At 44.0% G+C, this 57,671-nt stretch carries 56 protein-coding genes (2 of these 56 running past the window's edge); 27 read left to right on the forward strand and 29 right to left on the reverse strand.

Features of this window, described 5'->3' with window-relative positions:
- From mutM to KKOR_RS11195, 4 genes are all read left to right on the forward strand, one after another.
- Positions 1-735, forward strand: the 3' portion of a protein-coding gene (gene mutM / locus KKOR_RS11180; RefSeq protein ID WP_015781239.1) for a bifunctional DNA-formamidopyrimidine glycosylase/DNA-(apurinic or apyrimidinic site) lyase. It extends 75 nt beyond the left edge of the window; the window shows 735 of its 810 coding nt (coding positions 76-810); its start codon lies off the left edge, out of view; the stop codon is at positions 733-735.
- A gap of 128 nt (positions 736-863) precedes the next feature.
- Positions 864-1,280, forward strand: a complete 417-nt coding sequence (locus KKOR_RS11185) for an ExbD/TolR family protein (RefSeq protein WP_015781240.1) — start codon at positions 864-866, stop codon at positions 1,278-1,280.
- Between the two features lie 184 nt (positions 1,281-1,464).
- Complete coding sequence (locus KKOR_RS11190) at positions 1,465-1,881, forward strand: ExbD/TolR family protein (protein ID WP_015781241.1); 417 nt, start codon at positions 1,465-1,467, stop codon at positions 1,879-1,881.
- A 91-nt stretch (positions 1,882-1,972) separates the two neighbouring features.
- Positions 1,973-2,284, forward strand: a complete 312-nt coding sequence (locus tag KKOR_RS11195) for a DUF3301 domain-containing protein (RefSeq protein ID WP_015781242.1) — start codon at positions 1,973-1,975, stop codon at positions 2,282-2,284.
- A gap of 31 nt (positions 2,285-2,315) precedes the next feature.
- On the opposite strand, the gene KKOR_RS11200 is transcribed toward KKOR_RS11195, so the two are convergent.
- The 17 genes from KKOR_RS11200 to KKOR_RS11280 all read right to left on the reverse strand — a co-directional run bounded on the left by KKOR_RS11200 (position 2,316) and on the right by KKOR_RS11280 (position 18,206).
- Complete coding sequence (locus KKOR_RS11200; RefSeq protein WP_015781243.1) at positions 2,316-2,687, reverse strand: YkgJ family cysteine cluster protein; 372 nt, start codon at positions 2,685-2,687, stop codon at positions 2,316-2,318.
- A gap of 101 nt (positions 2,688-2,788) precedes the next feature.
- Positions 2,789-3,550 (reverse strand): patatin-like phospholipase family protein, encoded by a 762-nt coding sequence (locus KKOR_RS11205; RefSeq protein ID WP_015781244.1) that lies wholly within the window; start codon positions 3,548-3,550, stop codon positions 2,789-2,791.
- An 86-nt stretch (positions 3,551-3,636) separates the two neighbouring features.
- The gene (locus tag KKOR_RS11210) at positions 3,637-3,897 is read right to left on the reverse strand and encodes a YfhL family 4Fe-4S dicluster ferredoxin (protein WP_015781245.1); all 261 of its coding nucleotides are present in this window, start codon (positions 3,895-3,897) and stop codon (positions 3,637-3,639) included.
- A 106-nt stretch (positions 3,898-4,003) separates the two neighbouring features.
- Positions 4,004-4,486: a pantetheine-phosphate adenylyltransferase gene (coaD, locus tag KKOR_RS11215; RefSeq protein WP_015781246.1), complete on the reverse strand. Its 483-nt coding sequence runs from the start codon at positions 4,484-4,486 to the stop codon at positions 4,004-4,006.
- Positions 4,487-4,527: 41 nt separating this feature from the next.
- A complete protein-coding gene (locus KKOR_RS11220; protein ID WP_015781247.1) occupies positions 4,528-6,081 on the reverse strand; it encodes a GMC family oxidoreductase in 1,554 nt (517 codons plus the stop codon).
- A complete protein-coding gene (locus tag KKOR_RS11225; protein ID WP_015781248.1) occupies positions 6,068-6,655 on the reverse strand; it encodes a hypothetical protein in 588 nt (195 codons plus the stop codon). The genes KKOR_RS11220 and KKOR_RS11225 overlap by 14 nt, the downstream gene beginning before the upstream one ends.
- Positions 6,656-6,664: 9 nt before the next feature.
- Positions 6,665-8,047: a coniferyl aldehyde dehydrogenase gene (locus KKOR_RS11230; RefSeq protein WP_015781249.1), complete on the reverse strand. Its 1,383-nt coding sequence runs from the start codon at positions 8,045-8,047 to the stop codon at positions 6,665-6,667.
- Between the two features lie 96 nt (positions 8,048-8,143).
- A complete protein-coding gene (locus tag KKOR_RS11235; RefSeq protein ID WP_015781250.1) occupies positions 8,144-9,142 on the reverse strand; it encodes a hydrolase in 999 nt (332 codons plus the stop codon).
- 17 nt (positions 9,143-9,159) lie between these two features.
- Entirely contained in the window at positions 9,160-10,227 is a 1,068-nt protein-coding gene (hemE, locus tag KKOR_RS11240; RefSeq protein WP_015781251.1) for a uroporphyrinogen decarboxylase, read from the reverse strand.
- 74 nt (positions 10,228-10,301) lie between these two features.
- Positions 10,302-11,531, reverse strand: coding sequence for an SPOR domain-containing protein (locus KKOR_RS11245; RefSeq protein ID WP_015781252.1), 1,230 nt, complete (start codon positions 11,529-11,531; stop codon positions 10,302-10,304).
- Positions 11,532-11,543: 12 nt separating this feature from the next.
- Complete coding sequence (aroB, locus tag KKOR_RS11250) at positions 11,544-12,626, reverse strand: 3-dehydroquinate synthase (protein WP_015781253.1); 1,083 nt, start codon at positions 12,624-12,626, stop codon at positions 11,544-11,546.
- Positions 12,627-12,639: 13 nt separating this feature from the next.
- Entirely contained in the window at positions 12,640-13,164 is a 525-nt protein-coding gene (gene aroK, locus KKOR_RS11255; RefSeq protein WP_015781254.1) for a shikimate kinase AroK, read from the reverse strand.
- A gap of 96 nt (positions 13,165-13,260) precedes the next feature.
- Positions 13,261-15,366 carry a type IV pilus secretin PilQ gene (locus tag KKOR_RS11260; protein ID WP_015781255.1) on the reverse strand — a complete coding sequence of 702 codons (2,106 nt, stop codon included), beginning with the start codon at positions 15,364-15,366 and terminating at the stop codon, positions 13,261-13,263.
- An 11-nt stretch (positions 15,367-15,377) separates the two neighbouring features.
- Entirely contained in the window at positions 15,378-15,938 is a 561-nt protein-coding gene (locus KKOR_RS11265) for a pilus assembly protein PilP (protein WP_015781256.1), read from the reverse strand.
- Positions 15,935-16,564, reverse strand: coding sequence for a type IV pilus inner membrane component PilO (locus KKOR_RS11270; protein WP_015781257.1), 630 nt, complete (start codon positions 16,562-16,564; stop codon positions 15,935-15,937). Before KKOR_RS11270 ends, KKOR_RS11265 begins: the two co-directional genes overlap by 4 nt.
- Positions 16,564-17,139, reverse strand: coding sequence for a PilN domain-containing protein (locus KKOR_RS11275; protein ID WP_015781258.1), 576 nt, complete (start codon positions 17,137-17,139; stop codon positions 16,564-16,566). The genes KKOR_RS11270 and KKOR_RS11275 overlap by 1 nt, the downstream gene beginning before the upstream one ends.
- Positions 17,139-18,206 (reverse strand): pilus assembly protein PilM, encoded by a 1,068-nt coding sequence (locus tag KKOR_RS11280; protein WP_015781259.1) that lies wholly within the window; start codon positions 18,204-18,206, stop codon positions 17,139-17,141. Before KKOR_RS11280 ends, KKOR_RS11275 begins: the two co-directional genes overlap by 1 nt.
- Positions 18,207-18,483: 277 nt before the next feature.
- Between KKOR_RS11280 and KKOR_RS11285 the strand changes: the two genes are divergently transcribed.
- Positions 18,484-21,087 (forward strand): penicillin-binding protein 1A, encoded by a 2,604-nt coding sequence (locus KKOR_RS11285; protein WP_187287320.1) that lies wholly within the window; start codon positions 18,484-18,486, stop codon positions 21,085-21,087.
- Between the two features lie 73 nt (positions 21,088-21,160).
- On the opposite strand, the gene rpmE is transcribed toward KKOR_RS11285, so the two are convergent.
- The 6 genes from rpmE to KKOR_RS11315 all read right to left on the reverse strand — a co-directional run bounded on the left by rpmE (position 21,161) and on the right by KKOR_RS11315 (position 26,878).
- Complete coding sequence (gene rpmE / locus KKOR_RS11290; protein ID WP_015781261.1) at positions 21,161-21,370, reverse strand: 50S ribosomal protein L31; 210 nt, start codon at positions 21,368-21,370, stop codon at positions 21,161-21,163.
- Positions 21,371-21,513: 143 nt separating this feature from the next.
- A complete protein-coding gene (locus KKOR_RS11295; protein ID WP_228638628.1) occupies positions 21,514-24,168 on the reverse strand; it encodes a carboxypeptidase regulatory-like domain-containing protein in 2,655 nt (884 codons plus the stop codon).
- Between the two features lie 8 nt (positions 24,169-24,176).
- Entirely contained in the window at positions 24,177-25,031 is an 855-nt protein-coding gene (locus tag KKOR_RS11300; protein ID WP_015781263.1) for a fimbrial biogenesis chaperone, read from the reverse strand.
- A 24-nt stretch (positions 25,032-25,055) separates the two neighbouring features.
- Complete coding sequence (locus KKOR_RS11305) at positions 25,056-25,667, reverse strand: hypothetical protein (RefSeq protein ID WP_228638631.1); 612 nt, start codon at positions 25,665-25,667, stop codon at positions 25,056-25,058.
- Between the two features lie 52 nt (positions 25,668-25,719).
- A complete protein-coding gene (locus tag KKOR_RS11310; RefSeq protein WP_015781265.1) occupies positions 25,720-26,250 on the reverse strand; it encodes a hypothetical protein in 531 nt (176 codons plus the stop codon).
- A gap of 316 nt (positions 26,251-26,566) precedes the next feature.
- Entirely contained in the window at positions 26,567-26,878 is a 312-nt protein-coding gene (locus KKOR_RS11315) for a hypothetical protein (protein ID WP_015781266.1), read from the reverse strand.
- Positions 26,879-27,115: 237 nt separating this feature from the next.
- On the opposite strand from KKOR_RS11315, the gene priA reads away from it, so the two are divergent.
- From priA to KKOR_RS11385, 14 genes are all read left to right on the forward strand, one after another.
- The gene (gene priA / locus KKOR_RS11320; protein ID WP_015781267.1) at positions 27,116-29,308 is read left to right on the forward strand and encodes a primosomal protein N'; all 2,193 of its coding nucleotides are present in this window, start codon (positions 27,116-27,118) and stop codon (positions 29,306-29,308) included.
- A 225-nt stretch (positions 29,309-29,533) separates the two neighbouring features.
- Positions 29,534-30,094 (forward strand): SPOR domain-containing protein, encoded by a 561-nt coding sequence (locus KKOR_RS11325; RefSeq protein ID WP_015781268.1) that lies wholly within the window; start codon positions 29,534-29,536, stop codon positions 30,092-30,094.
- 171 nt (positions 30,095-30,265) lie between these two features.
- Complete coding sequence (hslV, locus tag KKOR_RS11330; protein ID WP_015781269.1) at positions 30,266-30,805, forward strand: ATP-dependent protease subunit HslV; 540 nt, start codon at positions 30,266-30,268, stop codon at positions 30,803-30,805.
- Positions 30,806-30,862: 57 nt separating this feature from the next.
- A complete protein-coding gene (gene hslU / locus KKOR_RS11335) occupies positions 30,863-32,197 on the forward strand; it encodes an ATP-dependent protease ATPase subunit HslU (protein WP_015781270.1) in 1,335 nt (444 codons plus the stop codon).
- Positions 32,198-32,626: 429 nt separating this feature from the next.
- Entirely contained in the window at positions 32,627-34,483 is a 1,857-nt protein-coding gene (locus KKOR_RS11340) for a S8 family serine peptidase (RefSeq protein WP_015781271.1), read from the forward strand.
- Positions 34,484-34,658: 175 nt separating this feature from the next.
- Complete coding sequence (locus tag KKOR_RS11345) at positions 34,659-35,063, forward strand: gamma-butyrobetaine hydroxylase-like domain-containing protein (protein ID WP_015781272.1); 405 nt, start codon at positions 34,659-34,661, stop codon at positions 35,061-35,063.
- 18 nt (positions 35,064-35,081) lie between these two features.
- The gene (ubiE, locus tag KKOR_RS11350) at positions 35,082-35,849 is read left to right on the forward strand and encodes a bifunctional demethylmenaquinone methyltransferase/2-methoxy-6-polyprenyl-1,4-benzoquinol methylase UbiE (protein ID WP_015781273.1); all 768 of its coding nucleotides are present in this window, start codon (positions 35,082-35,084) and stop codon (positions 35,847-35,849) included.
- A gap of 31 nt (positions 35,850-35,880) precedes the next feature.
- The gene (locus KKOR_RS11355; RefSeq protein WP_015781274.1) at positions 35,881-36,510 is read left to right on the forward strand and encodes a ubiquinone biosynthesis accessory factor UbiJ; all 630 of its coding nucleotides are present in this window, start codon (positions 35,881-35,883) and stop codon (positions 36,508-36,510) included.
- A gap of 27 nt (positions 36,511-36,537) precedes the next feature.
- The gene (ubiB, locus tag KKOR_RS11360) at positions 36,538-38,184 is read left to right on the forward strand and encodes a ubiquinone biosynthesis regulatory protein kinase UbiB (RefSeq protein WP_015781275.1); all 1,647 of its coding nucleotides are present in this window, start codon (positions 36,538-36,540) and stop codon (positions 38,182-38,184) included.
- Between the two features lie 27 nt (positions 38,185-38,211).
- Complete coding sequence (locus tag KKOR_RS11365; RefSeq protein ID WP_015781276.1) at positions 38,212-38,550, forward strand: histidine triad nucleotide-binding protein; 339 nt, start codon at positions 38,212-38,214, stop codon at positions 38,548-38,550.
- A gap of 22 nt (positions 38,551-38,572) precedes the next feature.
- Positions 38,573-38,833 (forward strand): twin-arginine translocase TatA/TatE family subunit, encoded by a 261-nt coding sequence (tatA, locus tag KKOR_RS11370; protein WP_015781277.1) that lies wholly within the window; start codon positions 38,573-38,575, stop codon positions 38,831-38,833.
- Positions 38,834-38,865: 32 nt separating this feature from the next.
- Complete coding sequence (gene tatB / locus KKOR_RS11375) at positions 38,866-39,240, forward strand: Sec-independent protein translocase protein TatB (RefSeq protein WP_015781278.1); 375 nt, start codon at positions 38,866-38,868, stop codon at positions 39,238-39,240.
- Positions 39,240-39,992 (forward strand): twin-arginine translocase subunit TatC, encoded by a 753-nt coding sequence (tatC, locus tag KKOR_RS11380; RefSeq protein ID WP_015781279.1) that lies wholly within the window; start codon positions 39,240-39,242, stop codon positions 39,990-39,992. The genes tatB and tatC overlap by 1 nt, the downstream gene beginning before the upstream one ends.
- An 8-nt stretch (positions 39,993-40,000) precedes the next feature.
- The gene (locus KKOR_RS11385; RefSeq protein WP_015781280.1) at positions 40,001-40,462 is read left to right on the forward strand and encodes a DUF4442 domain-containing protein; all 462 of its coding nucleotides are present in this window, start codon (positions 40,001-40,003) and stop codon (positions 40,460-40,462) included.
- Between the two features lie 38 nt (positions 40,463-40,500).
- Here the strand turns inward: KKOR_RS11385 and KKOR_RS11390 are convergent, their stop codons facing one another.
- Positions 40,501-41,856, reverse strand: a complete 1,356-nt coding sequence (locus KKOR_RS11390; protein ID WP_015781281.1) for a M24 family metallopeptidase — start codon at positions 41,854-41,856, stop codon at positions 40,501-40,503.
- 224 nt (positions 41,857-42,080) lie between these two features.
- Here KKOR_RS11390 and KKOR_RS11395 point away from each other — a divergent pair, with 224 nt between their 5' ends.
- The 5 genes from KKOR_RS11395 to KKOR_RS11415 all read left to right on the forward strand — a co-directional run bounded on the left by KKOR_RS11395 (position 42,081) and on the right by KKOR_RS11415 (position 49,730).
- Entirely contained in the window at positions 42,081-43,364 is a 1,284-nt protein-coding gene (locus KKOR_RS11395; RefSeq protein WP_015781282.1) for a sensor domain-containing diguanylate cyclase, read from the forward strand.
- An 87-nt stretch (positions 43,365-43,451) separates the two neighbouring features.
- Positions 43,452-44,036: a TetR/AcrR family transcriptional regulator gene (locus KKOR_RS11400; protein ID WP_015781283.1), complete on the forward strand. Its 585-nt coding sequence runs from the start codon at positions 43,452-43,454 to the stop codon at positions 44,034-44,036.
- A 23-nt stretch (positions 44,037-44,059) separates the two neighbouring features.
- A complete protein-coding gene (locus tag KKOR_RS11405; RefSeq protein ID WP_015781284.1) occupies positions 44,060-45,184 on the forward strand; it encodes an efflux RND transporter periplasmic adaptor subunit in 1,125 nt (374 codons plus the stop codon).
- A gap of 12 nt (positions 45,185-45,196) precedes the next feature.
- A complete protein-coding gene (locus tag KKOR_RS11410) occupies positions 45,197-48,337 on the forward strand; it encodes a multidrug efflux RND transporter permease subunit (protein WP_015781285.1) in 3,141 nt (1,046 codons plus the stop codon).
- Entirely contained in the window at positions 48,327-49,730 is a 1,404-nt protein-coding gene (locus KKOR_RS11415; RefSeq protein WP_228638634.1) for an efflux transporter outer membrane subunit, read from the forward strand. Before KKOR_RS11410 ends, KKOR_RS11415 begins: the two co-directional genes overlap by 11 nt.
- A 66-nt stretch (positions 49,731-49,796) precedes the next feature.
- Here KKOR_RS11415 and KKOR_RS11420 read toward each other — a convergent pair whose 3' ends face one another.
- A complete protein-coding gene (locus KKOR_RS11420) occupies positions 49,797-50,843 on the reverse strand; it encodes an AI-2E family transporter (protein WP_015781287.1) in 1,047 nt (348 codons plus the stop codon).
- An 87-nt stretch (positions 50,844-50,930) separates the two neighbouring features.
- Here KKOR_RS11420 and KKOR_RS11425 point away from each other — a divergent pair, with 87 nt between their 5' ends.
- The 3 genes from KKOR_RS11425 to KKOR_RS11435 are packed head-to-tail and all read left to right on the forward strand — an operon-like array spanning position 50,931 to position 54,211.
- Positions 50,931-51,737, forward strand: a complete 807-nt coding sequence (locus KKOR_RS11425; RefSeq protein WP_015781288.1) for a TatD family hydrolase — start codon at positions 50,931-50,933, stop codon at positions 51,735-51,737.
- Between the two features lie 26 nt (positions 51,738-51,763).
- On the forward strand, positions 51,764-53,641 hold the full coding sequence (locus KKOR_RS11430; protein ID WP_015781289.1) for an MFS transporter: 1,878 nt from the start codon (positions 51,764-51,766) through the stop codon (positions 53,639-53,641).
- A 15-nt stretch (positions 53,642-53,656) separates the two neighbouring features.
- Positions 53,657-54,211 carry an SRPBCC family protein gene (locus tag KKOR_RS11435; RefSeq protein WP_015781290.1) on the forward strand — a complete coding sequence of 185 codons (555 nt, stop codon included), beginning with the start codon at positions 53,657-53,659 and terminating at the stop codon, positions 54,209-54,211.
- Positions 54,212-54,226: 15 nt separating this feature from the next.
- On the opposite strand, the gene dtd is transcribed toward KKOR_RS11435, so the two are convergent.
- The 4 genes from dtd to KKOR_RS11455 form a co-directional block, all read right to left on the reverse strand.
- Positions 54,227-54,664 carry a D-aminoacyl-tRNA deacylase gene (gene dtd / locus KKOR_RS11440; protein ID WP_015781291.1) on the reverse strand — a complete coding sequence of 146 codons (438 nt, stop codon included), beginning with the start codon at positions 54,662-54,664 and terminating at the stop codon, positions 54,227-54,229.
- 21 nt (positions 54,665-54,685) lie between these two features.
- Positions 54,686-55,048 carry a hypothetical protein gene (locus KKOR_RS11445; RefSeq protein ID WP_015781292.1) on the reverse strand — a complete coding sequence of 121 codons (363 nt, stop codon included), beginning with the start codon at positions 55,046-55,048 and terminating at the stop codon, positions 54,686-54,688.
- A 194-nt stretch (positions 55,049-55,242) separates the two neighbouring features.
- Positions 55,243-57,066 (reverse strand): translational GTPase TypA, encoded by a 1,824-nt coding sequence (gene typA, locus KKOR_RS11450; RefSeq protein WP_015781293.1) that lies wholly within the window; start codon positions 57,064-57,066, stop codon positions 55,243-55,245.
- Positions 57,067-57,249: 183 nt separating this feature from the next.
- Positions 57,250-57,671, reverse strand: partial view of a sensor domain-containing diguanylate cyclase gene (locus tag KKOR_RS11455; RefSeq protein ID WP_015781294.1) — the 3' portion only. It continues 1,681 nt past the right edge of the window; 422 of the gene's 2,103 nt are visible here — the last part of the coding sequence; its start codon lies beyond the right edge, outside the window; its stop codon occupies positions 57,250-57,252.

Consider the following 57,671-nt stretch of genomic DNA (forward strand, 5'->3'; position numbering starts at 1 on the left):
GTAAATATCTACCAGCCTCAGCTGCGCTGGCCTGTCGCTGAAGAGGCCACCACATTAGTTGGCTTGGTATCGAGCGATATTGAACGACGCGCTAAATATATGCTGTGGCACTTTTCGACCGGCAGCCTAGTCATGCACTTAGGGATGTCAGGTACCATGCGCGTAGTCAGCGCCCAAAGCGCTTTAAAAAAACATGACCATTTCGAAGTCGTATTTGATGATCGTACCGCCTTGCGCTTTAACGACCCGCGACGCTTTGGCGCCATCCTTTGGCAGCCTAAAGGGGAAACCCTGAAAGTACTCAGTCAGCTTGGCCCAGAGCCCTTAAGTGATGACTTTGATGGGCAATACCTACATCAGGCTTTAACCAAGCGCAAGGGCGCAATCAAAAACGCCGTTATGGACAATAAGGTGGTAGTTGGTGTCGGCAATATTTATGCCAGTGAATCACTTTTTATGAGCGGCATACATCCTAAGCGCGCAGCTAACAAAGTCAGTCTGGCTCGCTGCAAGTTACTCGCTGGATTTATCAAAACGGTTCTAGAAAAAGCCATCGGCGAGGGTGGGACAACATTAAAGGACTTCACACAAACTGACGGTTCACCGGGCTACTTTGCTCAGCAATTAAATGTGTATGGTCGTGCTGACTTGCCTTGTAACCAGTGTGGCGCCATCATCAAGAAACAGGTCATTGGGCAACGATCTAGTTTCTACTGCCCCAAATGCCAACGGTAGACCAGCCGCTACTACAGGCCCGGAACGCTAGCTTCCTTGTGAAACTTCTGCTAAGTTGAAAGCAAGCCTTTCAAATAGACGTCTATAAGGCTTTGTTTCGCTATAGTCAAAAATACAAGGAGTCTGCCATGTTAAAACATACTAAGAGCAAAACGTCACAAGCCATTACTTCCGATTCCAGGGTGGATATGACATCCCTGCTAGATATCGTATTCATCATGCTACTCTTCTTCATAGTTACCACCAGCTTTAGCAAAACCCAAACCATGGATGTTGCTCAACCAAGCAACCAATGCCAGGCCAACTGCGAGCAGGGTGAACAACCGATATTAGTCAGTATTAATGAGGACAGCCAAGTTATTTTTGGTAATAGAATCATAGACATCGAGGCAGTTCGAGCTAACATTGAGGGGCAGCTGATCAATACACCACAGGCTTCATTGATTATCAGAGTAAATGAAATGGCACAGCATGCAGCACTGATCGGTGCCTTAGACCAGGCCAAACAGGCTGGAATTCAAAAGATTAGCGTTGCCCGCTGGTAAGCATTATAAAGGAAATGGATTTTGCTAAATTTACACTAGACATTTAGTTCTGGATCACATTTAATGTGCCAGCTATACTTAATGAATTGGTGAATTTGTCGCCCAGATTTAACTTTGCAGGGCTGACTTATGTTGTACAAGCTTAGTCTCATACAAACAGACAGAGCGATAGGATTAGAGAAATATGCGTAATAAACGAAATAGAGATGATGATGAAACCTCAATCGATATGACGCCGATGCTAGACATCGTCTTTATCATGTTGATTTTCTTCATCGTAACAACCTCATTTGTTAAAGAGGCAGCGGTAGATATAGCGCGTCCTACAACCAACCAGGACACTACTCCACCGGAAAATCCTCCACCATTGATTGTGGTTTCAATTGATGAAGGGAGCAATGTCATTATGAATGAACGTACTATCGATAAAGAGGCAATTCGCGCCAATATCGAAACACAACTGGCTGTAGACCCGCGCTCACCAGTTCTTGTACGTGTGCATGAAGATGCTTATAACGAAGTACTGATTGCTGCAGTTGACCAAGCCAAGGAAGCCGGTGTTAGCAAAGTTAATGTTGCTAAATGGATAGTTGGCAAATAACAGCAAATAACAGCTATACAAAGAAGGCGGCTTTGGCCGCCTTTGTCTTATCTAGACTTCATATCCTCTTATCGAACGGCAAACAAAATACATGCTGAACTTACTTATCATTTTAGTCATCGCTCTGGGTATCGGTTTTTGGCTCTATAACAGCCGCATCAGTGAGCAGGCACATAAAGTCGCGCTCAAAGCCTGTGAAGATGCTTATGTACAGAACCTGGATGGCTATGTTGCTTTAAAAAAAGTGTATTTTGACAAGAATTCAGAGGGTAAATGGCGCTTTCTTCGTCGCTATCAATTTGAGTTTGCTACAGATGGTGCTAAGCGTTATGTCGGTCATGTGATTATGCAAGGCCGCTGGCCCATTATTGTGGAAATGGAATCGCCACAAGAGCCGGTATAATTATAACCATCAATAATCACCACCATCACCTTTAGGCAACAATCTCAAAATCGTTGTTTCCTGGCTCTATCTGCACCACATGAATCGGCACCAATCCATAGCGTGACCGAGCTCGATCGCAGGCCGGATTGACACCTTCAAAATTAATGTCGAAATCCCTACAAGGGCTTGGTCTATCGTTATAAATGCTGCAAGTCGCGTCTTTACCTACCGTTCCAGTCAATGCCACACAGCGCGGATTGGAAGCCTGCGTACCCGACATACAGACACGTTGTGGGCTGATTTTCTCTGTTAATTCAGCTGGAACTTGCCCATAGGGCGCCAGAGTGGTTTCACCCCAATAAAAAGATACGCGAAAAGTTGCGCAACATGCGCCACAGGTCATACAAGGATTCGTGCTCATCGCTCAACAGGACGCCAAACAGTCACACAGTAAAAGAGATCTTATTCTAAATGAGCCAGGAGAATACTGTCTACAAGTCTTTTAAAGATTAATACAAAAGCCTAAGGTACTACACTGACATTGCCATCAATGATCGGCATCTCCAATGCCCGTTGAGCTGCAGTATAAGCTTTCCGATAAGCAATTTGTCCTACTTCTAATTTGAATGGTCCTGAACGAGGCAAATCATGGATAACCAGACTGGTTAAGTTGTCACGAGCTGGCACCTGTATCGCAGAGTCATTTTTTCGACGCCAAGGAGATTTGGAGGCTATGTGATGATAAAAAATCCGCTCGCCCTGCTCAGTTCCTTGAAGAGCGGGTCTATCTTGAATACCACCATCCAGCAAGCGATGCTCATCAATAACAATGGGCTGGAACATAAAGGGGATCGCACAGGAAGCATATATAGCCGAAACCAAATCGCCACTTTGTAAGACTCGTGTCAGCTTACTATCCATTGAATATGCCGACAGCACCAGCTTTGCACGACAATCTGCAAAATTATTGGCCGACAAAGCATCTTTAAGTAGCTGGCGAAATTTGTCACCTTTTAGCAACCCCAACCCTAATCCGGGATCCCAAAAGTCAGAACGCTTCAGACTAAATAGAAGTGTTTTAATATTATCTGAGCTCATACCGCCCGCCCAACATCCGGCAATCAGAGCGCCCGCACTTGAACCGGTTAACTTTTTTGGCAACAGCTGAGCCTCTTCCAAGGCTTGCATTAACCCAGCATGAGCAAAAAAACCAAAAAAACCTGAGGAGAGAGTCAGGGTAAATGGTTGTTCTGAAAGCCATTCTTTGAGGAGGGGATTAGACATTCAGAGTATATTCTTTGAGAGAATCATTCAGAGTGTCAGTCAAAAAAGGCGACTATCGTCGCCCTGTCGTTTCTGCACAGATAACATTATCCAACAAACTTATTGCCCGTTAGCTTTTCATACTTAACAATCAATTCTTCATTTGTTTCTGGGTGCTCTTCATCTAATGGAATACAATCCACCGGACACACCTGCTGACATTGTGGCTCATCATAGTGCCCTACACACTCGGTGCATTTATCAGGGTCGATCTCGTAGATCTCTTCGCCCTGATAAATCGCCTCATTGGGACACTCCGGCTCACAAACATCGCAGTTGATACATTCGTCAGTAATTTTTAATGCCATAAGGATCGTTAATCTCTATTACGCAAGTCACTCTACTATTATCGCTTATATAACGTCCAAGTTCGAGTGTTCAAGCCATAATATTTTTGTATATAAAGCTTGTGAATCAAGACTTAAACTTGTCCAAAAGCGCCTGTTCCACACGCTCATCTACAAATGCAGAAATATCCCCACCTAGAGACGCGACTTCGCGCACCAGCGATGATGAAATATAGGAATATTTTTCAGACGGGGTTAAGAATATTGATTCCAGATCAGGGTCCAGATGACGATTCATATTCGCCAGCTGAAATTCAAACTCAAAGTCCGACACCGCACGTATACCACGCAGAATAGCTATCGCACTGTTCTCTTTAGCAAAATTAGCTAATAATCCACGAAACCCCAACACTTCTACCTGCGGGTTATCGGCAAAGATCATGCGCACCATATCGACCCGCTCGTCAAGACTGAATAACGGTTTTTTGGATGGACTATGTGCAATCGCAATAATCACCTTGTCGAATAAACGACAGGCACGATTGACCAGATCCATATGGCCTTTAGTGATGGGATCGAAAGTCCCTGGGTATAAAACAGTTTTCTTCATAAGATTGACACTAGATCAAAAGGTCATCTTACTGAAAAGCTTCATGAAATCCTAGAGGTTGCAGCCAACTGACTGGCTAGCTTTGCTACCAGAGCATAAATGGACAACTGCGGATTAGCACCTATGCTAGTGGGGAAAATTGAGCCGTCAAAGATATAGAGTCCTTTGAGGTGGTGGAAACGTCCCGTCTCGTCAACCACAGAACGCGCCTTATCGCTACCCATAGCGCAACCACCCATAACGTGAGCACTGAATACCAGAGCCTTGAGTGACTCCATAGGAAGTTCTTCTATAGCTGACTTTGCCTGCTGCCAGTCGGTATAGGGCTGCGAATAAAGGTGAAGTGGCAATACCTTCTCTGCGCCTGCAGCAAACTGCATTTCAGCCATCGCCAGCAAAGCTTGGCGCGCGCTACGCCAGAAGTAATCGTTGAGCTCATATTTCAACTTTGGAAAACCATAGTCATCCAGAATAACTTCCCCACCGACACTACGCTCATCAAAGCCATCACGCAGCAAAGCGATCGAACCTTGAATATTGGGGAACTGCTGCATTAAATCAAAATGCTGTTGGCCAAAGCTTGTTAATACTGTTGAGGTTAATAGCGGATGAAGCGGAGCAGCTTCAATCTTAAAGCCCATGTCTTCGCTATCTGGCCATAAGAAATGATCGCTGTAAATGCTTTGTGGAGCTCCGGCGTAGCCATTAACGGCTTCAGGCATAATTGCCGCACTAATGACGGTTGGATGCAAAAAAGTTCTTTTGCCAATGACTTTATTGGGGTCAGGAACCTGTGAGCGAAGCAGAACAGCCGGCGACCCAATAGCGCCAGCGCTTAATATAACTAATGGTGCTGTCACACTAACCTTGCGATTGGCAATTGGCTGACCAAAGTCATCCATCGCCACCAGCTCACAACCGGTCACTTTATCTTTCTGATAATTAATTCGCTCAACCCTGGCTTTGTAAATTAGCTGCGCTCCAGCTTTCAGAGCCGCGGGGATGGTCGTTGTTAGCATCGACTGCTTCGCATTGATGGGACAGCCCAGACCGCAATAGCCCAAATTAGCACAGCCTTTTACGTTTCGTGCGATGCCTGAGTGAGACCAGCCCAACTTTTCTGCCCCATTAGCAATGGTTTGATTATTTTCATTGGCTGGTACCTGCCAAGGCTCAATATTCAATCGCTGTTCCATTGTGTCAAACCAGGGAGCAAGCGTTTTTTGATTATGAGCTTCTATGCCAAAATTGCTTTTCCAATGAAGCAGGGTTTGCTCAGGTGTTCTAAAACTAGTGGTCCAGTTAATCGTAGTTGATCCACCAACCGAACGCCCTTGCAAAATATTGATCGCTTTATCTAATGTCTTACGACCAGCTGATTCTTGATAGAGTTGCGGATAAGCATCCTTTTCTCGCATTTTAAAATCACGAGCCGTCTTGAGAGGCCCTTCTTCAATCAGCAAAACCCGATAACCTGCTTGAGCAAATATTTCGGCACTAACCCCACCCCCAGCACCACTACCAATAATCACTACATCAGCCGAAAGTTTTTTTTGCTGTAAGTATGCAGCGTCTATTGCACTAGAAGTCTTCATAAAATGATTCGGGTAAATTTAATTGAGGCGGGCCAGGGTAACCAATCGACTGCCAGCTCATTGGCTCACCATAATAAGAACCTACTATAATTTGATGCAGACCAAGATACCCCGTACGTAACAGTGCTAGATAGCTCTCTTGCCAACTAGCCAAGAAAAACTGTAATGAATCTATGCTGGCTTTATTCCAGCGTGTCCAAATTCCCGCAACTAGAGCTTTACTTAACTGGAAACTAAGCAGGCTAAAGAGTTGCCTTAATTCATCTTGTGTTGATTGAGGCAAACCGCTAATTGCGCCATCAATATTTTGTAATATGACAAACTTTAAATTATCGTCACCTTGCTGCACAGCAGGATAAAGATAAGCAGGAATGAGCGCCCATAAAAGCATCCGCTCATCAAGGGTTAGAAATCGATAAGGGTAGTCATCACCTTCCAGTGCTTCGACAGACTCTGTTAATGACAACTGCCAAATACTGATCCCTGAAGCGAAGGCCAGGCTACCCCACAAAGAACTTTTAAGAATTGTCCGGCGGGTTTTATTTACTCCAGGAGTATCGTTATTCTTCATCATTAATTTCTTTTACCGACCTCTCATTAGTCGATAAAGCAATTTACTGAGCTTACCATAAGGCGGGTAAATCAACTTAGAACTGGCGAATCGAGATTGCTTAAAGATACTCTTAGCATGAGAAAAAGTTTTGAAACCCTCAACACCATGGTAATGCCCCATTCCACTGGGACCAATACCACCAAAAGGCAGGTTTTCCTGACTGACATGTAAGATGGTATCGTTTACTGTGACGCCACCTGAATGAGTCTCGGTCATCAGCCTATGAAAGTGATTCTTATCATTTGACAAAAGATACAATGCTAATGGACGAGGTCGCTGCTTTATGGATTTGATAATCTCATCGAAAGAATCAAAAAAGAATACAGGTAATGAAGGTCCGAATATCTCTTGTTGCATAATTAACATATCATCCGTTGCACCAAGAACTATATGTGGTGGCTGTTTTCTTCCGGTAGTTTCAGAGTTACAAAACAGTGGCACAAAGTCAGCACCTTTTTCTTTGGCATCATCCAGTAGTGCTTGATGGCGCTCCCACTGCTTATTATTTATCATTGCCGTATAGTTGCTACGCTTCCAGTCAGGATAAAGTCTGTTTGCCACGGATTTACAGGTATTAACAAATTCTTCTTGATGCGACTGGTGCACAAAAAGATAATCTGGAGCCAGGCAAGTTTGCCCCGAATTAAGTAACTTACCAAATAATAATTTCTCAACGGCTTTCTCAAGTGGATAACCTTCATCAATAATAGTAGGTGATTTACCACCCAGCTCCAGCGTTACCGGTGTTAAATTCTTGCTTGCAGCCGCCATCACTTTCTTGCCGATATCTGTTGAGCCAGTAAATAAAATATGATCAAAAGGTAAGGCAGCAAAATTCGCTGCAACTTCGGCGTCGCCATTAACAACACTGATCCATCCTTTAGCGATATATTTATCGCAAAGCTCTGCGAATAACTGACTAAAACTTGGGGTAAACTCTGACATCTTGACCATCACCCTATTGCCCGCAGCAATAGCCGCCACAATGGGACCTATGGCAAGGTAGAGTGGGTAGTTCCAGGGAACAATGATACCAACCACGCCTAACGGTTGAAACATAACGCTAGCTGATGCCGGCTTAAACCAGATACTTACCTTCCTTTTTTCTGGTTGAATCCAGCTAGTGATATTGTTATAAGCATGTTGGATGGCTTTTATAGAGGGAAATATTTCAGCAATCTGAGTTTCAAATGGTTCGCGGTAAGAAAAATCTTTATCAATGGCCTCAATAATAGACTGCTCATGTTTGAGTAGCATTTTTTTTAATTGTTTTAACACTCTACGGCGTTCTTGGATAGCAGGATAGGACTGCTCAAAGGCTAATTGCTTGAAATGACTAAATACCTGTTCCATTGCTATACTTCATATAATTTAGAATGAACTCAGCATAGCAAATTTTGAATGGAAATCTATAAACAATTCAGATCAAGTAAAACTTCACTTCAGTGACTAAAGAAAGCGATCAAAGTACTCAAGAATAGTTTTTTCCAGGAAGAAACTGGCACTACCGATACTGACCTCATTGACAAAACCAACATGGCCTCCGTGTGAGCTAACTCTTAACTCTAAACAATCAGCCATCTGCTCATCGCTTGGAATGATCTCTGGCGCCATAAAAGGATCATCTTGTGCATGTAAAATTAAAGCAGGTTTGGTAATGGTTTTTAAATAATTAATGCTCGATGATTGTCGATAATAATCTTCAGCATCTTCAAACTCATTGAGGCGCGATGACACCCGATCATCAAACTCTCTGAATGATCCTATGAGCATTAAATCTTTTAAGGTTAAATTCAGTTTTTTCAATAGTTCGGCCGGTTCAAATTTGGCGGCTACTTTACGTTTAAGCGCTGTCAGCAGATAGTGCTTATAAATTTTCGAGAACCCTTGGTCGATTGAATCAGCACATATAGATAAGTCGAACGGCGTTGAAACAGCACAACCCGCAGTAATATTAGCTTTATCCCCCTGCTCACCAAGCCACTTCAATAGTACGTTGGCACCTAGTGAATAACCAGTAACAAATATCTTTTTGTTTCGAAGCTCGCCATTTTTCTTAGCTTTAATTTCAGCCTCTATATGCTGCAAGACCTGCTGCAAGTCTTCACTTCGCCCCGAGTGGTAGGTCTTATCAAGCCGGTTCATTTCGCCACTACAGCCACGCCAATATACCAACACACCACGCCAACGACGCTGATGGATTTTGAATAACATTCTGCGCAAGTACGGCGAATCGATACCCCCCTCCAGACCGTGTAACAAGACTACAGTTGGTGCATTTCGATTAGGGTTCAACCAGTCAATATCAATGAAGTCTCCATCCTCAAGCTCCACTCTTTGGCGGTGGAGCTTAGGTAATGGAATTTTAGGACTCAGTGGAGCCCAGAAAGTTTGCAGGTGACGGTTGCTAAGCCACCATGGCGGATTGAAGTCACTTTCCTTGCGCATACTGATTTACTTTACTGTTATGAATGATATTGCTTACTCAACTGGTGTACTGAATTAATAAATACTCCTGCTTTAGCAGGGTCAACCGTTTGGTGTATACCATGACCTAGATTAAATACATGTCCAGACCCTTTTCCATAGCTCGCCAGGATCGTCGCCACTTCGTCACGAATACGGTCGTCCTCGGCATACAGTATGGATGGGTCCATATTGCCCTGCAGTGCTACCTTACCGGCAACTTTAGCTCTTGCATCAGCTAAATCTGTGGTCCAATCGACACCCAAACAATCACATCCTGTTACTGCCATTATATCCAACCATGCTCCACCACCTTTTGTAAACAAGGTTACTGGAATTTTATGACCTTCGTGATCACGCTTCAAACCATCAACAATTTTCTGCATATAACGCAGTGAAAACTCCTGATAATCTCTCGGACTTAACACACCGCCCCAAGTGTCAAAAATCATCAACGCCTGTGCGCCTGATTCAACTTGTGCGTTTAGGTATAATATTATTGAGTCGGCTAATTTATCCAGCAACTGATGCATCACAGCAGGATCGCTGTACATCATGCCTTTAACTTCGGAAAAATTCTTCGTGGTACCACCCTCCACCATATAAGTGGCCAATGTCCACGGGCTACCCGAGAAACCAATTAATGGCACATCGCCTTTGAGTTCACGACGAATCGTTGCCACTGCATCGGTGACATACTTGAGTTCCTGGTTGGGATCCGGAATAGGCAACGCAGTAACATCCGCTTTTGTTCTTACAGGTTTATGGAAAGCGGGACCTTCCCCTGGAGTGAAATACAGCCCTAAACCCATAGCATCCGGAATAGTTAGAATATCCGAAAAAAGAATGGCTGCATCAAGCGGATAACGGCGCAATGGTTGCAATGTGACTTCACACGCCAACTCAGGATTGGTGCATAAATCCATAAAACTACCCGCTTCAGCACGCAATTGACGATATTCAGGCAAATAACGTCCTGCTTGGCGCATCATCCAAATGGGGGTTCTATCGACGGGTTGTTGTAAACAGGCTTTAAGGTAACGATCGTTTTTTAGCGGGTGGCTCATAGTATTGTCAGTTCGCCATTGTCATGATGCCATTATAAAGGTTATAACAAGCTAAAACAGCCCAATCTGCTATTTTACTGACTTATCTCATTAGCAATAGCTGAAAAAGGCCTGATCCATGGTTGTTGATTTAAGATACGCTTAGGAAGTGATGAAATGGCTTGCTCTGCTTCTGCTCGAGTAGCATAAGAACCCCATAATACTCGGTAGCGAACTTCATCATTGACTGTTGCTTTATAGACATAACTGTCAGCCAGGTCCAAGGAATGTTGAAACTCATCAGCCGCCAATTGTTTAGTATTCGAGTAAAGTTGAACGCTGTAGTGATCACGAGACTGCGACTCGAACCATTGTTCAAACTCAGGCTTTGCAACAACTACTAATTCTGTTGGGACCGGCTCGGGTTCTGACAAAGCTATCTTTGCAATCGGATCTGCCGCTTCACTTTCTAACTGAAGTTGCTCAGATTTATTTGAGTCAGAGATCGTTTGATTTGCATCTTTTTCAAGCTCTGAAGTTTCGTCCGGAGTCTCTTCAATGACCTGCAAATTCTGATTCTGTAAGTTTGTTGGCTTAGATTCTTCTGAGTCCGTTACGAAAAGAGCTATCACAAATGCTAGTACTGCAACAGCCAATATAGCGGTCGTCCACCAGCCTTTATCAGCTTTTTCAAAAGACTCATTACTTTCATATCCGCTGACAAGCCTCTGTATACTTTTCTCAGCCTGTTCAATTATATACTTTGGTAAGCCTTTTGAAGCATACCAGATGGTATCACTCTGCATTTGCGACAATTGCATCATTTTAGGTCGACCATGCAATTGTTTTAATAGAAACTCATAGCAATCTTGCTTTGTAAACAGTGGCAACATAACGTGATTATTATAAAAGTCAGAAACTCGCTCACTGGTTCCGGCTTCACCTAGCAACAGCCAAAAAACATTCTCCTTTGGCTCAGTCAAATGTACCAGAAGGCTGGTTGAAGCTTCGTGCGCATCATCAACCACCACCACCACAGGTCTTTTACGATCTTTTGGAAGCTGGTTATAAATCTGGTCATAGGTGCTTAAAGGATGAACTTGCACTCTCTGACAATCAACAGATTCATCAAGAAGCAGGCGCTTTTCAAGTATCAGTCCAAAAGTACTTTTGCCTGCACCAAACTCAGCTTCTACTAAAGTGTAGCCGCTGTTAATAGCCTTATGGCGGGTCACCGAAATTAGTCGCTTCCAACTTTCAGGTAAAAACAGTACTCTCTGCTCTTTGCCAAAAGGATTTTTACTCTTTGTCGGTTGAAGTGCCATGATTATGATCGCTTAGCTCATTTCTTTGATTAAAAACTGTTCTACTTCTATGGTATGTACTGCTCTATCAATCATAACCTGCCCCACTTTTTCTGGCAAAACAAGCGTTAGCATTTCACTAGTATTCTTTTTATCTAAGCGCATTGCATTCACCAGGTCTGCTGCCTTTAAATGTGCAGGGATTCTAGTAGACAAACCAAACTGTTCGATTAAAGTTAGGATCCGCTGCTTGTCTGATAATGATAAGTACTGTTGCTCATGACTAAATTTAGCAGCAAGACACATCCCTATGGAAACGGCCTCTCCATGTAGTAGCCCACCATATCCGGCGCAGGTTTCAATAGCATGCCCAAATGTATGACCTAGGTTTAACCAGGAACGAACTCCTTGTTCTTTTTCATCCATAGCAACTATATTAGCTTTAATTCTACAAGCCCTTTCTATCATGTCAGCCAAAACATTATTTTCAAGTGATAAAATAGATTGCGAATTTTCACCTAACCACTCAAAGAAATCGTTATCTGCAATAATACTGGCTTTTACGATCTCACTAATTCCGCAAAGGAATTCTCTCTTTGGCAAACTGCTCAAAGTAGAGATATCGGAGACAACCAAGCTTGGCTGGTGAAACGCGCCAATAAGATTTTTACCTAAAGGGTGATTGACGGCGGTCTTACCTCCAACTGATGAGTCAACCTGAGATAATAATGTAGTAGGGACTTGGATAATCGCCATTCCACGATTAAGAGTAGCTGCCGCAAAACCTGCTATATCACCGATGACCCCTCCACCCAAGGCAATAACAGTATCATTTCTACGCAACGGGACTGAAATCATTCGATGCAATAATAGTTGCCAAGAGTCTAGTGTTTTAAATTTTTCACCATCAGGTAGTAAATAGGTGTGCACCCGATAGTCGCTAAGTGCCTGCTTGAGGGTATCTAAATAGAGAGGAGCAACAGTTTCGTTTGAAACGATAAAGACAGTGTCACTTTTTAATATGTCGGTGAAGATCTCTTGTTTTAAAAGATCTTCACCTATGAGAATCTTGTAATGAGATTGTTCTGCTGCAAAAGATAAGTCAATATTTTTCAATGGCTTATGGCTTTTAAGCTATAGGTTGTTCCATCAACTCAACGATTTCTTTAGCCACAGACTTAACAGAGCTGATATTGGTTGCAACGGTTAAATCTGCAATTTCCAAATACAGTGGCTCACGCTCTTTCATTAATGCCTCTAATGTTTCGCGTGGATTATCGTTTTGAATCAATGGTCGTCTTTTATCACGTCGGGTTCTTTCTAATTGTTGCTCAATAGAGGTTTCTAGGTAAACCACCACGCCTCTTGCAGCTAGAAAGTTTCGACTTTTATCTGAAACTATAGCACCACCACCGGTAGCTAACACAATGCCTTGACGCTGTGTTAACTCTTCCAATACGACCTCTTCTCTTTGACGAAAGCCATCCTCGCCCTCTATATCAAAGATCCAGTCAATAGGCGCACCGGTGCGTTCCTCAAGTTCATGGTCACTATCCACAAACTCCAGCTTCAAAATCTCGGCTAATTGCTTGCCAATTGTAGTTTTACCGGCACCCATCGGGCCCACTAAAAAGATATTGCGCTTACCTTTCATTGTATTTTTTGAACTCTTCGATTGCCAAAACAGAGAAAAACCAAAAACCCAGGCGTGCGAATTATACCTGGGTTTTCAGTAATTGGGTACGAGGGATTAGTTTTTCAAGCCCTGCTCAATAATTTTTGGCGTTACGAAAATAAGCAGTTCTTGTTTCGTATCCTCGCGCTGAGTATTTTTGAATAACCAGCCTAACAAAGGAATATCCCCTAACAACGGCACTTTTGACTCATCATACGTTGTTCTATGCTGGAAGATACCACCCAATACAATTGTTTCGCCATTATCAACTAAGACCTGGGTACCAATCTCTTGAGTATTTATTGCCGGAGCACCAGAGCTACCACCACCATCAGGGCTAGTAAATATCACATTTTCACCACGAGTGTCTTGTGTGATAGCCAAGTCAAGAATTACACGACCATCAGGAGTAATTTGCGGAGTTACCTTCAACTCCAGCACTGCTTCTTTAAACTGCACGTTTGCAGCACCTGAAGAAGCCCCTTGCAAATATGGGATTTCTTCACCTGCTTTAATGAACGCTTCTTTCTGGTTTGCAGTTATGACCTTCGGACTTGCAACCACTTCACCTCGGTTCTCTGATTCAAGTGCAGACAGCTCCATATCAACCACGATACCATCTTGCAGTCTGGCAAAAGATAACCCTAATGAACCAGCAGGATTAGCAATTGGTAAATTAACGTTAAAGTCACCATTAACTTCACCTGAGTTCATCACATCACTGACACCAAAGCGAGAACCAAGATCGCGGGCAAAGCCGTCATCTGCAGTAACGATTCGTGCTTCAATTAGCACCTGTCTCACTGGAATATCAAGCTGTGCCACCAAGCGACGAACATCCTCAATTTTTGTCGAGACATCTTGGACCAATATAGTATTAGTTCTTTGATCAGTAGTTACCGATCCACGCTCAGATAAAATACCCACTGACTTTCCATCGCCTGAACCACCACCAAGGCCGGCCTGCAGGATAGCGGCAATTTCTGCAGCTTTAGCATAATTGACCTGAATTAGCTCAGTACGTAGTGGGGCTAATTCTTCTTGCTGCTTATTTGCTTCCAGTTCTTGCTGTTCACGTTGAGCAATGATATCGGCTGGAGCAATCATCATGACATTACCTTCTTGACGCTTACCCAAACCTTTAGATTTAAGGATGATGTCTAACGCTTGGTCCCATGGCACATTGACAAGGTTTAGTGCCATTGAGCCTTGAACATCATCACTGATAACAATGTTGATGCCAGCAAAGTCCCCTAATGTGTGCAAGATAGCTTTTAGGTCCATGTCTTGGAATTGCAGGGTTAAAGTTTCGCCTGTATAAGTTGGCTTCTCGCGCTCACGCTTTTCAATTTCTTGCTGAGTAAGTGGCTTCAACTCAATGGTATATTGATCATTTGCCTGGTACGCTAAATACTCAAAGTTATCATTAGCTCTGATTGCTAACCTTACAACATTACCGCGAGTTGATGTTTCAACGATTTGGGCAGGGGTACCAAAATCTATAACATCAAGACGACGAACAAAGGCAGGATCAATGTCAGCGCCCATAAAATCAGCAATAACTGTTCGCCCTTCCTGACGCAAATCAACCGAAACATTAGGATCGCCAAGATTTACCAAAACACGACCTTCGCCATTTACTCCACGGCGGAAGTCAATCCCTGAAATATCATAGCCAGAGCCTGAGCTAGTTTGGCGACTTACCGATCTGCTCGAAGAGTCTGATGTAGCAATACTTCCTTGATCTAATGTCACAACATAGTCAGAACCTTCAATTTGGCTGTTATAAGTAACCAATTGCGAGAGGTTGATAACTACTCGAGTTCTGTTCTGCGCCTGAATTGCGGTTACAGAGTTCACAACACCGACACCAATGTCTTTAGTCTTAAAGTCCAAGCCAGAGTCAACACCCTCAAAGTCCATAGAGATTCTCGCCGGATTTGCAGTTGTAAACTCCTGAGGCGTCGGAGGGACATCTGAATAAGTCATTCTCAGCTGCACCTTATCGCCCGGCAGAACATTGTAATTGATAGATTCAAGCTGGCTGGCTTTAGCGCCAAAGGATACGAGCATCGCAACAGCGAACACCGAACAGCTTTTTATAAATGTAGTAGTCTTTGTCAACATAGTCGATTTACCTAATTGTGACTTGTTTGTCCATAAATGGTTTGCATTATTCATAGTTCAGCCCCCTACTGCCCTAAGACAAGGTATTGTGTGCGAGCTTCCCAACACCCACGACCATTGGGAACGATGGCTTCAATGGTAATTTGGTTGCTATCAATCTTAGTGATGCGCCCATCATCTAAGCCTAAATACTCACCTTCATGGACAGGTTGTATTACGCCTGCACTGTCACCACTTAAAATCTTAATCAGACCGCGGTGTTCTTTGCTATTTGAAATTAGGCCAACATACTGCAACGCATCAAGACCAAATTTTTCTAACTCATGTTTGCGGCGGTTTGGATCCGGCTTGATATCTGAAACACAGTCCGCATCAATTTGCAGAAGTCGACTTTCAAATTCAGGATCTAACCTTGCAAACGGACTACGCATATCCGATGCCGAATAAGAGAATGGCTCATATGGCTTCACTTCTGGCAACGGAGGCACACTCGTCGGAGTATCATCTTTTATCTGTTGAACCTCTGCCTGCAGGCTGGATAAGTCAGCATCCTCACAACCTGCAAGCAGCCCCATCATTACTGATAACCCTAACAGGGTTGCTATTTTGTTATTACGGTAACTCACTGCTGCTCATCCTCTGATTCATAACGATAAGTTTTGGCAAGTACACTGAAGCTTAAGCGCTCTGCCCCCTCCGAATCCGGTTGAGAACCTCTTCTGTTATTTGCACCTGAGCGTAAAGGCTCAATTTTAAAGTCATGCAAAGTTACAATTCGAGGTAAGCCGGAAATGCGACTGACGAAGTCTGAAATTTGATGATAACTGCCAGTTGCTAAAATTTGGATTGGCTTTTCGATATAAAACTCTTGTTTAACCTCATCTAAATACTTATGAGATAGTAGCTCTACACCTGCCCCCGTTGCCGCATAAGAAATTTCATCTAAAAGCCCTGGTATTTCCGTATTACGGGGCAACTGTTGCAGCAACCCTTTAAAGGTTTCTTGCATTTCAGCCATCTGGTCTCTATAAGCCTGTAAGTTGGCAGCTTTTTTGTACTTGGTTTTAAACTCCTCGATTAACTGACCTTCTTTAGTCTGCTTAGATTCTAGCTCACTAATTTGATGTCTTGTATCAAAGTAGTAGCCCGCCCCCAATACAACTAACATCACGGCCACAATAACAAAGATTTTACCTGGAAGCGGCCACGACCCAATATTATTAAAGTCTTGATATTGACTTAAATCAGCCATTATTGACCTCCTTCCTGTTGCCCATTATTTTCAAGGCCAGGTGTTTGCTGCTCAGCTTCCAACACGAATATTTGTGCCGGTATGCCTTTGTTCTCTTTATTAACATCTCTCAATGACTTGGTATCTAGTCGCTCAGCTGCATCCATCTTGCGCATAAATTCAGAAATTCGAGGGTTCGTTTCCGCTTGGCCCGTAAAGGTCAAATTAATTCCTTTTCGCTCCCAACTGGTCAAATTAATACCCTCAGGCACAACATGGACCAATTCATCAAACATACGAACCACCTCAGGACGGCTTTGCTGCAAGCCCTGAATCAAATCCATCCGTTTAATCAACTCTTCACGCTGCTTTTCTAGCTTATTAATTTCCTGTATCTGACGATCAAGCTGCCTGAGCTCTGTTTCCAAAAAGTCGTTACGTACTTGCTGATTATCAATTCTTGATGACATAACAGTATTCACCAAGAACCAAATCATACCGGCTAAAATAGCCATCAAAAATAACGTTATAAAGAATTCTTTTTGTCGTTCCTGGCGTAACTCCTCACGCCAATCGAGTAAGTTAATGCGTGCCATTAGTCGAAACTCCTTAGTGCTAGTCCGCAGCTAATCATCATTGCTGGAGCATCCGCACTTAAAGCCTGAGTGTTCACATGAGAAGAAATCGACATCTCAGCAAAAGGGTTAGCAACACGAGTCGGAGTTCCCAAGTGCTCCTGAATCATGCCATCGAGGCCATCAATGGAAGCACAACCACCCGCTAAGATAATTTCGTTAACTGAATTAAACTCACTTGCCGAGAAGAAGAACTGCAAAGCTCTACCCACTTGCTGAGTAATAATTTCAGCAAATGGAATCAGGACTTCTGTTTCATAATCATCTGGTAAGCTACCTTGCTTCTTAGCTAAACCCGCTTCTTGATATGACAACCCATAACGACTTTGAATTTCTTCTGTTAACTGGTTACCACCGAATAATTGTTCACGGTTGTATATAACCTGGCCATTACGCAAAACATTCAGGCTGGTCATGGTCGCGCCAATATCAACAATGGCTACCACTGAATTTTCTATATGGTCGACTGTTTTCTTTTTAGTTAACTGATATGCCCGTTCAATAGCGTAAGCCTCAATATCAACTACCTTTGGAATCAGTCCAGCTATTTCCAACGCATCAACGCGAGAATCAACGTTCACGCTTCGAGACGCAGCTAATAGCACATCCACCTGGTTATCATTGACTTCAGAGTCGCCCAATACCTGGAAGTCCAGATTAACTTCCTCCAATGGATAAGGAATGTATTGGTCAGCTTCAACCTTGATGACATCCTCCATCTCTAGGTCAGTCAGTCCTTTTTCCATCTGGATAGAACGAGTGATTACTGCGGAGCCCGAAACGGCTACAGCAGCGTATTTTGTAGTGGTGCGAGCTTTATCGACCGCTTTTTTGATCGCATTGCCCACAGCTTCAGTATCACGAATATCGCGCTCAACCACCACACCTTGTGGCAATGGCTCTACCGCATATCTATCAACTCTGTAGCGATTGCCCACTTTACCAAGCTGGAGCACTTTGACAGCAGTCGAACTGATATCGATACCGATTACCGGTAATTGTTTCTTTTTGAATAACCCCAGAACCATAAATCCTATGCCTCATTAAGTTGGTTCAACATCTTCCCTATGCGTTATCTATCTTAGACTTGTCCCCAAAAAGCGAATACTTTTTCAACACGAAAGTTAAACTTTTTTATTAACTAACGTCTCTAAGATACTATATTTACACTGATTTACAAAAAAATTCAGCCTTTTTTTTAGAAAAAGGTATACTGGTGCTCAATTAATTCCCGAGCTTTTACAGCCTACAATAGAACTTTCTGAAAAAATGACCATCAATATATTGAAGAAATTAGCCTTTTTTGTGAGTCTACTCACAATATTTATGGTTTTAATCGTTCTTGGCGCTTATCTCTTTTCAGCGCCACAAGTGCCTGCGATTGATTCTTTAAAGAATGTAAAATTTCAGACACCAATGCGTATTTATACCGCCGACGGGAAGTTGATCGGTGAATATGGTGACGTCCGCCGAATTCCAGTCGAACTGGAACAAGTTCCCCAAGACTTTATTAATGCGCTAATTGCAACAGAAGATCAACGTTTTTTTGAACATAGTGGTGTTGATATTCAAGGTTTGCTCAGGGTTCTTAAAGTCGCACTCTTTAGTGGTGAATTTTCCGAAGGTGCTAGTACTTTAACAATGCAGACGGCGAGAAATATGTTTTTAACTCGTGATCAGCGTCTACAAAGAAAACTGGTGGAAATGTTCCTTGCCATCAAGATGGAAGAGGAGCTCAGCAAAGAAGAAATCCTCGAAATTTATGTAAATAAAGTTCATTTCAGCCATAGAGCTTATGGCCTGGGGGCAGCGGCACAAGTTTATTACGGTAAAGAGCTTACAGATTTAACCTTACCTGAAGCCGCTATGATGGCCGGACTACTAAAAGGCGAGTCAGCCTATAATCCTATCTCAAATCCAGAAAGAGCCTTTCAGCGCCGCAATTTAGTATTAAGTCGCATGTTCAGCGAGGATTACATTGATCAGGCAGCCTACGAAGCGGCTATTTCGACTCCGTTAACTGCAACCAAACACACTGCGGATCTTGACTTAGATGCACCCTATGTTGCTGAAATGGCCCGTATAGAGGTCATTGACAAGTTTGGCCGCGATGTTGCCTATAACCAAGGCTTAATTGTTAAAACAACCATAGATTCTCAGCAGCAGAAAGTTGCTAAAGAAGCGTTGCGACAAGGACTTATAGAGTATGACCATCGTCATGGTTACAAAGGCCCCGAATTAGTTATAGAAGATTTTAATGCCAATGCAACAGACCAGCTGATAACGCTGCTTGAGAGCACTCCCACAGTAGGGCCTTTAATCCCTGCAGTAGTACTTAATGTTGCTGATAAATCTATTGAAGTACTTACCAAAGATAACCAAATACTGACAATTGAGTGGACGGGGCTTGAGTGGGCAGCAAAATTTATTAGCGATTCACGCATTGGCAATAAGCCAGAAAAGGCCACAGATATTGTCAGTCCCGGTAGCATAGTTCGAGTTCTTCAGGTGTCGGAAGAAGAGTGGCATTTAAGCCAGGTCCCTGAAGTCTCAGCCGGCTTTGTCGCTCTTAATCCCCATAATGGCTCAATTACTGCACTTGTTGGCGGGTTTGATTTTTCATCAAACAAGTTCAACTTGGTTACACAGGCACGCCGTCAACCCGGCTCCAACATCAAACCCTTTATTTATGCTGCCGCTTTCTCAAAAGGTTTTACCGCGGCAAGCTTGGTTAATGATGCACCTTATGTGCGGGTCAACGAATCGATTGATGAAGTCTGGCGCCCTCAGAATGATAATTTAAAATACAATGGCCCAACACGCTTACGTGTGGGATTAAAACGCTCAATCAATACTATCTCAACTCGTTTAATTGATGCCGTAGGTGCAGATTATACGGAACAGTTCCTCGTTCAAATTGGTCTGCCTGATGAACATATGGACCCTTATCAATCATTAGCATTGGGCACCGCCAGCTTTACCCCGCTGGAGATGGCTTCAGCCTACTCTGTTCTAGCCAATGGCGGTTACCAGGTTGACCCCTACTATATTCAGGAAGTTAGTTCTTCCGTCGGTGATATTTTATACCAGGCCAGCCCTATGCTGGTGTGTGATGAATGTGAACAAATACGTATCGAGAATCAAATTCGTGAGCAAAGGTTCTCGCCTGAAATTCGTAATGAACCGGCACTACCTATGCCTGAAGAGAGGATTGCCAAACAGGTAATTGACCCTAGGGACGCCTTCATAATTTACGACATGATGAAGGATGTTATTCATAGTGGTACCGCAACCACTCAATTAGCGCGACGTAACAGCTCGCTACTTAAGCGTCATGATCTTGCAGGTAAAACCGGAACTGCTAATGACTATAAAGATGCCTGGTTCTCCGGCTTTAACCGAGAAGTGGTTGCTAGTGCCTGGGTTGGTTTTTCTGATCACCGCCGTAGCTTAGGCCAATATGAATATGGTGGCCGTGCAGCATTACCCATCTGGGCAACCTTCATGGAGCAGGTTCTAGAAGGCACTCCCTCCAAAGAAATGATACAGCCGCCGGGTGTTGTATCGACCAAAATTGACCCAACGACAGGTAAACTGGCAGCCTTGGGTCAAAGCAATGGTATCTTTGAGTTTTTCCGCGATGATAATGTCCCGACCGAAGTTGCTTCACAAGATTCGGAAGACTTTAATACTATTTACAATAGCAATCAGCAAGAACGGCAACCAATGGATGAGCTATTTGATGATGAGCTTATGCGTTTGATTGAAGAAAGAAGGTCGGCTACAGAAAACTCATCAACGGAAGAGCTGGAAAAACAGCTGGATGAAGAATTAAATCAGCTTTTAAATGAAACTGAAGACAAGCAACAAGAGACCCAAGAGCCCGCAGATCCTGACTCTATTTTCTAGCCCTCATTTCTCGAAGCATAAAAAAAGGCACTTTACAGTGCCTTTTTTATTATCTTCTTAAACAAGCTATTGCTTAGTTTAATTTACGGCTACCGAAACGCTTACGGAAGCGATCTACACGACCGCCTGAGTCAACCATTTTCTGCTTACCAGTATAGAAAGGGTGGCAAGCTGAACATACGTCCAAGTTTACATCTGAACCAGTTGAACCAACTTCAATAACATTACCGCAACTGCAAGTTGCAGTTACCATTTTATAATCTGGGTGGATACCTTGTTTCATAATATAGATCTCTTGTTACGAGTCGCCATTCGGGCAACAGCCTTATTGCTGCGCCAAACACCACTCAAGAATTTAAAGAAGCGGGATCATACGCCTAGAACCCCTTTAGATCAAGACTTAACGCCGGCTAATTAGCCCTACAACTACTGCCTTGGTAGCGAAGGCGGCAACAGAATATCCAAGCCAAACAGGAAGTCACCATCAATAGTAAAGGTTCTTTCAGCTAGTTTTTGACCACCGATACCTACCACGCTAACCGTGTAATTTCCGTTAGTTAACCCATCAATCCGATAATAGCCAAATTGGTCGGTCAAGGTTTCGGTCATGATCTCTCCTTTATCATTAAATAGCGTCAACCTGACATGAGATAAAGCCTGACCACTTGCTGACTTCAGTTGCCCCATAGCACTGTACTCGGATTTAACATTAAACTTAACATGAGTGACAGAAGATGGCGCAACTTTTATCACATGACTTTTCGAGTCCGGCACCATATCAATTGGCATAAATTCGCCATCCAGCATAATTTTGTATAATCCGGGAGTGACGTAATCAAGATAGAAAGTACAGGCTTTAACTGGAACCTTATAAGCAGCACCATTCAGTAATACACTGACATGCTCCAGCTGCGAACAATCGCCATCTGTTTGAAGAGTCCCAGCAATAGTTCCCGCTGTATTATAAGCGAGCCTATTATTGCTAGGTACAAAACTACCCTTTGCTACTGTGAAGTCCATTGAAATTCTGGCAAAAGCGGATAAGCCTCCATCAAACTGAGGATCAGCATCACGCAGTCTCAAATCAAAATAGACACCTGGCATCAGCTGTGTACGGTATTCAGTGAATACGCCTACCCCATACTCATTAGAATGATTTAGCTCAAACCTAAATTGTTTATAGTCTGTCCAGTCTTTGGGATACCAATAAAACCCTATTGCTTGTTCGATGATGGTATTCTCATAAGCACGTTCGCCGATGGTATCCTTATACATGCGACCGGACATATAACCATTTACATTGTCCGAGGCATTCCACTCAAACCTACCCGTCTGCTCTTCTGGTTTATGTGTTATACGAAATCGCGAATCCTGAGAAGGACGATAAAAAAGCTCTGTACGATAATCCCCATCAGAATCAGGTCGAGTACCTATCGAGAAGTTATAGGTAGGACTATAAAATATACCAGGTTTGACATAACTGACTTCATTACCAGTTTCCTGGTACCGGCCCAACAACTCCAAGCGTAATGAAGGATCCGGAGTGTAATAATAGTAGCCGTTTGCAGAGGTAGTTTTTTCATCCTTGCCTTCATAAAAGTTGGCCTCTTCTTCTCGTACATATGTGGCCAACCGCCAATTTTTCCCAAAACCATCAAGCTCTAACTGAATGGCTGTTGCATCATTTCTGTTCGCGCTTCGCAAAGCACCTACAAAATTATTACCTAATGATGATACGATCCCAGTGGTGGTAACAGATGTATCGTCAAGCAAATAACCAGCCTCTACTGTGGTGCTATCCGTTATCCCATAACGATATAAAAACATTCCAGCCTCACCCTGATTGATATAATCAGGATCGAGCCAGTTGCCTTTACGGCCGAGTGCAACACTGGTGACAATCTGCCCTTCACTCAATAAATAATCTGAGCTGGCTCTGGTTTTTAATTGGCGCTCCAATTCCGAACGGTTTACTGGGTCAAGTATGACAACTTCTATATCATTAAATAAACTCGACTCAGTTCTGAATTCACCAAAATCATAAGTACCATCGAGACGGACAAAGGTTTCGCTAACAAGCTGATTATTAACATATAACTCAGCTATTGCCCCTGGCTCAGCCGTCCCGCGTATCCGTTGAACTGAGTTACCTAACTCGCGAAAAAAACTCGACTGAGAGATATCTTGATAAGCGTTATAAGGGATAGACTGGTTACTGTAGAAGTATTGCCCACCAGTTAAAGTGACCGCTGGAGAAATAACGGAGGGACTAATGGTTTGTTTACCTAATAACCACTGATGATTATCAGTTCGCTTTGTCCAAAAATAATCATCTAGCTTCCATTGATTGTCATTTAATTTTTCAGCATCGACCAACCATGAACCTTCAAAAGCAGAGCCGGTAGCCACTAACTCACTTCGTTCGCTGAAAATATCAAATTCTAATGCTTCATCATTTTTTTCAACCCCTAACACTTCATGCGACAAACGAACTTGACGCACACTGAAAGGGTCGGGACCGAATTCAACCTCTAAGGACTCTGCTGGAGCTTTGCCTTTTTTTTGTTCTTCTTGCCAGGGAGGCAAAAATGTCACTGCATATTTAGCTGGATCAAAACGTGCATTAACTTTTAAATATTCATTCAAAGTACCAAGCGAAGCCCACAACTCGCCATCAATGCGGTAGGTTACGCGTGAAGACATTTCGACCTCACTGCCGGGCACGCGAATGGTCAAGATGCCATGCTCTAAAGTGTAGCTTGCTTGAATAACCGGGAATACTTCTTTGATAGGGACCAGGTAGTCGCTTTCTGTTTGGACAATATCCAGCACCAGGACTTCCTGGTTATTGACTTCAAGCCCGACCAGAATTTTGCGAAAGCCATAAGAGCGCCCACCACCGGCACCTTGGCTTGCCGCATCAAATAAACCGTTTTGTATGTTTACTGGGCGATGTAAATCAAGAGGGTCTTTTGATGAGCTATCAATAAAGGCGTCTGTTTGCTCTTGAGAATATACCAACAAAGGCGCGCACAATAACACACCTGACAAAATCAATTTTGTCCATAAAATCGTTTTCAAGGTTAAGCTTATTCCCCAATATTAATTCGATATATCTCTTGAATAGCACGATCACCGACAGTAGCCTTAATTGCCACAACATAAGGCTCATTTAAAATTTCTTTTATCGGTACAGGCGAAGTAATCTGACGTCTAGTTCCTGCAAAAACAGGTTTAGCAGCCAGTTTGCCACCCGCTAAAGCTCCCAGATTATCAACGGTCATTTTATTTAAATCTAAACGCTCAAGAATCTCTTCATCAGTTCCTGCAATTGAGGCTTTCATCGCGATAAAGACTCCTTCTGGACGCACATAGGCATTTCCTTTACTGGCGATATCAAACACAAATTGCAACTTGATCGGATCAAATTCCATGCCCAACAAATCAGCCTCGCGTTCCACTTCACCAAAATAGGCATAGATAGGAACGCCAACATTAAATTTGAAATTGATATCTTTCCCTTGATCATTAAGCTGACGGAAAAACACCATAGCTCGATGTTCACCGGCTTCGGGCTCGACTCGCGGACGAACAGCTAGACGCACTGTCTGCTGACTCTTTGCAGGAATCGTTAAACGTACTGGGTTAATGATTAGCCACTGGTCAAGACTTTGCTCATTAGGTGGCAATGCTCGGTAATTGTTATTGTTATCAAAATCCCAGTTTTGCACATTAACTTCTACCTGCATCGGTTTACTGCCTAAATTCAAAACAGTAATACTCTCTGTGGATTTTTTCTCGGGAGAGATTTCGATTCGAGATGGGGAGATGGCTAACTTTGGTTCTAAATTCTGTGCAGCATTAACTTCTGCACCAAACAATAAAACTATAGCGACGAGTAGAGTAGTTTGTAATGTGGTTAATCTCAAAATAAGGGAATGCATATCTGGCTCACTGAGTTTGAAAAACTATAGACAGTCTATCAGCGCTTGATTACCGTTCCAATTGTCATAAATACTTACCGACAAGTTTGAACTATAATTGCCTGATTCGTTAGCCTGGCTGACATCCACAGTAAGACGCACGCGCCCTTCTGCGGATAGCAATTTCCCACTCCCCTGCTTATATTCCAAAGGCGTTACAATACTTTCAACATTTGTAACTGTCAGACATGAGCTCGGGCTGCTACAGATTTTATTGTCCCCAATAGCTAAACCACTGAATTGAAATTCAGCGCTTAGGAATCCCTTGAAGCCGCCTCCGCTATTGGAGGTTGCTCGCCACACCCAATCGCTAGTATCAGTAGTGACAATACCATTGAAGTTAGTGTTAACATCAGCAGCAATGTTGAGGTCGATGGGGGTGCCAATGGTTATCTGGCCTGTTTTGGTCGTATTAATTCCAATCGACTGTGAGGAATTATTATTACCTGTACCAGACAAATCGCCTCGTCTTAACTGAATGGACAAGCGAGAAGACTCACACCAGGCAGTTGCCTGCTGAGCAGCTTGCGTTACTTCGGCATTCAACAAACTAAAAGCTGAAATAGTCGCTAAGACAAAAAAAGCCGAACAATTCATGCTCGGCTTTTTTGCACAGGTAAACATTTGAAATATACCTGCTAACTCGATATTAAGAGCCTACAACTGTGATAGTGTAGCTAGCTCTTACGCTGTCAGTTGTGATTTGTGACAAATCTAAGTCAAATGATACAGAGCCAGTCTGCAACGATGCAGATGGTGTAGTAATTTGTTCAATGGCTAAGCCACCTACGGCTGAATCACTACCGTTATCAACAATCGAAGGCTGTAAGCTTGCATAACCGAAGCTACGAACACCCCAGCTGTTATTCAGGGTAATCGTTGGATTAGTGCCTGCAGCATTGTTTGTAAAAGCTAAGTCAACTGAACCATTGTTAAGTACGCCTGATTGAGCGGCAGTATCAGCAACAGAACAATCATCCGTTGTACAGTTTGAGTCAAGCAATGGGCCAAACTGATCAGCGGTCATTGTCAAATCGATGTCAGTGTAACCATAAAGGATAACGACATTAGGAAGCTCAATATCGACATCCACATCTAGTGAAGCTGCATTAATAGCTGGAGCAGCCAGAAAAGCAGGTAGTAAACCAAATGTTAAAGCAGTTCTTTTCAAATATTTCATGGGAGAAACCTCTAATCGAGCCAAGTTTTGCGAACTGTATCACACAAATAGACAAAAGATCGAGTCAGATCCGCATTACTTTTTGTATGCTTTTTGTACCTTTAAATTGATACATTTCGATACAATTGCATAAAATCAAAAAGTTAAGCGCAACTTCAAGCAAGTCACATTTGACTTGCAAACTTGTTAAATATGAATTGCTTACATAATATAGACTTGACAGCATTTGCATAAAAAAACGGCCTAAAAAGGCCGTTAAATGTTATGTACAGTTATTACTATTATAAAAAGAATTCAGTCTAACTCAGGATGATATCTAATCTTTACTGAGTTCAAATAGGGCTTTAATGGCGACTAACAATGTTGCTGATCCAACAAAGAAGCCAATGTTATGCATGATATCACCTATCGTTTGTCCAACCATTGGTAGAGTATCTAATGAATATGCTGACATCATGAATGCAATAGCCGCGATCAAGAAGCGACGAGTCTCACCACTTGAGATATTTAAAAAACCAACGACCAGACCTAGCGCCGCTAAAAGCCATGGAAACCATTCTACATTGATAAACGCCCCAATGACTGCGATCACTAAACCTGCTAGAAAGGCCAAAGTACCGATTTTCATAGATTACCCCCAGTTGTATTGATATTTTGATTGATATACATTTTGATTTACCTATATCTTGTGTCTTTCGACATGGTTGTTGGCAAATCTTGTAACCATTGCTACATTAGCAGACTTTTTCTTGAACACAAGTCATACCAGTACAAATATTGCTCACAATTAATCGCCCATAAATTAGTGTTGCCTTCACAGTCCAGTCTTTCTATCCTTAGGCCAACTTCAACCAAGAATCAACTCATGCCCCCATCCAGTCCCATACTTAAAGTCGCAGTACCAACGCCCTTGCGTCGTAGTTTCGACTATCTAGTAGGGCAAAGCATCATTCCTGCGATTGGAGCACGGGTGCGAGTTCCGTTTGGACGCCAGCAATTGGTGGGGGTGGTTATCGATCATATTGCAGAGTCGACAACTCCATCCAACAAGCTCAAACCCATTCTTGAAACCATCGATGATCAACCCTTATTGCCTGCCCACCTTTTTAAATTGCTGCTGTGGGCATCTGATTATTATCTGCATCCGGTGGGAGACGTATTTAATACCTGTTTGCCTGGTTTACTGAATAAAGGCGAACCAGCGATTTTAGAGCCTGAATACTATTGGCAATTAACCGAAGAAGGTGAACAGGCCTTCAGTAACCTCGGTAAAAACGCCGTTAAACAGCATAAAATTCTCAACTGGGCTTTGCAGCACCAGGGAGTTATCAGCCCGGAACATCTTAATCAACTGGAATTGATCCCCAGTGAACTCAAACCATTAACTGAAAAAGGCTGGCTCATAAAAAAACAAATTGAGCTAAGCGCCAAACCTTACACTCAGAGCAATCAGCCGCTGGCTTTAAATCCCGAACAGCACGATGCCGTCAGTGCTATGCAGCAATCGATTGGTCAGTTTCATGGATTTCTGCTGGATGGCGTGACGGGCAGCGGCAAGACTGAAGTTTATCTGCAACTGATTGAGCAGGTCTTAATAAAGAAGCAACAGGTATTAGTGCTGGTTCCGGAGATCGGACTGACACCGCAAACCGTACAGCGCTTTCAGCGCCGCTTCAATTGCGATATTGCCATGCTACATTCCGGCTTAACGGACAGGCAACGCCTGAACATTTGGCTTAAGGCGAAGCAAGGACTCACTTCGATCGTTATAGGCACTCGCTCAGCGCTCTTTACACCCTTTTCAGATCTGGGTTTAATTGTGGTCGATGAAGAGCATGATGTGTCTTATAAGCAACAAGATGGCTTCCGTTATTCGGCACGCGACTTGGCTATTCTGCGAGCCCGTGATGAGCAGGCCCCGATTGTGCTGGGTAGCGCTACCCCCTCTATGGAGTCGGTCCACAATGTCAATCAGGGTAAATTAACCCATCTGACCTTACGCAAGCGAGCCGCTGACGCTAAGCCGCCGCATATTAAAGTTCTCGATATTCGCCAACGTCATTTGGAAAATGGCCTGTCACAAGCTTTGCTCGATAACATGAAGCGCCACCTTGAAAACGGCAATCAATGCCTGGTCTTCCTTAATCGTCGTGGCTTTGCCCCCAGTTTGATGTGTCACGGTTGCGGCTGGATTGCCGATTGCCAGCGTTGCGACAAACATATGACCCTGCACTTGCAGCAAAAGCGCCTTCACTGCCACCACTGTGATAAGCAGGTTTTCATGCCGAAGAAGTGCCCAGAGTGCGGCGAACCTGAACTTTTCCCTATTGGTCTGGGAACAGAACGCCTTGAACAAGCTTTGATTAAAGCTTTTCCCAATAAGACTGTGGTCCGTATTGACCGCGACAGCACCCGTCGCAAGCAGGCCATGCAAGATTATGTCACCGCCATAAAAAATAACGAGGTGGATATTTTAGTCGGCACTCAAATGTTGGCCAAAGGCCATCACTTCCCGAATCTAACCATGGTTGCAGTGGTCGATATCGATGGCTGCTTGTTCAGTGCTGACTTCCGCGCGACTGAACGCACCGCACAACTGCTGACTCAGGTTGCCGGTCGCGCAGGGCGAGCCGATAAGCCTGGAGAAGTGGTCATCCAGACCCACCATCCTGAGCACCCTTTATTGCTCAACCTGTTTACACAGGATTACCAGTCGTTAAGCCAGCAAATTTTATCCGAGCGACAAGCAGGTCAATTGCCACCTTACACTTCTATGGCATTGTTTCGCGCCGAGGCCAGTACACTGCAATACCCAATGGAGTTTTTAAATGAAGTATCAAAACAATTGGGCCAAGTCCCCGGTCTTGACTGCTTTGGACCATTTCCAGCGCCGATGGCCAAACGCGCTGGCAAGATGCGCGCTCAGCTTTTATGTCAGGCCGAACAACGCGGCTTGATTCAGCGTGCTATTAAGCCTGTTATTTCTATCATTGAACAATTACCCAGCGCGAGAAAGGTTCGCTGGTCAATCGATATCGACCCACAGGATCCTTTCTAAAATAGTGAGCAGGTCGAATGTTGCAATAGCACCGGCTCACACATTTCATATTGCCAGTTGGCTAACCACTGAATAGCCCTTACAATACTCGCCATTGATAATTTTCTCCTAACTAGGTTATGTGCCAGTGAAGGATATTTTACTTTCGTGCTTGCTGACTATATTCAACAATCATTACCAAAGACCGTGCTTTACATTTAAAGTACATAATAAAAGAGTTAAAGAATGACCAAGGATTACGCCAAAAAACGTAAAACAGCGCGCAAAAGCAATAAGCGCAGCTCACGTCAAAGCCAGCCTTCCCGCAAGCCAATGTCACCTATTCTGATTTTTGTTGGCGGTGTACTACTCACTTTATTCGCCGTATTTTTGTGGGTACTAGTCAAAAAGCCTGAAATTATAAAAGAAGTTCTCCCTGCGAAGGAAGACAATCAAACCGTTAAAACGCAAGATAAACCACAGGAAGTAAAGGCTGAGGAGCCCTCTTCAGAGCCCACCTTCACTTACCATGAAACTTTGACCAACAAAGAAATCAAAGTGGATGGAACACAAGCTGTGCAAACCAGTAGTAATACCACCTATATCATGCAATGCGGAGCTTTTAGAAAAAGCGAAGATGCTGAATCTTTGAAAGCAGAAATGGCTTTTATCGGGTTTCAGGCCAATGTTGAAGAAAAAGACGGCTGGTATCGTGTTCGCCTCGGCCCCTATAGCACCAAACGCGCCGCAGAAAGCGACCGCCACAAATTACAGGATAATAATTATCAGGATTGTCGCATCTGGTAACACAGCCTAATTTAAGCTTAATACCGCACAACCCCATACCAAAGCCCGATTTATTCGGGCTTTTTGTTACAACTTATACCCACCGCCAAACTGTAAATTTTCCTTGAATTTACTGCCTCAGACCCCATCTAGCCTCTATTGCCAAGAATAAGACTGAATCCGGAGAATATTTTGGAACAATATCGTGGAACAACTATTTTATCAGTGCGTAGAAACGGCACTGTCGTAATCGGTGGTGATGGCCAGGTGTCACTGGGCAACACTATTATGAAAGGAAACGCGCGCAAGGTTCGTCGTCTTTACAACGACCAGGTGATCGCTGGCTTTGCTGGCGGTACTGCTGACGCCTTCACTTTATTTGAACGCTTCGAGAAAAAGCTCGAAGCCCATGGCGGCAAGTTGATGCGTGCAGCGGTTGAGCTGGCCAAAGATTGGCGAACTGACCGCGCTCTGCGTCGCCTTGAAGCCTTGTTAGCAGTTGCTGATAAAGAGAACTCTCTGATCATTACCGGTAATGGTGATGTCATTCAGCCTGAAGATGATTTGATAGCCATCGGCTCAGGCGGCCCTTTTGCTCAATCAGCAGCAAAAGCTCTAATGCAAAAAACTGATTTAAGTGCCCGTGAGATTGTTGAGACGGGGCTAACTATTGCCGGCGATGTGTGTATTTACACCAATCATAACCAAACCATTGAAGAACTCAGTTATTAAAGGCTTTTATCCTCCACCAAGCTAAATCAACTGAATTACAATAAAGAGTATTACATTATGTCTATGACACCTCGTGAAATTGTCCACGAACTGGATAAACACATTATTGGCCAGAAAGATGCCAAGCGCTCAGTCGCCATTGCCTTACGCAACCGCTGGCGCAGAATGCAGGTCGACGAAGAGCTGCGCAACGAAATCACTCCTAAAAATATTTTAATGATTGGCCCCACAGGCGTTGGTAAAACTGAAATAGCCCGTCGCCTGGCCAAACTGGCTAACGCCCCTTTTATTAAAGTCGAAGCCACCAAGTTCACCGAAGTCGGTTATGTTGGCCGTGATGTTGAATCAATCATCCGTGATCTGGTCGATGCTGCCTTTAAGATGCTGCGCGAGCAAGAAATGGCTAAAGTGCAGAACCGTGCTCATGACGCAGCTGAAGAAAGAGTGCTGGATGCTTTATTACCGCCGCCTCGTAAAACAAGCGATAGCCAGTGGGATGAACAACCCCAATCTCAAGACTCTTCCGCTCGTCAGGTTTTCCGCAAGAAACTGCGTCAAGGCGAACTGGATGATAAAGATATCGAAATTGATGTGGCTCAAATGGCTGTCGGCATTGATATCATGGCTCCTCCTGGCATGGAAGATATGACCAGCCAGTTGCAATCCATGTTCCAGAACATGTCACCGAGCAAAAGCAAGCAGCGCAAACTGAAGGTTAAAGATGCGCTGAAAATGCTAACGGAAGAAGAAGCTGCCAAACTGATTGATCAGGAAGAGTTAAAGATTAAAGCGGTTGAAGCGGTTGAACAACACGGTATTGTCTTTCTTGATGAAATCGATAAAGTCGCCAAGCGCGGAGAACACAACGATGGCGGAGTGTCGCGAGAAGGCGTCCAGCGCGACCTGTTGCCCTTAGTTGAAGGCTGCACCGTGAATACCAAATACGGCATGTTAAAAACTGACCATATACTCTTTATAGCATCGGGAGCTTTCCATTTATCAAAGCCTTCTGATCTGATTCCTGAGCTACAAGGTCGTTTACCGATTCGTGTCGAATTGCGGGCCTTAACCCCAGATGACTTTAAGCGCATCCTGACTGAACCTGATGCAGCATTAACCAAACAGTATCAAGCGCTGTTAGCTACTGAAGGCAAAAAAATTCAGTTTGATGAAAGCGGTATCGAAAAAATTGCTGAGTACGCTTTTCAGGTCAATGAGAGCACAGAAAATATCGGTGCCCGCCGCCTACATACGGTCATGGAACGGTTACTGGATGAAATATCATTCGATGCCAGTGAAGATAATGAAACATTATTGATTGATGATGCTTATGTCACTAAGCAACTTTCTGAACTGGCTGATGACGAAGACTTAAGCCGCTTTATTCTGTAATAATAATTTAGCTCATACAGAAAGCCCTGCAACAGCAGGGCTTTTTAACTTTAAAAACCTTAAGAATACCTCAACGCCTTGAAATACCTAACTTTATAGCCTATTAAGATTTATGGATTAGCAATTTCAATCCAACAGATAGAATCTAAGATAAATACAAGGAAAATTCTATTATTTGACAAAAAACCAAGTTGCATTGAGAAATCTTCACAAATGCATCAAGAAAAAGGGATGTAGCGATAGTCAATACTAACATTTGTTTTGTAATACATTTGTAACACTCTGTACAAATTAGACGGCCGTCAAAATTTACTTATTAGTTCACCCTAAATGCATAAATTATATTGTTCCGAAGTCCTGAATTTTATAGAGTCCTAAGACCTCGATTTCGAGGTGCATAAAATAAACAACACTAAGGGGTGTTTTAAAATGAAATTAAACCAAGTAGTCGCAGGTGTTTTGCTAGCGACGGGCGTAACTGGCGCATATGCTGGTGAGTTCCAAGCTGCAGCTCAACCTGAAAAAGCCATCAAAGGGCAATACATTGTTGTCCTCAAGGACGATGCAGTGGCTGCTAATATGGGATTATTCTCAAGCAATGCTTCTGAGCAAGCTATTGCTATGGTAAGCGATAACTTGAGCCGTAAATATCAAGCTCAAGTTCAGCGCACCTTTACTAAAGCCGTTAAAGGCGGCGTATTCAATATGTCTGAGAAAGCTGCACAGAAGCTAGCTCAGGATCCTAACGTTCTTATTGTTGAAGAAGATCAAATCGTTAGCATCAATGCTACTCAAAACAATGCCACTTGGGGCCTTGACCGCATTGATCAGCGTAACCTTCCTTTAAGTGGTTCTTACACTTACAACACAACTGCAAGCAATGTTAACGCATACATCATCGATACTGGTATCTTAGGCTCACACAGTGAGTTTAGTGGACGCTTCATGGGTGGTTATGATTTCGTTGATAACGATAGCAACCCAAATGACTGTAATGGTCACGGTACGCACGTAGCTGGTACTGTAGGTGGTTCTACTTACGGTGTTGCTAAAGGCGTTAAGCTTTATGGCTTAAAAGTTCTAGGTTGTAACGGTAGCGGTACTAACTCTGGCGTAATCGCTGGTATTGACTGGGTTGCTAACAACCATGTTAAACCTGCAGTTGCTAACATGAGTTTGGGTGGTGGTGCTTCATCGACTACTGATAACGCGGTTGCTAACCTTGTTGCTTCTGGTGTTACCGTTGCAGTTGCTGCGGGTAACGATAACAGCAATGCGTGTAACTACTCACCAGCTCGTGAGCCAAGCGCAATCACTGTTGGTTCAACTGCTTCTAACGACTCACGCTCAAGCTTCTCGAACTACGGTTCTTGCTTAGACATCTATGCCCCAGGTTCTAACATCACTTCAGCCTGGTCAAACGGTGGTACTAACACTATCAGCGGTACCTCAATGGCTTCTCCACACGTAGCCGGTGTTGCTGCTCTTTACTTAGCAAACAACCCAAGCGCTACTCCTAGCCAGGTTGAAGCTGCTATCGAAGGCGCTGCATCAACTGGTAAAGTAAGTGATGCAAAATCAGGTTCACCAAACTTGTTGCTATACAGCTTGTTTGATGGTTCAACTCCAGATCCGGATCCAGAGCCACAACCAGGTAATGAACTTGAAAATGGTGTATCAGTAAGCTTCTCAGGTGCTTCTGGTTCAGAAACTGACTTCACTTTCCAAGTTCCTTCTGATGCTTCTAACGTAAGCTTCGATATGTCTGGTGGTTCAGGTGATGCTGACTTATACGTTAAGTTCGGTAGCGCACCTACAACTTCTAGCTATGACTGTCGTCCGTACCGTAACGGTAACAGCGAGTCGTGTGACTTCTCAGCACAAACTGGTACTTACTATGTGATGGTTCGTGGTTACACTAGCTACTCAAATGTTAACTTGGTAGCAACGCATGATGGCGGCGGTAGCACTGAACCACCACCAGAAGGCGGTAGTGCACGTCTTGATAACCTATCAGGTGCTTCAGGTAGCTTCACTCACTACTACGTTGACCTTCCTGCTGGCATGAGCAGCCTGGATGTTCAAATGAGTGGCGGTTCAGGTGATGCAGACTTGTATGTTCGTAAGGGTTCACAACCTACAACATCAAGCTATGACTGCCGTCCATACCGCAACGGTAATAACGAGAGCTGTTCTTTCTCTAACCCAGCTCAAGACCGTTGGTACATCAGCATCCGTGGTTACACCTCTTATTCAGGCGTGTCACTGCAGGTTGACTGGCAATAATTATCGCTTTGGCGATAACTAAAAAGCTGACCTTAGGGTCAGCTTTTTTTATGCCTTAAATTTAGGCCTGATTTGAAATATTCATACTTCCGTTATATCCATTTAACATTACAGCCTGCCCACTATATTTCTGATACAATCGAACCAATTTATTAGCCAGTATAGTTTCAACAAAATGACCAAAACAGGTATACCGATACCAACCGCAATCAAATTGCATCAAAAAAGCCAACAATTGGAAGTCACCTTTCCCGGTAATAGCTACTTATTACCTTACGAGTATCTCCGCGTATTTTCACCTTCGGCGGAAGTCAGGGGACACGGTAATCAGGAAATGACCTTGATTGGTGGTAAAAAAAATGTCCAAATAACCGACATCGAAGCGGTAGGCCGCTATGCGATTAAGCTAACCTTTGATGACGGTCATGACAGTGGCCTGTATACTTGGCAAACACTTTATGAGCTGGGTCGTGATTACCAGACGAACTGGCACCAGTATTTAAAACGCTTGGAAGCTGCAGGACTTGCACGAAGTAACGATACTTCGGTTAAGACCTTCCACCCCAAGCACCGAGATTAATTAAAAAAGTCCAATACTATGACAGAGCACGATAAAAAAACATCGGATGACACTACTCATTTTGGTTATGAAACCGTAGAGAAGAGCAAGAAGGCCTCTAAAGTTGCTGAAGTCTTTCATTCAGTAGCCGCCAAATATGATGTGATGAATGACCTGATGTCATTCGGTGTACACAGAATCTGGAAGCGCTACACCATTGAGCGTGCTGCCGCTCGTCCAGGGCAAACCATTCTCGATATAGCTGGCGGTACCGGCGATCTAACGGCAAAGTTTTCTAAGATTGTGGGCTCGACCGGTAAAGTCGTATTAGCCGATATTAATGAATCGATGCTTAAAGTTGGTCGCAACAAACTAGTCGATAACGGCATTGTTGGAAATGTGGAATATGTTCAAGCAAATGCAGAGTGTTTGCCCTTCCCCGATAATTACTTTGACCGCATCACGATTGCCTTTGGCTTGCGCAATGTGACCGAAAAAGAAAAAGCTCTTCAGTCTATGTATCGCATCTTAAAGCCCGGTGGTAAATTACTGGTGCTTGAGTTTTCGAAGCCGGCACTTCCTGCACTGTCTAAAGTCTATGACGTTTACTCTTTCTCCTTGTTACCAGCAATGGGCAAAGTGGTTGCCAACGATTCAGAAAGCTATAAATATTTAGCCGAGTCCATTCGGATGCATCCCGATCAGGAAACTTTAAAGCAGATGATGTCAGATGCTGGGTTTGATGAGGTTGAATACACCAACTTAACGGGCGGCATAGTCGCTTTACACATTGGTAAAAAATTCTAAACCTATCGAGTTTAAGGCTCCGGATTAACACATGATTTTGCCACTATTTGCACCAGCCATCGAAATGATGATCAATCAGGCCATAAAGCTTGATCCAGATGCACAGTCACGCCTTGAGTCACTAGACAACAAAATCATAAAAGTTGTACTGACCGATTTAAATATCAGTTTTTTTATTGTCATTGAAGACAGTTTGATCTTAGTAAAGCCAGATCTTAATAAACAACCCAATGCTGAGCTTACCGGCTCTTCAGCCAGCTTCTTTAATTTGGCTTTAAGCGAAAAAGGTTCCGATTCTATATTTAAAGGTGAAGTGCATTTTGCGGGCGAGATTGGTACGGCACAAAACTTTCAGAACTTCTTCAAACAACTTAATATTGATTGGGAAGAACACTTATCGAAATACACTGGCGATATTGTTGCTCACCAGATGGTAGGCCATGGCAAGAAAGTCGGTGACTGGTTGCAGAAAACAGCGACTACTGCAAAGCAAAATTTCAGTGAGTACATTCGCTTTGAAGCCAAGCTTTCGCCCGCATCGATTGAGCTAGAAAACTTTTATGATGCCATTGCAGATCTGAAATCTGATAGTGATAAGCTTAAGCAAAGGGTTGAACGACTCTCTCAAAAAATTGCTAACAAAAATCCGACAGCTCATTAGCCACGAACAAACCAACGAGACGCTAGCATGAATGCCATTAGACAATTACACCATGCACTTAAAATTAACCGAACACTTGTGCACTATGGTTTGGATGAGTTTCTAGCCCCCACTCCCTTGGCTCGTTTTCGGCCACTGGCGAAACTTTTTTCGCTCAGCCTACGTCGCAAGGCGAAAGATAAATCTCGCGGTGAACGCTTGCGTCTGGCATTGACTGAACTTGGACCCATTTATGTCAAACTCGGACAAATGCTTTCTACTCGTCGCGACCTGGTGCCACCGGATATTGCCGATGAACTTGCCAAGCTGCAAGATCAAGTACCACCTTTTGATTCCAATATTGCTCGTTCAATTGTCGAAAAACAATTAGATACGCCCATTGATGAACTCTTTGCCAGCTTTAACGATACTCCGCTTGCATCAGCTTCAATTGCTCAAGTTCACGAAGCCACTTTAAATAATGGTGAAGAAGTTGTAGTCAAAATTTTACGCCCTGGGATTCGCCGAAAAATTCTGCGTGATATGCAGATGATGCACTCTATGGCGCATTGGGCCGAAAAATATTCCAGCGAAGCACGGCGATTACGTATCATTGAAGTGGTTAAAGAATACGACAGTACCTTGGCTCGTGAAATTGATTTACGCATTGAAGCGGCCAACACCTCTCACCTGCGTCATAATTTCGAATGCTCTGACCTGCTATATGTTCCTAAAATTTATTGGGATTATACTCGTGTTAAAATGCTAGTGATGGAAAAAATTTCTGGTATTCCGATTGGCAATATCGAAGCACTTAAAGCCAGTGGCGTTGATATGAAAGCGCTAGCTGATCGTGGAGTTGAGATTTTCTTCACTCAAGTTTTTCGTGATAGTTTTTTCCATGCTGACATGCATCCAGGTAATATTTTCGTCAACGTCAGCAACCCACAGGAGCCGCAATATATCGCTATTGATTGCGGCATTATGGGCACGCTGGATGAAAGTGATAAGCGCTATTTAGCGGATAACTTCCTGGCTTTCTTCGATCGTGATTACCGTCGTATTGCAGAATTGCATGTGGAGTCTGGCTGGATTGATGCAGATGTTTCGATTCCAGAATTCGAATCAGCAATTCGTGCTGCCTGTGAGCCCATTTTCGGAAAGTCATTGGCTGAAATATCTTTTGGTCATTTCCTAATCCAGCTGTTCCAAACAGCGCGTCGTTTCAATATGCAGGTTCAACCACAGCTCGTGTTATTACAAAAAACATTGCTCTATGTTGAAGGACTTGGTCGCCAGCTCTACCCGCAATTAGATTTATGGCAAACCGCACAGCCATATCTGAAGCAATGGGTTCGCGAACAAATTGGTCCCAAGGCCATGTTTGAAGATATTAAGCGACAATTCCCTGACTGGTTACACAAGGCCCCAAAATTGCCAGGCTTACTGTTCGATAATTTTCACCGTATTGGACAAAGCCTTAATCAATTTGAACAACTCAAAGCCCAGTTCACGGAGCTGGAGCGCCATAAATTAGAACAGCAATATGCATTGAAGCATGCCTTTATTGGTGGCTCGCTGGCTATTTTAAGTGGCATTAGTTATCTTGCTGTTCCCCATGACTGGTGGCCAGCAGCAATCCTGGGCGCAAGCGCTGCCTGGTTTATGATTAAAAGTCTATGGCCCACAAAATGATTGGGCATTGCCGACAAAGGAGACCTTATGAGTGAATGTTTATTTTGTAAGATTATTGCTGATGACATACCTAGCGACAAGGTCTATGAAGACGATAAAATTCTAGTGTTTAAGGATATCTCTCCTAAAACACCGATACACTTATTGATGATCCCTAAGCAGCATATTGACAGCCTGGCTGAAGTAACCGAGCAGGATGCTGAGATCATGGGGTATATGATGACCAAAGTTCCACAGGTAGCTAAGGAAGCCGGCTTAGAGGGTGGTTTTAGAACCGTCATAAATACAGGTGATGATGGCGGTCAGGAAGTGTATCATATCCATATTCATATTTTGGGCGGCGCTGGTCGCATGCCATTTGTATAAGCTTAAAGCTTGAGGTAAAAGCATGAAACCTGGTATTTGGGAATTACTCATACTATTAGTTATTATTTTGTTGTTATTCGGCACTAAAAAGTTACGCAATGCTGGAGGCGATATTGGCTCAGCATTCAAGAACTTCAAAAAAGCGGTTAAGGATGAAGACAAACAGGCTGCCGACAAAAATGTCGAAGACCAATCTGAAGATGCTGACTTTGACAACAATCGTCCGCGACAGGAGCAAGCTGAGCAAAGTTCTACTGATAACAACCAAGACAAACAGTCCTGAAACTTTCTCATCGATAACCACCAACCCTAATTATGCCTTTTGATATTGGTTTTTTTGAACTATTGCTGATAGTGGTCATCGCGCTAGTAGTGCTTGGCCCTGAACGACTGCCTAAAGCAATGCACACAGTAGGGCGCTGGGTCGGCAAAGCCAAGCGTGGCTTTAGCCAGTTCAACCAGCAAGTGTCCCGCGAACTCGAACTCGAAGAAATGAAGAAGCGTATTGCTGAACATGAGAAAATGATCATGGAGCAGACTGAATCTGATGAAGAATTACAGCGCCTGCGCGAAGAGGCACAGGCCACTATCGCTAAAGCTGAGCAGGCCTTAAAACAAAGCGAGCAAGCTCTGGCTAACGAACAACAAAAACTCCAGTCATCCAACCCAAGTTCAGATAAGCCATCCTGATGAGCCAAGATTCAGAACAACCTTTAATTGCCCATTTGCTTGAACTGCGTAATCGTTTGTTACGCATCGTTTTAGTCATCGTTTGCCTTTTTATTGGACTAGCCTTCATTGCCAATGAGCTTTACCTTTTGCTGGCTAAACCACTGATCGAACAATTACCCTACGGTTCCAGCTTAATTGCCACCGATGTTACATCGCCATTATTTGCGCCTTTTAAATTAGCCTTTGTTACCGCGTTTTTTATTGCCATGCCCTATGTGCTGCATCAGATTTGGATGTTTATTTCACCGGGCTTATATCAAAGCGAAAAGCGCTTCGCGATTCCGCTACTGCTATCCAGCATCATCCTGTTTTATGCAGGGATTGCCTTTGCCTACTTTCTTATTTTTCCTATTATTTTCGGTTTCCTATCCAGCATTGGTCCAGAAGGCATCAACTATCTACCCGATATTAATAGTGTCTTGTCAATCGCTCTTAAGCTGTTCTTTGCTTTTGGATTAGCCTTCGAAATTCCGATCGCCACCATGTTATTAATATGGTCAGGCATGGCCAGCCACCAGTCGCTCAGCGATAAGAGGCCCTACATTGTGGTCGGCGTCTTTATCTTCGCCATGCTACTGACACCACCCGATGTTATTTCTCAGGTATTGCTTGGCATCCCAATGTGGATTCTGTTTGAACTAGGCCTGATATTCGCCAAGCTGTATGCTCCCAAAGCTGCTCAGGAAAATACCGAAGAATCCAAAGATTAAGTGCATAAATGAAACATCTTACCGCCAAAAAACTAAAATTAGTGATGAACCTGTGGCCCCCCTTCTGGGGTTCCGGGATTAAAGTTCTGGAGCTGGATGACGAGTGGAATTACGCCAAAATCCGGCTGCGCAAATACTGGTTCAACCGTAATTACGTTAATACCCATTACGGTGGCGCACTGTTTTCAATGACCGATCCTTTCTACATGTTGCTACTATTGCACAAGCTGGGACGTGACTATGTGGTGTGGGATAAGAAGGCTGAAATCAAGTTTATAAAACCAGGCCGCAAAGATGTTTTTGCTGAATTTAAACTAACCGAACAAGACTTGCTGGATATCAATCTGCAATTAAAAGAGCAGGATGTTATTGAGCCGGTATTCGAAGTAGATATTCTTGATGAAGATGGCCTGCTAATCGCAAAGGTTTGGAAAACCATCCATATCGCGAAAAAGCAGGCTTCAAAATAAGGAGCCAATCAGTCGGCTCCTCTTTTAATTGTTAAGCTCTACCGCACAAAGTGCCATTCGGTTTGCCTTCCTGCTAAATAGACAACTTTTTCACCATCAAATAGAGCTGACTGTTCCAGCATAATCTGAACCAACTGACCATCCCACTCAGGCAGTGCCACTTTAACATTCCCTTCAATGGCGTAAGCGGTGTTCGGATAAAGTTTTCTATCGCCCTTTACAGGTGTCGGTCCTTGATTATCCCACATGCCAATCGTTGGTCCGACAGCGTGTCCAACGTATCCCAATGGGTGAGTATAAGTGCTGGACTGTAGCTTTTGTTTCTTAGCCACTGCCTGAGTTGCTTGTAGGATCTGATTCCCGGTACGACCCGTTTTAAATTCACTGGTTAGTATATCTTGCCAGTGATTACCCTTTGCCAATGCGTCTTTTAGCCCTTTCGGCACCTGGTATTCACCGAACCTGCCCACATACCCCATCTCTTGAGTATCGGTACAGAGCTTCAAGTAGCATAGACCGACATCGGTGTGGATGATGTCGCCCGGCATAATGACTCGGTCACTTTTACCAAAGAATGGCGACTCTGGATCATTACTGTCGCCCTTACGCTGTACCGTCACATAAGGCTGAAACCAGGGCTTAACCCCAAGCTCCTCAAAACGCTCGCGAATATACCAGCTAACATCCTGATCGGTAGTCACCCCGGGAGTAATAACTTTGGTTGAAAATGCTTCAGCGATAACACCTCTGGCTATGCCAACAATTTGCGGATAAACCTCTTTCTCTGGCTCAGTTCGAGTTTCAAACCAGCGAATAACCAACTCTTCAGAGCTAACCACACGTTTTTGTAATTCTGATGGCAGGTGGTTCATGAGTGTTTTGTATAGTCCCTGTGACAAACCATCGGCGACCGCCCATTCTTCACTGACATTGATACCAATCTTTTTCGGATCATATTCACCGATAATTTCCGCTAGACGCTGCCATTGCTCTTGATCACTACCGCCTTGCCAGCGGCTTTCATAAAAGCCTACAATTGGATATCTGCTTACACTAAATCGCTCCACCCCTTCATCGGTTCTAACAAAGACCAGAAGCGTTGTTCTTCGCGCCGCAAAAGTTGGCTCAGGAACCAAAGTATAAAACAGTGCATCTTCACCGTACTCCCTGTTAATAACAAGCCACATATCCAGCTCTGACTCAGCCATCAATTCGGGCAACAAGACATCAAGTCGATGTTTTAACATTTCATTTATCGGCTCTGCTCGGTCACGATGAGCAAGCACTTGTGGCACGACAGTCTTGTTTATGCCTTGTTCAAATGTTTTACCATGTAGCGCATTCAAAGACAGTAATCCAATAACCCCAATCAATAATCGCACAGTAAGTTTCATTTAATTCTCCCAGAGAGTGGATCGCCATTACGAATGGTTGAGGAAATCCTACCATAATATTTGTCACTTCAATGAATCGCTTATATTAAAGAACTTCATCAAGCAATAAACCTGGCTTTGCTGTTATCTATAAAACTCTTGGGATTTGCTCAAAAAATACGCTAGCATAAAGTGACGGTCATATTTGCATTGTATGTATCGCTTATTGATGAAGGAAGACTTTAATGAATCAACCTTTTATGGGTAATGACATCTCAACAGAATTGATTGCCACTTTGCCAGGTGCAGTCTACCGCCTTGAATACAAAGGGGATGAATTCCGTTTTTTATACATCAGTGATGGCATTGAACAACTCTGCGGTGTTACGGCCCAACAAGCAATGGCTGATATTGAGTCTATTTTTTCCCTGATACATACCAGTGATTTTGACCGAGTCATCACTGAAAGCCTGACTACCGCTCAACACGGTGTTGTCTGGCACGGTGAATTTAGAATGTGCTTAAAAGACGGCCGCACTATCTGGGTAGCGGCCTATGACCGTCCTCAAGTTTTTGATGATGGTTCTATCATCTGGACCGGCTATGTCATCGACAATACTGAACACAAAGATCTGCACAAGGCTTTGGAAGAGAGCGAAGCTAAATTCCGCGCTTTTGTGGAAACCGCCAACGATATCATTTACAGCGTCTCTGCCGATGGTTGCTTCACCTATGTGTCACCCAACTGGACCGATAAACTGGGCCATGAGACCTCCGAAGTTCTAGGCCAACATTTTGCTCACTTTGTTCATCCTGACGATGTTGATCGCTGTACCCAGTTTTTGGTTCAGCTTTATGAAGAAGGCACCAAGAAAAGTGGACTTGAATATAGAGTACGACACAAGAACAACTACTGGTGCTGGCACACCACCAATGCTTCGCCGATTTTAGACAAAGATGGTAAAGTGACCTCAACAGTCGGCATCGCCCGCGATATCACAGAGCGCAAGTTTATCGAGCAGCAAGTTGAACATCAGGCGCATTATGACACACTGACCGATCTTCCCAATCGCTCACTCTTCTCAGATCGCTTGGAGCAAGCCATACGGCTGGCCCACCGACAACATGAGCAACTAGCGCTCCTATTCCTTGATTTAGACAAATTTAAGCCCGTTAACGACAATTACGGCCACGCTATCGGCGATATCCTGCTTCAGCAAGTTGCTCAAAGAATGAAAGATTGTCTTCGCGAGTCAGATACTGTCGGCAGAATTGGCGGGGATGAATTTTTAGTTCTGTTACCTCATGTCGAATCTGTCGATAGCGCTACCCATATTGCCGAGAAGCTGTTACAAGCTATTTCCAGCCCTTTTCGAATCAACCGTATTGATATTGAAATTTCCTGCAGTATTGGAATTGCGCTTTACCCCACTCATGGCAATACCGTGTTGGAGCTAATTCAAGTAGCCGACCAAGCGATGTACAAAGCCAAAAATCAAAAGGGTAATCTGGTTTTTGTAGCTGATTAAGCACAGATCTAATCGCAAATAAACACATTTTTACATTTCATTTGCTCATTTAAGCTTGTGCTTATGCCCCCATCTCGCATAAAATGAATGAACATTCATTTTACTTTCTATTCTATGCCTAAAAGACAGCAAATCCTTGAGGCAGGGATTCGTTTATTCGTTGAGCGGGGCCTGCAAGGCACTTCCATGTCGCTACTGGCCAAAGAGGCTAATGTGGCAACTGGCAGTGTTTACAATTACTTTGACAGTAAAGAGCAGCTAATCAATGAAATCTTTTTATATGTGAAGAGACGCGAAGCAGAATTTCTGCTTGAGCATTATCATTCACAGGACAGTTACGAACAAAGGTTCAAGGAGCTTTACCGCTCAACGATCCAGTTCATGCTGGATAATTGCCTTTACTTCCGCTTCAGTCACCTTTATGGACTATCTCCTGTTATTGAAGATAAGACTCGGGAGCAACTACTCCACGTGTTTGAGCCTTTCATCAAGCTCTACCAAGAAGCCTATGATCAGGCAATCATCCGTGTGAACACCATTCCTGATACTCACATTCAGATCTATGGTGGCTTTAGCTATTTTATGCATTGGCAATACCTAAACAACCAATCAATTAATGAGTCACTGATCGAGCAAATGGTCGAGTTCGCTTGGGCCGCTATTAAAAATTGAAATCACTGAAGGATTTATTCCCCATGAAATATGCTGTAATTATTAGCGCACTTTTGGTTACTTTTACAGGTAATGCAATGGCTGCCGACGAGGCCCAGCAACCAGTACCAGTACAAGTCACAAAAGTTACCGCAGGAAAAACTACGTTAACCGAAAACCTACCAGGCCGAGTACTGGCAATTCGTACCGCAGAAGTACGCGCCCGCGTTGATGGCATTCTGGAAAAACGCATTTTTATCGAGGGGCAGGACGTCAAGAAAGGACAATCACTGTTCCAAATTGACGATCGAATCATGAAAGCCAACTTAGCTGCTGCCCACGCAGACCTGAATACAGCCAAGGCGCAACAAAAGCTTACTAAACAAACGCTCAAGCGTTATGAGCAACTGTTAGAACAAGGCGCGGTTAGCCAACAGGAGTTTGATACCTACCAGGCACAAAGCCTGCAGGCCGATGCCCAGGTTGAACAAGCTAAAGCCCAATTGCAAAAAGCTCAGATCAATCTAGATTATGCCACTGTTGAAGCACCTATTTCTGGTCGTATTGGTCGAGCACTGGTGACCGAAGGAGCGCTGGTCAGCGCTAGCTCTGCCACCCATTTAGCCACCATTGAGCAGTTGGACCAGGTCTATGTTGACTTCACTCGATCAGCTACCGAAATCAATCAGTTGCGTGAGCTTTTTGCTAATTCTGAAGCAACCGATGCGACTTCAAGAGAGGTGCAAATACTGTTTGCTGACGGCACTCCCTATAGCCACCGAGGACAATTAGAGTTTTCCAGCTTATCGGTGGATCCAGATACAGGATCAGTTGCTCTTCGCGCAACGGTAAAAAATCCAGATTATCAATTACTACCCGGTATGTTTGTCCGCGTAAAAGCTCCTGTTGCCGATTCATCAAGCTTGGTGCAAGTGCCCCAGAAAGCAGTCCAGCTAACAGGACAAGGTGCGGTCGTCAAAGTCATTCAAAATGGAAAGCTCGCTTTCCAACCGGTTGAGCTCGGTCCTATGATGGGGCAGAACTGGGTCATCAAAAGCGGCCTTAAGGCCGGTGATCAAATCATCACCAGCAATACCCAGTTTCTGCAACCTGGGACCCCTGTACAAGCGATGTCCGCTCCATCAAATAGCTCGCACACACAACAATAGGGATAATAGACAATGGCACAGTTTTTTATCAACCGGCCCATTTTTGCCTGGGTGATCTCGCTGTTAATTCTGTTGGGTGGCACCTTAGCAGTGCAAAATCTGCCGATCATGGCTTACCCTGATATTTCACCACCCCAGGTCACAATCAACGCCACCTATCCGGGTGCTTCGGCTAAAGTGATCGAAGACACGGTAACCAGCGTCATCGAAGAAGAGATGAACGGTATTGAAGGGCTACGTTATATCAAATCGGAAAGCTCACGCACTGGTACCTCTACCATTATTCTAACCTTTGCAACTGGAACCGATACCGACATTGCTGGGGTAGAAGTTCAGAACCGCTTAAAAAGAGTGGAAGCGCGCCTACCCTCGTCCGTTCGTACTCAAGGGGTGAATATTGACAAAACTCGCCCAGATTTTTTGATGGTAGTATCACTCTACTCGCCTAATGGCAGCCATGACGCAACCGACCTGGGGGACTATATTGATCGTGCCATCCTGGGTGAAATGCGTCGTATTGATGGTATTGGTAGTGCGCAACTGTTCAGTGCTACTTATGCCATGAGAATTTGGGTTGATCCGAAAAAAATGGCTTCTTTTGCCATTACTGCGGACGAGATAGCACAAGCAATCCGAAATCAGAATGCGCAGCTGGCTACTGGCGAACTGGGCTCCCTGCCGGCACCGGACAAGCAGCAAATAAATGCCACTATCTTAGTGCCCTCCAGGCTGAATACGCCGGAGCAGTTCGGCGACATCATCCTGCGCTCCTCATCAGAAGGAGCAATAGTTCGACTTAAGGATGTGGCAATGGTTGAGCGTGGCGCTAATAGCTATACCGCTCAAGCCTTTCTAAATGGTCAGGAGTCAGCAGCATTTGCCTTAAAGCTAAGCAATACTGGTAATGCATTAGAAGCTGCGGAAGCGGTCAAAGCCAAGATGGCGGAGCTTGAGCAGTATTTCCCTGACGATATGTCCTGGGTTGTACCATACGACACTTCAATATTCATCGATGAATCCATTGGCCAGGTTTTGCAAACCTTGATTGAAGCAGTGTTTCTGGTCACTTTGGTGATGTTTCTGTTCTTACAGAGCTGGCGCACCACTATCATTCCGCTCATTGTTGTTCCAGTATCACTTATTGGTACCGGCATGGGACTCTACTTATTAGGGTACTCCATTAACATGCTAACCATGTTTGCGATGGTGCTTGCGATTGGTATCGTGGTCGATGACGCCATTATCGTGGTTGAGAATATCAAAAGGATTATCGATCAAGAAAAGCTTGGCCCATATCAGGCGACCAAAAAAGCCATGAAACAGATTTCTGGCGCCATTATCGGTACCACCGCGGTACTGATTGCGGTCTTTATACCAATGGCATTTTTCTCTGGCTCAGTAGGTCGCATTTATCAGCAATTCTCTTTAACCATCGTATTAAGCGTTTCCATTTCCGCCTTTTTATCACTGTCTCTCAGCCCTGCCATTGCGCAAGGCTTTTTAAAAACAGAAACCAAAGAAAAAAAGGAGTGGGCTTTTTTCCGCTGGTTCAACCAAGGCTTTAACTGGTTTACTGAAACCTATATGAGCCAAGAGGAGAAACTGTTCAATAAACGCGGTCAGCTCATCACAATGGCTATCTTTGTGGTTATCTGCGGGCTGGTGGGTTGGCGTTTTGCCAGTATGCCAACCGGTTTCGTACCTTCGGAAGACCAAGGCTTCATTGTCTCCTCTTCCTTGATGCCTTCAGGCTCAACCCGTAGCCGTACTCTTGAGTTGACCCAGAAGACCGATGCCTGGTTCTTAGAACAACCCGAGGTGGAGCGGATTATTACAGTCGCCGGCTTCAGCTTTTTTGGTACCGGACAAAATACATCGATTACCTTTGTTAACCTTAAGTCTTGGGCTGAGCGCGAAGGTATGCGTAACGCAGACCAATTTGCGGCAGCCGCTACTGCCGAATTTATGAAATATTCAGAAGGCTCGACTTTTGCGTTCAACATGCCCCCCATTCCGGGACTTGGTAACAGCAGCGGTTTTGACTTCCAGCTACTGGACAAGTCTGGAGTAGGTACCGACCAGCTTATGGGCGCCGCATTCCAACTAGTAGGCATGGCCTCTCAGTCTGGTAAATTTGCTGAAATTCGCCCCGATACATTGCCGCCTGCTCCACTGCTGACCATTGAAGTCGATCGCATCAAGGCACGCTCATTGGGCGTTGATATCGGCGAATTAAACAGTACTCTACAAATTGCTCTCGGCTCAGCCTATATCAACGACTATGTAGAAGGGCAGAAAGTGCGTCAGGTCTGGTTGCAGTCAGACGCTGAAACGCGCTCAACACCTGATGAAATCCTGACCATGCAAGTGCGCAACGATCAAGGCGATCTGGTCAACCTTTCGGAAGTAGCAAAAGCCCAATGGACCGAAGCACCAGCTAAGCTCACCCGTTACAATGGCTCACCCTCGCTACCGATAACCGGTAGCGGCTCCCCCGGGGTCAGTTCGGGTGAAGTACTTGCGCTGATGGAAGAATTCGCACAAACGCTCCCCAAGGGGCTGGGTTACGAATGGTCGGGGCAATCACTAGAGGAAAAAGTCGCGGGTAATCAAACCACCCTGCTGTTTTCCTTATCATTCCTGGTGATCTTTCTGGTTCTGGCTGCGCTATATGAAAGCTGGTCAGTGCCACTCTCGGTTATTCTGGTCGCCCCGCTCGGGATCCTGGGCTCGATCATTGCTGCATTTATTGGCGGCTTACCCAATGACATCTATTTTAAAGTTGGACTGATTACCATCATCGGCCTATCCGCAAAAAATGCCATTTTAATTGTTGAGTTTGCTCGTGAAGCTGAAGGAGAAGGCAAGAGCCCACTGGAAGCAGTAACTGAAGCCTGTAGGCTTCGTTTGCGCCCCATCCTAATGACCTCATTGGCCTTTGTCATGGGAGTGCTGCCTCTGGTGCTTGCCACCGGAGCTGGCTCAGCAAGCCGTCAAGCAATCGGCACCAGCGTGGTTGGCGGTATGATTTCAGCTGCAATACTTGCCATTATATTTGTACCAGTATTCTATCTACTGGTGCGCAAGATTTTCCCACGCAAACTAAAACATTATGAAATGGCTGCCAGAGGAATGGAGATTAATGATGATTAAAACAAGTTTAACGCCTTTAGCGGCACTATTCATATTATCGGGTTGTCTATCCATGGCGCCCGATAATGAGCAACCAGAATTACCGGTGGCTCAAAACCTGACCATTTCTGAGCAAGAAACAGACGTTGCTGAGCAGCTAATGTTAAGTGAATGGCAAAACTTCTTTACCGATGACAATGCCAAAGCTCTGATTGCTCAAGCGCTGGAGCATAACCGTGATTTACGGATAGCAACAGCACGCGTGGCTGAAGTTAAGGGTCGTTACCAGATCCAATGGGAAGAGTTTATCCCTGGTTTCCGCGGCGAAGTCAGCCAAACCCGCGGCAGGGACTTGTCGACCTTTACTGGCGGTAGCGTCATGTTCAATCGCTACGATGCACAGGTTGGTTTAGTTTCATATGAACTAGACTTGTTTGGTCGCATTCGCTCATTAAGCGACGCTGCTTTAAATCAATTCTACGCCACTGAGCAGGCCGAACGCTTCGTGAAAATTTCTGTTATCGCAGAAACTGCTAACGCTTATTATTCCTGGCTATCAGCAAAAGAAAACCTGAACCTTGCACAGCAAACACTTAATAGTCGCCAGGAAAGCCTGGATCTGATTCAAAAGCGCAAAGACAATGGCATAGCCAGCGATCTGGATTTAGCGCAGGCTCAAGCTGCTTTGGCACAAGTATCAGCGCGCAAATCTCAGCTAGAACGCTTATATACCGTTTCGAAAACCAATCTTGAACTCTTAATTGGTACACCGCTTAATCAAGTATCAATGACCGATAGCCAGCAGATGCCAGAGATGATGAGCCTGGAGTTGCCTGACAATATCAGCTCTAACGTGCTTCTAAGCCGGCCTGATGTGTTAGCAGCAGAACACCAGCTGTACGCTGCCAACGGTAATATTGGCGCAGCGCGGGCTGCCTACTTCCCCAGCTTGCGTTTAACTGGAGATTTCGGTTTTGCCAGCAACGAGTTCGATAGTTTGTTTGATGGTGATTCAGAAACCTGGACTTTCATGCCCTCCATTTCTGTACCTATTTTTGGTAATGCTCTAAACGCTCAACTTGACGTCGCCAAGGCGCAGAAAGAGCAAATGGTGGCAAGCTATGAGCAAACCATCCAACAGGCCTTTGCCGAAGTCTATCAGCTGATGGTAAACCGCAAGAGTTATGATGATGAGCTCAATGCCAACCTTGATCTGGTTAAAGCCCAAAAACGCCGCCTGTATTTGGCTGAAGCGAAATACAAAGCCGGGCTCGCCAGCTACCTTGAAGTGTTGAGTGCGCAGCAGGATCTATTTGCAGCTGAACAAGCTAAGCTGGAAAGCGAACGCGCCCGTTTAGCCAATACCGTCACCCTGTACAAAGCACTGGGTGGTGGGGATACCGTTAGTCAGTAAATGTCTAGACGACTTTTTGCAAAAATATAAACGCCCGATTAACCTCGGGCGTTTTTTTATTGTGTGTTATTTATCCCCAAGCATAATTCCAATCCACTGAGTTTCTTTATTGGCATCAAGGAAGATTTTTACAATGATGGTCAATGGTACCGATAGCAGCATACCAACAGGCCCTAATACCCAGCCCCAGAACAATAATGATAAGAAAACAACTAGTGTTGAAAGACCTAAGCCTTTACCCATAAATTTAGGTTCTATGATATTACCGACAACAAAATTCACTGCCAAATAACCTGCGGCAGCCAATAAGGGCGTAGATAAAGTATCGGAGGTTAACCAGGCTAGCAGTACCGCTGGAATGGCGGCAATAATTGAGCCGATGTTAGGAATAAAGTTGAACATGAATGCAATTAAGCCCCACAGAAAGGGATACTCCACACCGATCAACCATAGCCAGAGGCTGATAATAGCGCCAGTCAATAAACTTACGACTGATTTGATCGAAGCGTAGCGTTTGATTTTTGAAATTACTTCCCCCAACCCAAGGTGCGCTTTACTTTCTACATCTGGGAAGGCACGTCTCATTTTGTCTCCAAAAATACTGGCTTCCATCAATAAAAAGATAGAGGTCAGGATGATTAAGAAGGTATTACTCAAGACACCGCCTAAGCCGTTCAAAATAGAGGCCGACAAATTCATCATGACACCAGGCGAGAAACGCTCAGCCAATGGTGTTTGCGGCACTTCCACGCCATGTCCCGCGAGCCAGACCACAAGCCCCTCAAATTTTGCCCGCAGCATCATTTCATAGCGAGGTAGGTTATTGGAAAATTGCTCGACAGAGTTGCCGACCAGGGTACCGATAACAAAAAAGAACAGGCTCATAATGACCACCACCAAAATTATGGCCAGCCAATCGGGCATATCTTTTTTAATAATGGGCAGTTTTACTCTGGCAAAGAAAAAATAGAGCGGTCCTAAAATGATCGCCACAAACAATGACAAAATAACCGGTACGATAAAGACACTGGCTGCTTTTAATCCGGCAATAATCAGAAAAGTTGCAGCGATGGCGACTAACGCACTGGTAACTCTGGAGGTTTCTGCTGACATGGTATTCCCTTTTTGTTATCTCTTTGATTTATAGTCGAATTAGTTTATAACATCTTACAAGGTTTTTTCTAATGCCAATCAGACTTTATGGCGCAATCTGCACAAATACAATTTATTGATATTGGGGTCAATCTCACCAGCAATCGTTTCGATAAGGATCGAGAGCAGGTGCTTGCACGCGCTTTAGAGGCCGATGTGGAAGCCATTATTATCACTGGCACCAATGCTCGAGAAAGCCAGCAAGCGCTGGAACTTGCCCAGCAATATGAACATTGCTATGCCACCGCAGGCTGCCATCCGCATGACGCGGAGCGAATGACTGATGCTGAACTTGAAGCCATCAAAGCACTGCACAAAGTGAGCAAAGTAGTAGCTGTTGGTGAGTGCGGACTGGACTTTAACCGTAACTTTTCTACTCCCGACAACCAGATTCAAGTATTCCGGAAACAGCTAGAACTCGCTTGTGAACTACAAAAACCACTGTTTCTGCATGAACGCGATGCCAGCGATACCATGCTGGAGTTATTGCAGGAATACCAAGCTGAGCTACCACCAGCCGTAATTCATTGCTTCACTGGCTCTGAGCAGGCTCTGGAGCGGTATTTAGAGCTTGGGCTATACATTGGTATCACTGGCTGGATATGCGATGAGAGGCGCGGACAGGAACTTGCAAACATGGTCCATCGAATTCCTGACGACAAGCTGATGCTCGAAACCGATGCACCCTGGCTCACACCGCGAGATCTGAAGCCAAAACCAAAGGATGGTCGGAATGAACCCATGTTTTTATCGCATATCGCGCAAAAAGTAGCTAACTGTCGCCAGCAGAGCTTAGAGCATGTTGCCAGCATCAGCTATCACAATGCAAAACATTTTTTTGGACTCAAGTCCTGACTCATATTGAACAGAAGGGAAACCTAGTGGCTAATCAGTTTTCATTATTCAAAAAACGATTCTTTTCATCCTACTTTGTCACCCAAGCATTGGGGGCGATGAATGACAATATCTTCCGGCAAGCAATCATTATATTAATATCTTTCAAGGTTGCCTCTGAAATTAATTTCAGTGAAAACATTATGACCAATATGGCCGCTGGCCTATTTATACTGCCGTTTTTCCTTTTTTCCGCCACCGCAGGACAAATTGCTGAAAAATATGAAAAGTCTGCGCTGATCAGAAAAATAAAACTGTTTGAAATTATAGTAATGATGTTTGCAGCTATTGGCTTTTACTTTAACAATATTTGGTTCTTATTATTTGTGCTCTTTTTAATGGGCTTTCAGTCCAGCTTATTTGGCCCGATCAAATACAGTATCTTACCGCAACATTTAAAAGACAGTGAGCTATTGGGTGGTAATGGCCTGGTCGAAATGGGTACCTTCCTATCAATCATTATTGGTACCATTATTGGTGGAGTTTTAATGGAGCGAGGAGCAAGTGGTATGCAAATCCTCAGCGTCTTATTAATTACCCTGGCAGTTGTCGGTTACCTTTTCAGCAGAAGAATTCCTACAACGCCGTTAGCCCAGCCAAATCTTAAAATTAACTGGAATCCAGTAACAGAAACCTGGAAGACCTTCAAATTTGCCCGCAAACAAAAAGTGGTGTTTCTATCCATTCTCGGAGTTTCCTGGTTCTGGTTTTATGGCAGCGTTTTCCTGACCCAGATTCCAAATTTCACCCGCGTAAGTTTGAATGGTAATGAGCTAGTAGCAACATTGATTTCTGCTTGCTTCTCAGTTGGTATTGGCATTGGTTCGGTTCTTTGTGAAAAACTTTCGGGCCGGAAGGTAGAGCTAGGCCTAGTTCCTTTTGGTGCGATCGGCATGACCTGGTTTGCGATAGATATTTTCCTCGCTAACCCATATAGCGGCTATCAGGGTCTTTTATCACCGACAGAGTACTTGTCTCAAGATGGTTCCATTCGAACTCTGCTGAATTGTGCCTTTGTCGGTATCTTTGGTGGTTTTTATATAGTGCCGCTATATGCTTTGATTCAGGAGCGTTGCGAGCGCTCACATCTGTCGCGCGTTATTGCAGGTAACAATATTCTTAATGCCTTGTTTATGGTCGTCGCCGCGGTGTTAGGCGCAATATTACTTGGTAACGGCATGACCATTCCTCAATTCTTCTTACTGGTGGCGATTCTTAATGCCTTAGTCGCTATCTATATTTTCACTCTGGTACCCGAATTCTTGATGCGTTTTCTGGTTTGGATTCTGATTCACACCATTTATCGCGTGCGCAAAAAGGAGCTGGATAAAATTCCTGATGAAGGTGCCTATGTCCTGGTATGCAACCATGTCAGTTATGTGGATGCATTAATCATTGCAGGCTCTATTCGCCGACCCGTACGCTTCGTGATGTACCATAAAATTTTTAAGATTCCAGTTTTAAGCTTTATTTTTCGTACAGCTAAAGCAATTCCTATCGCCGGGGCCAACGAGGAGAGAGAGCTACTGAATAAAGCCATGTACCAAATTGCTGAAGCACTCGATAATGGTGAAGTTGTCTGTATTTTCCCAGAAGGAAAGCTAAGCACTGATGGCGAGATGAATGACTTTAAGTCTGGAATTGAGCGTATAATCGAAACGACTCCTGTTCCAGTCATTCCTATGGCGCTACAAGGTCTATGGCAAAGTCTATTCAGCCGTAAAACGGTTAATAAGTTTATCGATCGTTTAAAACGCTTAAGAACAAAGGTAACATTAGTGGTTGGCGATCCGATCGAACCTGGAAAAGTTTCCAAAGAATATTTACAGGAAGTGGTTAGTGAACTTCGCGATAACAAACCTTAATAGGATTTATACAGTATGAAAGTTTTAAAGTACGGTTTCATCTTTATTGGCACTCTTTTCTTGATACTGGTTGCCATAGGAATTTTCAAACGAGATTTTGATAGTAAGGCTAGCGTGACTATCGAGGCGCCGGTGCAACAGGTTTTTGCTGTCTATAACAATCCACTCTTATTGAATCATTGGCTGGCAGAATTCCACTCCCTGGAGAATGTTAGCGGTTCTTTGAATGAAGTAGGCAGTGAGTGGACTATGAACTACAAATCGGCCGAGGGTAACTTAATTAAGATGCAACATACTTTGACTTCCTATGTGGCTAATCAACAAGTTGGTTATGACTATGCTAATGAATGGCTAACCGGTCAGACGATGGTTACTTTTGAAGCGGTGGACGACAAGACAACTAATGTCACCATGGTGCAACAGTATTCAGGCAAAGGCATCGTGCAAAATGCGATTTTATTTTTAATTCAGGGAAGCATTGAAGAGGTCAATCAGGACAATCTTGAAAAACTCAAAAAACTGATTGAAGGGACCTCTCCTGACGAACTCAATGGCGAAGTCGATTATTAGATTGTTAATAGAGCTTTAAACTTTTAAATAAAAAGTAACAGGTCCATCATTGATGAGATGGACCTTCATATCAGCTCCAAACTGGCCGCACTCAACTTTGTCATATTGATTACGCGCCTGTTCAACAAAATAACCAAATAACTCTTTGCCTTGTTTTGGTGGTGCGGCTGAAGAAAAGCTTGGACGCAAACCACTATGTGTATCGGCTGCAAGAGTAAATTGCGGTACCAAGAGCAAACCACCGCTCACATCCTGTAAAGATAAGTTCATCTTACCCTCCGCATCTCCAAACACGCGATACTTCAAGATACGCTGGAGCAGCTTATCAGCAGTGACCTGGTCATCATTTTTCTCAACACCCAGTAAAACCATCAGTCCCTGATCGATTGCCCCAATCGTTTTACCATCGACAACCACTTTAGACTCCAACACACGTTGCAATACAGCTATCATCCGTTACTTACTCAATTCTTATTAATTATTGTTTTCTTGCCCACCATCGTCCTCATAAATCATATCTTCATCATCGACACGCTCTATAATCACACGACCATCTTCCCCTACTCGTTCTTCAAGATTCATATCTTCTTTGACGGTAGCGTATGCTGTCTTAATACATTCTGATTGCACTTCTGCAGTAAGCTCTTGCCCACTTATGCAGCGATCAAATTCATACTGCAAAGCCTCTTCAACAGTGGCATCAAGCATCTGTGCGCGATCTGGCTGACCACCGAATAAATAACTCAAGGCCTTAAGTGCATCGGTACCTTGTGTGGTGGTGCAAGCAGTTATAACAACCAGTGAGACGCACAGTGTCAGCGATTTAATCTGATTCATAGATGACCTTTTTGTAATTTATGGTGTATCTGATTGGCTTGATTGCAAATGGTTGCAATTATTTTAGCCCTCTGCAAAAAGTGTAACGATTTTATTGAGTTATTGCTAACTCATTCACCTAATTTGATCATCACAGACATAAAAAAGCCGCTAACTGCTAAGCAGATAACGGCTTTATAAAGGTCTTTTAAAACTTAAGACGCTTTCGGTGGACGACTCGCACGCTTACGATCAGTTTCCGACAAGTGCTTTTTACGCAATCTGATACTGTTTGGCGTCACTTCAACCAATTCATCATCATTAATGAACTCTAATGCCTGCTCTAGAGTCAACTTAACTGGCGGAGTCAAAACCTGTGCTTCATCAGTACCGGAAGCGCGTACGTTGGTTAACTGTTTGCCTTTCAGGCAGTTAACCGTCAAGTCATTCGAGCGGCTATGAATACCGACAATCTGACCTTCGTACACTTCGTCACCGTGCTTAGCAAACAAACGACCGCGCTCTTGCAAGTTAAACAAGGCGTTAGTCAAAGCTTTACCGGTCATGTTGGCAATAAGTACGCCACTGGCTCTTTGTCCAATATCGCCACCTTTATGTAGTCCATAATGGTCAAACGAGTGATACATCAAACCAGAACCGGAGGTTAGTGTCATAAACTCAGTTTGGAAACCAATCAAACCACGGCTTGGCATCATAAAGTCTAAACGAACTCGGCCTTTACCATCAGGAGACATATTGGTTAACTCCGCTTTACGGGTACCCATACGCTCCATAACACTGCCTTGATGCTGCTCTTCAACGTCAATGGTCACAGTTTCGAATGGCTCTTGGAGCTTGCCATCAATCGTTTTAAGAATTACTTCAGGACGAGAAACTGCAATCTCAAAACCTTCGCGACGCATATTCTCAATTAAGATACCTAAATGCAGTTCACCACGGCCTGAAACTCGGAACTTATCCGGGTCATCAGTTTCTTCCACACGCAAAGCAACGTTGTGTACTAATTCTTGTTGCAAACGCTCAAGAATATTGCGTGAAGTAACATATTTACCTTCTTTTCCAGCAAACGGTGAGGTGTTGACCTGGAAGGTCATGGTTACGGTTGGCTCATCAACAGACAAAGGTGGTAATGCTTCTACGGCGTTTTGATCACAAATCGTGTCAGAGATTTTCAACTCGCCTAAACCAGTAATGGCAATGATGTCGCCAGCATCAGCTGAATCGACTTCATGGCGGTCAAGACCAAGGTAGCCTAGTACCTGGCCTACTTTGCCATTACGTTTAGTGCCATCAGCACTGACAATAGTAACCTGCTGATTTTGTTTTACGCTACCACGGCTCACTCGGCCAACACCAATAACACCTACGTATGAGTTATAGTCCAGCTGCGAAATTTGCATCTGGAAACCACCCTCGGCATTGGCTGGTGGTGGTGCAACATTGTCGACAATCGCTTCAAACAATGGTTGCATATCAGTGCCGGTCGTTTCTGCATCACGACTCGCCCAGCCGTTCAGGGCTGACGCGTAAACCACTTCAAAATCCAATTGATCATCAGTAGCACCTAAGTTATCGAATAGGTCAAAAACCTGATCCATAACCCAGTCAGGACGAGCGCTTGGCTTATCAATCTTGTTGATGACCAAAATCGGCTTCAATCCTTGTGCAAACGCTTTTTGCGTAACAAAGCGTGTTTGCGGCATCGGGCCTTCGGCAGCGTCAACCAACAATAAAACTGAATCCACCATCGACATCACACGCTCAACTTCACCACCGAAGTCAGCGTGTCCAGGGGTGTCGACGATATTAATACGATAGTCATTCCACTTAATGGCTGTGTTCTTCGCCAAAATGGTAATGCCGCGCTCTTTTTCCAAGTCGTTAGAGTCCATCACACGTTCTTGAGGGCCTGCGCGGTCGCCCAAAGTGCCTGATTGCTCCAACAGCTTATCAACTAAAGTTGTTTTACCGTGGTCAACGTGGGCAATAATCGCAATGTTGCGTAACTTATCGATCATAAATTTCTCAAAGGTGAAAAAATGGCGCATATTCTATACTAGATAGCGCCATTCGCACAGAAAATAGTCAGTTTAATTAAAAGAATTCTACAGTGGTTACGACGGTTAACCTAAAACATGATAAATAACAGTTAGATAGGAAGATCAAATCAGATTGTGAATGCAATGATTTTCAACAGGTTTCTACTGACAATCAGAACTAATTCTATTTCTTCCCTCGGTTTTGCTTTGATAAAGCAATTTATCGGCCTTAGACACCAATTGGTGGTAGCTGATATTAAAGTCCTCTTTCAAACTAAACACCCCAATACTTACGGTTAAACTAATATTCTCCCCATCAACGGCCACTTTATGGTTCTCAATATCTTTCCTTAGCTGTTCAAGCATCCTGCAATGTTTATCAGTGTTTCCTCCTGTTAACAGCACTACAAACTCCTCCCCACCGTAGCGTGCATAAAAGTCCGTCTCACGCAGAAAGACCTTCTTTAACTCCTTTGCAACCATCACAATACACTCATCACCAACCACATGCCCCCAGGTATCATTAACTCTCTTAAAATGATCTATGTCGAGCATTGCAAAAGTTAGTGCTGTTCGATTTCGGC

This window comes from Kangiella koreensis DSM 16069, from assembly GCF_000024085.1.
GTDB classification, from domain to species: domain Bacteria; phylum Pseudomonadota; class Gammaproteobacteria; order Enterobacterales; family Kangiellaceae; genus Kangiella; species Kangiella koreensis.

Coding starts and splice junctions, on each gene's coding strand:
- KKOR_RS11280 (WP_015781259.1), bottom strand. CDS start 18,206: ATGGTTCTGGGGTTATTCAAAAAGAAACAATTACCGGTAATCGGTATC.
- KKOR_RS11345 (WP_015781272.1), top strand. CDS start 34,659: ATGACCAAAACAGGTATACCGATACCAACCGCAATCAAATTGCATCAA.
- hemE (WP_015781251.1), bottom strand. CDS start 10,227: ATGAGCCACCCGCTAAAAAACGATCGTTACCTTAAAGCCTGTTTACAA.
- coaD (WP_015781246.1), bottom strand. CDS start 4,486: ATGAAGAAAACTGTTTTATACCCAGGGACTTTCGATCCCATCACTAAA.
- KKOR_RS11235 (WP_015781250.1), bottom strand. CDS start 9,142: ATGCGCAAGGAAAGTGACTTCAATCCGCCATGGTGGCTTAGCAACCGT.
- tatB (WP_015781278.1), top strand. CDS start 38,866: ATGCCTTTTGATATTGGTTTTTTTGAACTATTGCTGATAGTGGTCATC.
- KKOR_RS11390 (WP_015781281.1), bottom strand. CDS start 41,856: ATGAAACTTACTGTGCGATTATTGATTGGGGTTATTGGATTACTGTCT.
- KKOR_RS11405 (WP_015781284.1), top strand. CDS start 44,060: ATGAAATATGCTGTAATTATTAGCGCACTTTTGGTTACTTTTACAGGT.
- KKOR_RS11365 (WP_015781276.1), top strand. CDS start 38,212: ATGAGTGAATGTTTATTTTGTAAGATTATTGCTGATGACATACCTAGC.
- KKOR_RS11340 (WP_015781271.1), top strand. CDS start 32,627: ATGAAATTAAACCAAGTAGTCGCAGGTGTTTTGCTAGCGACGGGCGTA.
- dtd (WP_015781291.1), bottom strand. CDS start 54,664: ATGATAGCTGTATTGCAACGTGTGTTGGAGTCTAAAGTGGTTGTCGAT.
- KKOR_RS11185 (WP_015781240.1), top strand. CDS start 864: ATGTTAAAACATACTAAGAGCAAAACGTCACAAGCCATTACTTCCGAT.
- tatA (WP_015781277.1), top strand. CDS start 38,573: ATGAAACCTGGTATTTGGGAATTACTCATACTATTAGTTATTATTTTG.
- KKOR_RS11310 (WP_015781265.1), bottom strand. CDS start 26,250: ATGAAATATTTGAAAAGAACTGCTTTAACATTTGGTTTACTACCTGCT.
- aroK (WP_015781254.1), bottom strand. CDS start 13,164: ATGAAAGGTAAGCGCAATATCTTTTTAGTGGGCCCGATGGGTGCCGGT.
- KKOR_RS11445 (WP_015781292.1), bottom strand. CDS start 55,048: ATGAATCAGATTAAATCGCTGACACTGTGCGTCTCACTGGTTGTTATA.
- hslU (WP_015781270.1), top strand. CDS start 30,863: ATGTCTATGACACCTCGTGAAATTGTCCACGAACTGGATAAACACATT.
- KKOR_RS11300 (WP_015781263.1), bottom strand. CDS start 25,031: ATGCATTCCCTTATTTTGAGATTAACCACATTACAAACTACTCTACTC.
- KKOR_RS11195 (WP_015781242.1), top strand. CDS start 1,973: ATGCTGAACTTACTTATCATTTTAGTCATCGCTCTGGGTATCGGTTTT.
- KKOR_RS11325 (WP_015781268.1), top strand. CDS start 29,534: ATGACCAAGGATTACGCCAAAAAACGTAAAACAGCGCGCAAAAGCAAT.
- rpmE (WP_015781261.1), bottom strand. CDS start 21,370: ATGAAACAAGGTATCCACCCAGATTATAAAATGGTAACTGCAACTTGC.
- ubiB (WP_015781275.1), top strand. CDS start 36,538: ATGAATGCCATTAGACAATTACACCATGCACTTAAAATTAACCGAACA.
- typA (WP_015781293.1), bottom strand. CDS start 57,066: ATGATCGATAAGTTACGCAACATTGCGATTATTGCCCACGTTGACCAC.
- KKOR_RS11270 (WP_015781257.1), bottom strand. CDS start 16,564: ATGGCTGATTTAAGTCAATATCAAGACTTTAATAATATTGGGTCGTGG.
- priA (WP_015781267.1), top strand. CDS start 27,116: ATGCCCCCATCCAGTCCCATACTTAAAGTCGCAGTACCAACGCCCTTG.
- KKOR_RS11200 (WP_015781243.1), bottom strand. CDS start 2,687: ATGAGCACGAATCCTTGTATGACCTGTGGCGCATGTTGCGCAACTTTT.
- KKOR_RS11305 (WP_228638631.1), bottom strand. CDS start 25,667: ATGAATTGTTCGGCTTTTTTTGTCTTAGCGACTATTTCAGCTTTTAGT.
- KKOR_RS11190 (WP_015781241.1), top strand. CDS start 1,465: ATGCGTAATAAACGAAATAGAGATGATGATGAAACCTCAATCGATATG.
- KKOR_RS11220 (WP_015781247.1), bottom strand. CDS start 6,081: ATGAAGACTTCTAGTGCAATAGACGCTGCATACTTACAGCAAAAAAAA.
- KKOR_RS11315 (WP_015781266.1), bottom strand. CDS start 26,878: ATGAAAATCGGTACTTTGGCCTTTCTAGCAGGTTTAGTGATCGCAGTC.
- KKOR_RS11230 (WP_015781249.1), bottom strand. CDS start 8,047: ATGGAACAGGTATTTAGTCATTTCAAGCAATTAGCCTTTGAGCAGTCC.
- KKOR_RS11420 (WP_015781287.1), bottom strand. CDS start 50,843: ATGTCAGCAGAAACCTCCAGAGTTACCAGTGCGTTAGTCGCCATCGCT.
- KKOR_RS11245 (WP_015781252.1), bottom strand. CDS start 11,531: ATGGCACTTCAACCGACAAAGAGTAAAAATCCTTTTGGCAAAGAGCAG.
- KKOR_RS11225 (WP_015781248.1), bottom strand. CDS start 6,655: ATGATGAAGAATAACGATACTCCTGGAGTAAATAAAACCCGCCGGACA.
- KKOR_RS11260 (WP_015781255.1), bottom strand. CDS start 15,366: ATGAATAATGCAAACCATTTATGGACAAACAAGTCACAATTAGGTAAA.
- tatC (WP_015781279.1), top strand. CDS start 39,240: ATGAGCCAAGATTCAGAACAACCTTTAATTGCCCATTTGCTTGAACTG.
- KKOR_RS11410 (WP_015781285.1), top strand. CDS start 45,197: ATGGCACAGTTTTTTATCAACCGGCCCATTTTTGCCTGGGTGATCTCG.
- KKOR_RS11355 (WP_015781274.1), top strand. CDS start 35,881: ATGATTTTGCCACTATTTGCACCAGCCATCGAAATGATGATCAATCAG.
- KKOR_RS11205 (WP_015781244.1), bottom strand. CDS start 3,550: ATGTCTAATCCCCTCCTCAAAGAATGGCTTTCAGAACAACCATTTACC.
- KKOR_RS11415 (WP_228638634.1), top strand. CDS start 48,327: ATGATGATTAAAACAAGTTTAACGCCTTTAGCGGCACTATTCATATTA.
- KKOR_RS11395 (WP_015781282.1), top strand. CDS start 42,081: ATGAATCAACCTTTTATGGGTAATGACATCTCAACAGAATTGATTGCC.
- KKOR_RS11400 (WP_015781283.1), top strand. CDS start 43,452: ATGAACATTCATTTTACTTTCTATTCTATGCCTAAAAGACAGCAAATC.
- KKOR_RS11385 (WP_015781280.1), top strand. CDS start 40,001: ATGAAACATCTTACCGCCAAAAAACTAAAATTAGTGATGAACCTGTGG.
- ubiE (WP_015781273.1), top strand. CDS start 35,082: ATGACAGAGCACGATAAAAAAACATCGGATGACACTACTCATTTTGGT.
- KKOR_RS11425 (WP_015781288.1), top strand. CDS start 50,931: ATGGCGCAATCTGCACAAATACAATTTATTGATATTGGGGTCAATCTC.
- KKOR_RS11435 (WP_015781290.1), top strand. CDS start 53,657: ATGAAAGTTTTAAAGTACGGTTTCATCTTTATTGGCACTCTTTTCTTG.
- KKOR_RS11210 (WP_015781245.1), bottom strand. CDS start 3,897: ATGGCATTAAAAATTACTGACGAATGTATCAACTGCGATGTTTGTGAG.
- KKOR_RS11275 (WP_015781258.1), bottom strand. CDS start 17,139: ATGGCACGCATTAACTTACTCGATTGGCGTGAGGAGTTACGCCAGGAA.